The organism is uncultured Gilvimarinus sp. (assembly GCF_963975215.1).
GTDB lineage: Bacteria > Pseudomonadota > Gammaproteobacteria > Pseudomonadales > Cellvibrionaceae > Gilvimarinus.
In genome coordinates, this window is sequence record NZ_CAXBFW010000001.1 from 230,032 (window position 1) to 287,702 (window position 57,671).

Consider the following 57,671-nt stretch of genomic DNA (forward strand, 5'->3'; position numbering starts at 1 on the left):
TGTTACGCTGACCAAGGTTTTGCTCACCCACGGGCATTTAGATCATGTCGGGGCCGCCGAAGTGTTCGCCGAGGAGTATCAAATACCGATTATTGGGCCTCATATCGACGATACCTTTTGGCTTGAGCAGCTCGATATGCAGGCGCAAATGATGGGGTTTTCGCTGTTGACGCCGCAGGTGCGGCCCTCCCGCTTTGTGGCCGATAACGAGGTTATTAGCGTCGGCAAGTGCTCGCTTGATGTCCTGCACTGCCCGGGACACACACCGGGGCATGTGGTGTTAGTCGATCAGCAGTCCCGGTTAGCGTTTGTCGGTGATGTTTTGTTTCACGGCTCTATTGGGCGCACGGATTTTCCGCGCGGGGATCACAGGGTTCTGTTGCAATCGATCACGACAAAGCTATGGCCGCTGGGAGACGATATTCGCTTTGTGCCCGGCCACGGGCCTATGTCGACTTTTGCCCATGAGCGAGCCCACAACCCCTTTGTGGCTGACAAGAATTTTGGTTGAGTTACCGTCGTTACCCTGGCCGGTAACCTTTCAGTTTAGTGCCCGGCGGCGCACGGTGAGTATCGAGGTGCGTGAGGGGCAAGTGCGCGTGCTGGCGCCCAAAGGAATCGCCAAACGCGATTTACAGGCCTTGCTACAGGCCCGGCACCAGTGGGTGAGCGCAAAACTGTCGCAGCAGCAACAGCGGATTGCGTCGCGCCCGCGCTATCGCTATCAGGCGGGCGAGCGTTTGCCCTATCTCGGAGGGCAGCTCACCCTGGCCATCGCTAACGGTACCCGTGCAGCCTGTGTGCGAGACGCCGACCTACTGCGTGTCTGGCTGTCATCGCGCAGCCGCAAAAGCGTAACAGAGCAAGTCTATCAAAGCGTAGCCCAGTGGTATCGCCACGATGCTTTGCGCTTGCTTGAGGCCAAAACACAGCAGTTGTGCCGCGCTACCGGGCTTCAGTGTCAGGGCGTTAATATTCGCGCGACACGCTCTAAGTGGGGCCACTGTACCTCTGACGGTTACATTCAATACAACTGGCAAATAGTGCTGGCTCCGATGGCCGTGGTGGATTATCTTGTAGCCCACGAAGTCAGCCACCTGCGTCATCACAACCACAGTCGTGCATTCTGGCAGCAGGTACATGCCATTTGTCCGGATTATCAGCGCCAGCGCATCTGGCTGCGCGAGCAGGGACACCGCTTGATCTTACCGCCCTATGAGAGGTAAACCATGGAACCTTTATCAGACGATTTTGAAGAAAATATCGATCGCTTTATTGTCGAGGGGATCAATACCGGCTGTGTGTGGGGGCTCGAAGGCCCGGACGGTTGGGCGCTATGCGACTCGGAGAAACGCGACGATACCGATGTGATGCCGCTGTGGTCTTCGCGCGAGCTGGCCGCCGTGCACTGCGTTGAGGAGTGGCACGATTACCAGCCGCTGCCCATCGCACTGGCCGAGTTACTGGAGGATTGGCTGCCCGGGATGCATGAGGATGTCATTCTGGTGGGGATCAACTGGAATCAGGATATGGAAGGCGAAGAGTGGGAGCCGCTGGATCTGCTATCAGAGTTCGAGCAGGAGCTAAGTTGAGGCCGGCCTTTAATTAACCGGCTTCGCTCGCCTCTGCCAGCTCCTCGACGCCAAACAGGTAATCGTGCAAAATATCCACCTGATTATCGGCGACATAACGCTCGAGTTGGTTTAAATCGGCAAAAGCCGGGGTAATGGCGCTGTTAGGGTCACCGCTGTAGTCAGCCCGTGTCATCACCACCACCTTAATCGGGGCGGCGTCCGAGTCGGGGGGGCTAAAAAGTAGCTGTAATACTTTAAATTTAAAGTCGAGACAAAAGCGCATTAGGTTGGGGTAACTGGATTCTTGCCGGTTGTGAAAGCGCAGTTCTCGGCTACCTAGTAGCGTATTATTGGCGGTGCTGGGTTGCTGCATAATGTGTCTCGGTGCGGCGGTAAAACCCGCTCGTGAATGAGGGGCTCGGTAAAATGTCGATTACAGCACACTCGGGCGTGTGCGCAGTGTGATTTGTGTCACAAAAATGTCTGGGTGGCGTTGAACGTGCTGACTCTGAGTGCCCGCACAGCCGCTTGATTCCCGTGCCGATTGAATCATAATGCCCCTTGGCTGACGGGACTGTCGAGCCGTATTAAGGAGTGCTGGTATGTCTGTAAATTGTCGTTTGCTCGGTTCTGGTCGCGTTTGGGCCGCTGTAACAATTTTAGTCTTACTGGCCGGTTGTGCGAGTTTACGGCCGGGCTTTACCGAGCCTACGGTCAATGTCACCGGGCTCCACCTGTTGCCTGCCGAGGCGGGTGAACTGGCTCCGAGAATTGGTCTGCGCCTAAGGATTACCAACCCCAACCCCGACGATCTGGTGATCAGCGGCATGTCGTATAGTATGGCGCTGCAGGGCTACGACTTATTAAATGGCGTGAGCGCCAAAGTGCCAGTGCTTAAAGCCTACAGTGAGACACCGATGGAGCTAGAGCTGACCACCAATATTCTGGAGCTGGTGCGCCTGGCTCGCTCACTGAGTCGCAGTAACGCCAACCAGCCCATCGATTATGAGTTTGCCGCTAAGCTCGACACCGGCCGTTACACGCCGTCGATTCGGATCAAAGAGTCCGGCGAAGTTAACTTTGAATCGCTGTCTGGGCAGCCTTAAACTGATCTTTTAAGACGCGAACAATCAGGATAACCAATGTCTGAACACACGCAATTTTCTGAGGCAGAAGAGTTTATCTCCCTCAAAGAGTACGCCGAGAAAGCTTATCTCGACTACTCCATGTACGTTATTCTCGACCGGGCTTTGCCCCATGTGGGCGACGGCCTAAAACCCGTTCAGCGGCGTATCATTTACGCCATGAGCGAGCTGGGCTTAAAATCCACCGCTAAGTACAAAAAGTCGGCCCGTACTGTGGGCGACGTGATTGGTAAGTTTCACCCACACGGTGACTCGGCCGCCTACGAGGCGATGGTGATTATGGCGCAGCCGTTCTCCTATCGTTACCCGCTCGTGGATGGCCAGGGCAACTGGGGGGCGCCGGACGACCCTAAATCGTTTGCGGCGATGCGTTATACCGAATCTAAGCTGGCGCGTTACGCCGATGTTCTGCTCGAAGAGCTGGGGCAGGGCACCGTTGACTGGCAACCTAACTTTGACGGCACCATCGACGAGCCCGAAGTGTTTCCGGCACGGGTGCCCAACGTGTTGCTCAATGGCACCACCGGTATTGCCGTGGGCATGGCAACCGATATCCCGCCGCATAATTTACGCGAAGTCGTTAGTGCCGCCATCCACTTGCTGGACAATCCTAAGGCCGATGTCACTGAGTTGTGCGAGTTTGTGCAGGGCCCCGACATGCCCACCGAGGCAGAAATTATTACCTCGCGGGACGATATCAAAACGATTTATCACACCGGCCGTGGCAGCTTGCGCATGCGCGCGATCTACACGCGAGAAAAAGACACCGGCGATGTGATCGTCACCGCGTTGCCGCACCAGGTTAGCGGTGCCAAAGTGCTCGAGCAAATAGCCGCGCAAATGCAGGCTAAAAAACTGCCGATGGTGGCCGATTTGCGCGATGAGTCGGATCACGAAAACCCCACTCGCCTAGTGGTGACACCGCGCTCGAACCGGGTCGATTGCGAGCAGTTAATGCAGCATCTGTTTGCGACCACTGACCTTGAAAAAACCTACCGTATCAATATGAACATGATCGGTATCGACGGGCGGCCGCAGGTTAAAAACTTACAAAAAATACTGTCTGAGTGGCTAAGCTTCCGGACTGTGACGGTGCGCCGGCGTCTGCAATATCGTCTGCAAAAAGTCGAAGAGCGTTTACTGCGCTTAGCCGCCTTGATGATTGTTTACCTCAATGTTGATGAGGTGATTCGCATCATTCGCGAAGAAGATCATCCCAAACCAGTATTGATCGAGCGCTTTAATCTGGTCGAGATGCAGGCCGAGTATATTCTGGAAACCAAGTTGCGCCAGCTGGCACGACTGGAAGAAATGAAAATACTCGAAGAGCAAGAGAAGCTTGAAAAAGAGCGCACCGAGCTCGAGAAGATTTTAGGCTCAGCCACACGCTTAAAAACGCTTATCCGCAAAGAGTTAAAACAAGTCGCTGAAGATTTTGGCGATGACCGCCGCTCACCCATCGTGGCGCGCCAAGAGGCGCAGGCCTTTAGCGAGTCGGAGCTGGTGGGCGCCGACCCGGTGACGGTGGTGGTATCCGATAAAGGTTGGATTCGCGCCGCCAAAGGTCACGATATTGACCCCGAAGCGCTAAACTACAAAGCCGGTGATCATTTTAAGTTAGTCGCGTTAGGCAAATCGAACCAGCAAGCGATATTGCTCGACTCCACTGGTCGCAGCTATGCGATTGCTGCGCACACCTTGCCGTCTGCAAGGGGGCAGGGCGAACCTCTCAGTGGCCGTTTAAACCCTCCTAATGGTGCCACCTTCGAGGGTCTGTTGATGGGCGCTGATGATCAGACAATATTGCTGGCCAGTGATGGCGGCTATGGGTTTATTGCCTCGTTAAGCGACTTGTACAGTAAAAATCGCGCGGGTAAAAATGCCTTAACCTTGTCGAAAGGAGCGCAGGTGTTGCCCCCATCGGTGGTGCTCGACCCCGAAAACGACTGGGTGGCAGCCGTAAGTAATGAGGGCCGGCTACTGTTATTTCCGGCGGTTGAGTTACCTCGCCTGGCACGTGGTAAAGGCAATAAAATTATTAACATTCCATCGGCTCGCGTGCAATCGCGCGAAGAGTTCGCCTTGGGGATTGTAACTTTATCGGCCGGGCAGTCTTTGACTGTGTACTCGGGCAAGCGCCATCTTACCTTAAAGCCGTCTGACCTGGAGCATTACCGGGGCGAGCGCGGACGTCGCGGCAATAAATTACCGCGCGGGTTTCAAAAGGTTGATCGTTTAGCGGTGAATGAAAAATAATAAATTACAGGGAGCCTTTGGTGGTGGATAAACGACAGTATTTACGTACCCCCATAGCATGCAGAATTAAAATTGTGCACGCAGAGCTGGGTGAGATGTTGGTAAAAACCCGCGACCTCTCTGATGGTGGCGTCTTTGTCTTGCTCGATCCGGAGCAGGCGCCACCGATTGGCTCGTTTGTCACCGGGCAAATACAAGGCTTGGTGGAGGACGCCCCGATCGTTGAGATGGAGGTGGTAAGAGCCGAGCCTGACGGGATTGGTCTTAGGTTTGTTACTCAGGATTAAGAGGCCCGCTATGCGCCGTGGGGCAGGTTTACTATTGGGGGTATATGCGGCTCTTGTCGCTGGCATGGTGCAAGCGCAGGTGTACAGCTGGACGGACAGTAATGGCCGCGTCCACTACTCTGATCAACCCACCGATCAAAACGCAGTATTGCAATCGTTGGACATTGGCACCATGCCGGCGCCCAAACTGGTTAAGTTAACCACCCCCCGATTGTTGCGCGGCGCGCTTTACCCACTGGTCATGTCGCCTTTTGGTTATAGTGATGCAGTTTTTTCGGCCACTAAACCTGCCGCGCGTTTTTATTTTGGCGGCGATTGTGTTTCCCCCACCTCGCTGCGTTTTAACGAGTTACGCCAAGCCCTGCCGACACTTGTGCGCACCCCGGAACAACTGCAGGTGGATGCATTTCGCGCGATACGCCGTTTGGGGCACACGCATTTATATCGCGCCGGGCACTATGGCGGCCCGGTAGTCGATAGCGAGCAAGTGCGTTATCTAAGTGGCGAGGTCATTGATCTCGATCTTGCCGGCTGTTTTAGTCAGGGCGCTTCTGCGTTTTCTGCGGCCGAGTTGCCCGAGTCGATGTTGTCGCGCTTTAAGATGGCGAACGCCTGGATCAAAGTTCGCTGGCAATTGCGCCGCTCGCCCGGTGCCACCCCCCTGTTAAGCTTTGAAACCGAAGGCTCCGCGGCGACCCAACTAACCCCTGAGGTAACTCTGTTGTCTGCCATGCGCGAGAGCTTTTCGGCGGCGGCCGCTAATGCGCTTAGTGATTCGCGTCTACGTCAGGCATTATTGGCTGACGACCCGGACAATCAAGAGCCACCGCCGCAAGCAGACGCCAATCAACAACTGATGCGCCAGGCCAACTTCGCCGCCGCTCTGTCAGAGCTAAGCGCGGTAAAGGTTATGGTTGCAGAGTACTATCAAATACGTGGGGTGATGCCTTTATCCATGACAGCGATTGGCCTGGGCGCCGAACAGCTGCAGCACAGCCGCTATATCTCGTCGTTGCGTATGCAGGCGCCTGGGGTTATTCACGCCGAGCTTAATGTGGGCGCGTTCTCAGCAGGGCACTTTGTCGAGTTAATCCCAAAAGTCAGTCAAGGTTTTACATTAATTGAATGGCGTTGTGAAACCAGCCTCGACACGCAACTGTCAGCGTGCCCTGCAATTGGCACGGCTCCTTAATGAACTTTTAATCAGGCGATTTTATGTATCGACAAGCGCTGCGGAAAATACTGCTGCTATGGTTGTTTATCAGCGCGCCGGGCTACGGCGCCGTGATTTTGCAATACCACCATGTTAGCGATAAAACTCCGGGAGCTACCTCAACCTCGCCCGAGCGTTTTAAACAGCACCTCGATTATCTCAAACAGCATCAGTTTCGGGTGATCCCTTTGCCGGAGCTGATAGAGCGTATAAAAAAGGGCGAATTGAGCGATGAAAAAATCGTGGCAATCACCTTTGACGATGGCTATCGCTCTGTGTACGAAGTGGCGTTTCCTTTGCTGCAGAAATACCAATTCGCTTTTACCGTGTTTGTAAATAGCACCCCAATTGATCGGGGTGCGGGTGAGTTTGTTACCTGGGCAGAGCTTAACGAGATGGCAAAAGCCGGCGGCACGATTGCCAATCACACCGCATCTCATCCACACATGGTGCGCTTGCTGGAAAACGAAACCACACCCCAGTGGCGCAAGCGCATGAGTCGGGAAGTTACCGCGGCGGAAGAGGCAATTAAAAAACAAGTGGGCCAGTCAGTGAAATTTCTGGCGTACCCCTACGGCGAGTTTGATGCAAAAGTCACCGCCTTGATGGAAGAGCTTGGGTTTGTTGGGTTTGGTCAGCACTCGGGAGCGGTGGGTGTTGATGCCGATGTTTTGCGCCTGCCGCGGTTTCCGATGGGCGCAAATTTCGGCAAGCTTGAAACTTTTAGTACCAAAGTAAATACTCTACCCCTAGCGGTTAAAGACCGGCAGTTGTTAGGTGCCAACAAACAGCCGCTATCAGAGGCAGTCGTTGCCGCGGGCTCGCGCCCGGCAGTACAGTTAACTCTGGCGCAAGCACCGCTGGCGTCGCGCTTGCATTGTTATTTACAGGGTGAGCCATTGCCGGTAGAGGTGGAGGGCGCTAAGGTGCTGGTTAAAGCGGCGCGCGGGTTAACGGCCGGCCGATCACGTTTTAACTGTACCGCCCGTGCCGATGATGGGCGTTACTATTGGTATTCTCAACCATGGCTAGTAACCGGGGAGCAAGGACAGTGGCAGCACGAGGATTAGACGCCGTTTTACCCTATTGGTTTGAGGAGCTTAGTCCCTCCGATTGGTTTCGAAAAAGTGCCCCACTGGATGCCGATATCACTCAGCGCTTTGGCGCATTGCATAAGCGTTTGTCGACTACGGAAGTAGACGTTAACGCAATGACGGCGAGTGAGGTGCTGGCGGTGGTGATAGTGTTGGATCAGTTCTCGCGAAATATTTATCGCGATGAGGCGCGGGCATTTGCAGCCGATGACAAAGCGTTAACCTTGGCGCAGCAGCTGGTGGCCCAGGGGCGAGATCAACAGCTGCCGGCCCAGCAACGTGTGTTTTTGTATATGCCCTATATGCACAGCGAAGATTTAACCGTGCACGATAAGGCGCTTGAGCTTTTTACCGATGTGGGCTTTGCCAATAACCTAAAATTTGAGCGCAAGCATCGGGATATTATCGCGCGTTTTGGTCGTTACCCGCACCGTAACAAGATTCTTGGCCGCGCCAGCACCGACGATGAGTTGGCGTTTTTGCGTCAGCCAGGTTCGTCGTTTTAACGCTCGCTCAGCAAGGTGTTGTCCTGATCGAGCAGGGCCAGTTTGTTGTAACGAATTAACTCTGCAAGCTCGTCGATGTACACTTGCCCTCGGCTCGAATATCCCCCTAAGCCCGCAATCAGCTCCTCGCCGGTAATAGCTTGGCCGGCATTGCGCAGTGCCGCTCTGCGCGAGCGTACCGCCGCGTAAGTGCGGTGGGTGTTGATGTTGTGATAATAAGCGTTGATCGCCTGCTCAAGGCTTGGAAACTTCTGCACCTCATGAGTGGCGCCCTTACTGCGTTTTTTGGGGACCAATCCGCAGCCTTTGGTGTAGCACCACTGGCCAAATAAGTTTTGCGCCTGCCGGGCAAAGCGCGATGTGCCCCAGCCAGATTCAGCCGCCGCTTGAGCCACCACCATCGAGGTAGGAATGATATCAACTCGCCTTAATAATTTTTTTATGTGTTGGGCGTGGGGCGTGGTCGACTCGTCTATTGGTTTATCAGCCGCAATCCGGTAGCGAGCTTTTAAACGCTGTAATTGCTCCCTTTGCACGTAGCTTAATGTTTTGCCTTGCGCTAAGTCGCCGAGCATGTCGGTAAGCCGTGCGCGCGCTTGCATGATCGCGTCGTTTTTGGCCGCGGCCATAGGGGCAATAAGCTGGATAAAGGTTTGCTTGCGGGTGGGGATGTCGTCAATGGCCCGCATATTGGGCAAAGTAGTGTCACCGCTAATACTTCCCAATGTTGCGGGCTGGTAATGGGTGCTGGCAAAAAATAAGGCCAGTGCCAAGGTACCCAATGCATAGAGTACGAGAATGGCAGCAATAAGCTGAAACTTGCGTTGTACGATCATTTTATGCTCGTTGTTATTCGCTATTAAATGTCTAGTGAGTCGCGCAGTGCTTGCATCCGGCGTTGATTTTCTTCGTTGCTTAAGGGCGTTTCGGTATGTTCCGGAAGCGCTGGGGTATCGGGCGATGGCAGCGTCTCGCCATTGATAACCCGCTCGCACAGGCGCTTGTAGTGTTGCTCAAACACCGGGAAGGCCGCGCGCTCGGTGCTGCTGCTTAAAAAGTACCAATCGCTGGCCCGGCCGGCGTGATAGACCGCCGGATGGCTCCAGTTAAACGCCGTTTTGGGCGAGGGCGCCTGGCAGGCTTCAACGTAGGCTGCGTGGGGGTCTTTTAGGCCGTGTTTGCGTGGGTCGCCCTGACAGGCCACCATCATTTTGTTTAGCGTTGGCAAGTAGTCGGAGGTTTCAATCACTTCGCGCGCGCCGCGGCGGATGGTATCCGGGTCAAACTTTTGCAGCGATTCTAGCCACAGTTTTTTAATTTGCCCCAGTACCGCCCCATCACTGTAGGCCTTGTAATACTGGTTGTGATAGTTGATGCGAAACAGCGCAAACACCTCATTTAAGGCATCAATGTGAGCGTCGCTAGGGGCGGCGGTGCGGCCCTCAGCTGGCCCAGCTGCGGTCGGTGAGGTCTTGGATGAGGCTTCGATCTCGCGTTGTGCTTGCTGCAGTAGTTTGTTGCTGTCCTGCATGGCTATGTACCTGTGTCGGCTGAGCATTCAGTGCGTGCTGGCGCGCCCAGTGGTGTTTAACATGTTGCAAAAACTTGGTGTTCCAGGAGGCGTTAAGCTGGTTGCTGTCGCGCCAAAAGAGCACAAACTCGGGCACCTGTTTGCGGGCAAAGTCTAAGTCGATATTGGCCAGTTTTAATACGTCGTACACATCCCGGCTTGGTTGCCAGTCGGCGGCAATGCGCTGTGGCGCTGTGTCGTGTTCCAAGGCGCTGGTGTAGCGTGCCCACTGGCGTTTAACATGCTGAATAAACTTGCTGTTCCAGGTGCGCCCCACGTCGCCGCGCTCGCGCCAGTAAAGCACAAATTCGGGGATGGCATCCTCGACAAAGGCCTGGCTGATGCCGGCATTGCGCACCAGTAGCTGCATGGCGTCGCCCGACGGGCGCCAGTCGGAGGGCACCGAGGTGTCCTGGTCACGTTTAAATAAGCCGGTTTCGTGTTCGCGCCACTGGCGTACCACGTGTTTTAAAAATTTAGAGCCCCAGGCGTGATGTGACTCGCCGCGCTCGCGCCAGTAAGTGACAAACTCGGGCAGCTGCTGGCGAATAAAGTAATCCGGAATATTATATTGAGCGATCTGTGCCATCAGCTCGGCATCTGGCTGCCACTGAGCACCGATGGTGTTGCTTTGGCGCGGCGCTGCCGGCCTTGCTACCGGTGCTACGGGCACCGGGGCCGACGGGCTGAGCACGCCGGCGGCAAAACGCACCCGCAGCTCGCCGCTGCTGGTAAAGGGCGCGCTTAAAATATCGATCAGGCCTTTCTCTTGCAGGTTTTTGCCGATGCGCTGCACGTCGTCAGGCCCCCAAAAGCCGAGTCGCTCGGCCGCGGCCTCGGCGTTCAGGCAGACGGCATTGGCCGCGTTGCCCGGGGCGGCCAGCTCGCTCAGGGTGCTGAGCATTATCGCCTCTTCCAGGCCGATGGTGGCGGCCAGAGAGGGCGATAATAGCAGCGGTTTTTCGGGTAGCAGCGTCGATGTCATAGGGTGCACTTTAGCATTGATCGGTAGCGCGGTTGTAGGGGCTGTAAAGTACGGGCCGCGTTAACGGTTCTCGAGCCGGTTGTAATCCAGGAGCCCGGCCGATTGGGGCTGGTGGGCGCGATACAACGCGTGTATCTGGTCGCTGATCGCCCAAAAATTTGGGTCTGAACGGCCAATACCGTAATGATCTTTTAGCTGGCGGTAGTCCGCCTCGCTGTTAAGCTTTGCAACGGCGCTGGCAAAGTCGCCCAGTTTGTCCTGCTCTACCAGCCAAAAGCTGTTGGGGTAGGCGCCCACTACGCCCGCGGTTACCGTTAAGTTATCTTCGCCGGGTAGTCGGTACTCCCCCTCGCGCAAGAGCGAGGTGAGGCTGCTGTGGGCGCTGTTGCGTAAAATTGTATACAGCTCACCCTGTGGGGTGACGATAATACTGGCCTCGGGCATGATGTTGGCCGCGCGCCCGGTGATATTTTGCAGTGTACTAAGGGCCTTGGTTTGCGCTTTGGGCCACTGCAATTGCCGGTAGGGGGCGCTGTTTTGGTATACGGGGGCGAGCTGCTGGGCAAGGCGTTCGAGCAGTTCAGTTTTAGGGTTGTTGGTGTGGTACTCAACCCCGCGTACCGGGGGTAAACGGTTGAGGTAGTGATCTAAAAAGCTGCCGATGTCATCTTCGGCGCCGCGATACCAGTAGTCAATGACATCATCCTGATACTCTTTGGGTAAAAAGGCGACGAGATTCATCTCGCCCTCAATGCGTAAAAAGTCCATGTACAAGCGGCTGAGCAGCTGGTGTGATACGTTGCCATACACATCGAAGCCCGCCACCAGCAGGTAGTGGATGCGCTCCAGCAATGAGTAGTTAATCAGCCAGGCGGTTTTAGGCTGCTGGCCCACCAGGCCTTTCACGACCGAGGCGCTGTCATTGTGCCGAAAAATCGTTAGCGCTGCGTTGTCGTTGCTGCCGTCACCACTCCAGACAGAATCCAGAGTCACCTCGTCGGTCTGTGCAATCACGGTGCTGATGTGCTCGGCGCGGCGGGCCAGATAGTCGCGCTGTAAATCGGCGTACTTAAGCCAGCGCGATAGCGGGCGAAAGGTGTTGCCTGCTTCGGCGGGCAACTGCAAAAACTGGCCGTTATTGGCCAAAAACTCGCCCTCGCGCTCGGTGCGGCTGGCCTCGGGTGAGACAAAAAACACCCAAAAGTGATCCTGAATGACATTCAGTGCTACCTGCCCACGGCACACCGGCCCTTTAATAAAGTTCATAATGGTAAATTGCGCTTCATCCAGTAAAAACTGATAGCGCGATTGCACCGGAATTTGCACAAAGGCGACAAATGGGTTGGCCGCCACTTCGGTTTCGTACCCCGGCCATTGCGTCACCTGGTAGTCGGCCTCGATAAACCACTCGCGCCAGCGCTGCATGCGAGCGTCATCCAGACGGTAGGGCAGGTAGGTTTTTGCCAGGCGGCTGGACGGGTCGAGCCATAAGCGGTAATAAACACGCTCGACGCCCGGATCGTCGAATGGCCGTCGGGTGCTGATACGTTTGATCGGTTCACCCGGCGGGGTTGCTGAGCGCACCAGGCGGAATGCATTTTGGCTGTCGTCGCCAAAGTGGACGGTGGCTATAAATAAGTGTTCATACACGTAGCGGGCAAACAGTTGTTGCTTAAGGCTGTTACCGTTTAGAAGTGCCTCCCAGCGGGCAACCTCTTTTAGCATCTCGTCCGAGGCTGTTTGGGCCGGGCCACCGTGGGCGCCGTGGGCCAGCCAGTTCATTAAGGTAGCGTGTTCATCGGCGGGCAACCCCGGCAGGCCATAGGGCATGCCCCACAGGGGAAAGTCGGCGGCAAAGCTGTCAAAGCTCTCTATTTTGGGGCATTGCTGGCTGCGCCCGGTTGAAAAATCAAAGGTGTCGGGTAGCACTTTATTGTTGGGCAAAGGGTGCGCACTTTTCAGTGTTAGCATGCGGGCCATTACCCCGGCATTTAGGTTCGCCTCGACGGTTTTACGGCGCTCATTGATTACCGGAAAGAAGTCCTTGTTGCGCCACTCGTCGGTGGTGTCGGCGTCCTCAAACAGGCGCGTTAGATTGGCGCCCAATAACCGGGTGCCGTCGTACACCTTTTCCTGATTAGCGCCGCGCAGCAGGCCCTCGTATGAGTCCAGCTTTAGTTGGCAAGGGGCATCGTAGCAGCCATGGCAAACCGTACAGCGCTTTTCCAGCAAGGGGCGAATGTTGTGATGGTATTCGTCGACGTCCCAGCCGGTGCCAAGCTCACGGGGTTCTGGCTTGCCGTAGCGTTTGTTTAGTTCTGAGGCGCCCAGAGCGGCACAGCCGACAACGAATAATGTGGCAATGAAAATGAAGCGGCGAGAGAGCATAACGGCGATCCGGGCAGCAGTACCAAAACAGAGGCGATAACCGCCATAGCATAACACAGCGACTTTGTTTTAAAGTGTCGCAATGTTCCGTAATGGCCGTGCTTAATGGCGATTAAGCACCATCCGGCCACCGCACCCAATCACAGCAATAGGTAAATCATGGCAAATTCTCCCGGCAATAAGCTCGAAGACCCCAAAGCCCACCTGACGGTGCGTAACGCCACCTTGGCGGATGTCGATTCGATCGTGGAGTTATCCGATCGGGTGTACACCCCGGTGGACATGGATGCCTACGCCCGCTCGGCAATTGTTGGGCAGATTAACAACTTCCCTCAGGGGCAGATTGTGGTCATGGTGGGCGATGTGTTGGTGGGTTATAGCGCGACGTTCCGCATCTCGGGCAAGATCGCCCTAAAGCCGCACACCTGGGTCGAGATTACCGGTAACGGTTACGCCTCGCGGCACGATATTAACGGCGATTGGCTGTACGGCATGGAAGTGTGTATCGACAACGATTACCGCGGCTACCGTATTGGCCAAAGGCTGTATAACGAGCGAAAAAAGCTGTGTCAGTCGCTGGGCCTTAAAGGTGTGGTTTTTGCGGGGCGTATGCCTAACCTTGCGCGCCGTCTTAAAAAGTTTAAAACCGTCGAAAATTACATCGATCAGGTGATACACAAAAAAGCGAAAGATCCGGTGCTGTCTTTTCAGTTACGCAACGGCTTTGAGATCATCGGCATTATTCCCAATTATCTGGATGAAGATAAACAGTCGCTCGGGTACGCCGCGCACATGAAATGGGAGAACCCCAAAGTGCCCGGCAGCGACGATATGCCCACCAAGCAGTTTGGCGTGCGCATGCCCGAGGTGGTGCGTGTAGCCACCGTGCAATATATGCAGCGCCGGGTCAGCTCGTTTAATGAGTTTATTAAGTACATCGAGTACTTCGTCGATGTGGTGGCCGATTACAAAAGTGATTTTGTCGTCTTCCCGGAGCTGGTGACCTTGCAGCTGTTGTCGATTGAAGATCAGGAGTTATCGCCCCACGAGTCGATCGAGGCGTTGACGAAATACACTCCGCGCCTGAAAGAGGCGTTTCGCGATATGGCATTGCACTATAATGTGAATATTATTGCCGGCTCTCACCCCACGCGGGTAGAAAATGGCCGCATCGAGAACATTGCCTATGTATTCTTGCGCGATGGCCGCGTGTTCGAGCAGCCTAAAATTCACCCCACCCCAAACGAGGTGTACTGGTGGGATATCGAGGGCGGCAGCACCTTGCAGGCCATTGATACCGATTGCGGCCCGATTGGGGTGCTTATTTGCTATGACTCTGAATTCCCCGAGCTGGCCCGGCACCTGGCCGATCAGGGCATTCAGTTTTTGTTTGTGCCTTTTTGTACCGACGAGCGCCAAAGCTATTTGCGGGTGCGTTACTCGTGCCAGGCGCGCGCTGTAGAAAACCAGTTTTATGTGGTAATGTCGGGCAACGTAGGCAATTTGCCCAACGTGGCGAACATGGATATTCAGTATGCCCAAAGCTGTATCTTAACGCCCTGTGATTTTGCCTTTGCCCGCGATGGTATTGCCGCCGACACAACGCCCAATGTAGAGACGGTAGCTTTTGCCGACTTGCGGCCCGAGTCACTGTTAATGGCACGCAACAGTGGCACGGTGCAAAACCTAAAAGATCGCCGCCACGATTTGTACCGTATGATCTGGAAAGGCGATCGCGTTAAGCCGATTAAAGCCGGCGAGTAACACGTAACTCCCGCAGAGGAGCTGTGCACTAAACAATAGTATCGAGCCTTGTTTAACGTCGCTGTGGTTATCCGCCGACGTTAAACCCTGATAGGTGATTCACTCTTTTTATAGGAAATCACCATGACACCAAAAATAAATTTGCAGGCCGTTGCGCTACTACTTTTGTGGCTTACTGGTGCGTCATCGGCATACGCCGCCGCCAATACCCACAGTGGCCACGAGCATCATCAGCATGCATCGCAGGCGATGGATCATTCGATGCATCACGCCTCGGGCGATGCGCACCAAGGCCCACAAAAAGTCGTTATCGGCTATGTGTTTAGCCCTGACGAGCCGCTCGACCCGGACACCATTGTGGCGGAAAAGCTCACCCATATTAATTACGCCTTTTCCAATATTGAAGATGGCAAGATTGTTAACGGTTTTGAGTTTGACGATAAAAATTATCAGGCATTGCAGTCGCTTAAAAAGCGCAACCCGAGCCTTAAAATATTATCGTCGGTTGGTGGCTGGACTTGGTCGGGCGATTTTTCTGACGCCGCGTTAACGCCGGCTTCGCGCCAGACTTTTATCGACAGTGCAGTGGCTTTTGTAAAACGTCACCAGCTGGATGGTATTGATATCGATTGGGAGTATCCGGGGCTGCCCGGAGCGGGTAATACGCACCGCCCTGAAGACGGCACTAACTTTACGTTGCTGCTAAAAGATATGCGTACTGCGTTTGATGCGCTTGAGGCCGAGCTGGATCGGCCTTTATTGCTGACTATTGCCTCGGGTGGTTTTCCCGATTATCTGGCTAAAAGCGATATTGGCCAGTGGCAAAAGTACCTCGACTACATCAACATCATGGCCTATGACTTTAATTTTCCGGCCGACGGTGGCACAACCGGTCACCACGCCGCGCTCTATTCACACCCGAATGATCAATCCGGCCAGTCGGCCGATGCCGCCGTGCGCAATCATATCGCAGCCGGCGTGCCGGCCCAAAAACTCGTGATGGGGGTGGCCTTTTACGGGCGCCACTGGACCGATGTTAACCCGGAGAAGCACGGGTTTCAGCAATCCGCAAACGCGGGAGACAACCCCTACGGTAGTTCGCGCTTTAATAATTTGGCGCCCAACTTAATCAACAAAAACGGCTTTGTCCGCTATTGGGACGATGTGGCCAAAGCCCCTTGGTTGTGGAGCGAGAGTGACCGTATCTTTATCAGCTACGACGACCCGCAGTCGCTGGCGGCAAAAACGCGTTACATACATGACAACGGCTTAGCCGGTGTTATGTTTTGGCAGTACACCTCGGATTACCAAACGCAGTTGCTGGATGCGATTAAATCGGGCTTTCACGGCTGCCATTAAGGGTTTGCCCCTATGGCGACAGCGCGGGTGACTAAACGGGTCACCCGCTTTACGAATCTTTTACCCCAGCGGCCTAGTGGCGCGCTATGCTGAGAGCCCGTTCGTTGTTTGCCGGAGCCTCTCATGTCCCTTAGTGATATTGCCTATTCTGTATTGGACTTAGCCCACGCCCGCGTTGATGCCAGTTATGGCGACGCTTATGCCGGTATGGTAAGCGCGGCAAAACATGCCGATGCACTGGGTTACCGGCGTTACTGGATGGCCGAGCACCACAGCATGGAGGGCATCGGCAGTTCGGCCACCAGTGTGTTGATTGGCCATATTGCCGGCGCCACAGAGCGTATTCGCGTGGGGGCCGGCGGCATTATGTTGCCTAATCACGCCCCCATGGTTATTGCCGAGCACTTTGGCACGTTAGAGGAGCTTTACCCAGGCCGGATTGATTTGGGGGTGGGGCGTGCGCCGGGTAGCGATGGCGCCACTATGCGTGCGCTGCGCCGGGATATCAGCAGCGGTGTGGACGACTTTCCCGAGCAGCTGGCCGAGCTGCAGTACTTTTTGGCCGATGCCCGCCGGGGGCAAAACGTGATGGCGGTGCCGGGGCAGGGCAGCCATGTGCCTATTTGGCTGTTGGGCTCGAGCTTGTACAGCGCGCAGTTGGCCGCAAAGCGCGGCTTACCCTTTGCGTTTGCCTCGCACTTTGCACCGCGCTTACTGATGGAGGCGCTGCACCTTTATCGCACAGGGTTTCAGCCCTCTGAGGTGCTCGACAAACCCTACGCGGCTATTGGTGTGCCCGTGGCCGCGGCCCCAACCGATGCAGAGGCGGCGCACTTATTTACCACGGCGCAGCAGAGTATTTTGGCGCTATTGCGCGGCGAGCATTTGCGTTTGCGCCCGCCGGTTGAATCCATGGAGGCGCTGTGGAACCCGGCCGAGGCCCAGCATATCCGCGAGTTTCACCAGCTTGCGGTGGTGGGGAGCCCCACCACGGTAAAACACAAGCTCGAACAGCTGGCCGAGCAAACCGGCACCGATGAGTTTATTTTTGCCAGTAGCTTTTACCAGCAAAGCGACCGTCTGCGCTCACTGGAAATAGTCGCCAAAGCGATGACGGGAGTTTGAGGGCTGGGGTAACGGGTAGCGGGAAATATATCGTCTGACGTCAGTCATCCGACGTCGGGCTCTCTTTCGCCCCACCCAGCTCAATATCGCTCGAGCGCAAATGCAGGTCGCGCTGTGGGAATGGAATTTCGACGCCGGCCTGGCGCAAGGCATCATCAATCGCCCACACGTAATCCGAGGTGACCTGAGTGGGCCGCTTAACGGCCACCGGGTCGACCCACACACCGAGAATAAAATTCAAACTGCTGTCGCCAAAGCCACTCATCCACACAACGGGTTTGTGTTTGTCATCGTTTAGGGTGCTAGGCAGTGCGCTGGCAGCTTTGAGTACCGAGTCGCGCACTAAGGTTTTGTCCGAGCCGTAGGCAACCCCAAAGGGAATGCGAAAACGGCGAATGTTTTCTTCCAGCGTCCAGTTGATTAAGTGCCCGCTGATAAACTCAGAGCTGGGAATTAAAATGTCCACGTTGTCGGCGGTGCGGATCAGCGTCGAGCGCAGTTTTATCTCTTGCACCTCTCCCATCAGGCCCGATTCCAACTCGATAAAGTCACCGACCTTAATAGACTTTTCCAACAGAATAATAATGCCCGAGACAAAGTTGTTAACAATCGATTGCAGCCCAAGGCCGATACCAATACCAAGTGCGCCACCAATGATGACCAGTTTGTCGAGCTGAAAACCCAGCACCGAGAGCGCACCGATAACGCCCAAAACAATTAAAAAATAATAGGCAATACGATTAACGGTATACAGCTGGTGCGCTACCGTTGGGTGGCGGTGCCGAGCTACCCGGGTAAACGCCCGACTCACCAGCGAGGCAATGACAAAAGTCGCGACTAATACCACGATGCTTGCCAGCAGTGCACCGGTAGCGAGTTTGTAATCGCCGACCTTCAGCAGCGTAATATCCAGCCAGTTAGTCAAAGGTTATGCCTCAACCGGTGTGTCAGGGTGGTTGCCCCATTCCGACCAGGAGCCGTGATAGCCTTTAATATCAAAGCCCAGCGATTTGCCCACCAAATAAGTAAAGCCCGAGCGGTGATGGCTTTGGCAGTGGGTAATAATGGTTTTGTCGCCGGTAATGCCGCGCTCGGCCAGATACTCGCGCGCGTCCGGGCGAATGCGCAAACTGTTGTGGCGATCCATCAGCTCGGTCCACTCGACATTGATTGCCCCCGGGATGTGCCCGGCCTTTTGCGCCAATACTTTTTGGCCGCTGTACTCGGCGGGGTTACGCGCATCCAACACCTGAATCGCGTCGTTCTCGAGGCCCGCCAAAATATCGGGAATCTCAATCAGCTCTTTGGGATTAATCTCAACTTCAATAGGTTTGGTGTTGGGGTCTTCCACGGCCGCGGTAACCGGCATATCGGCACTCAGCCAAGCGTGCAAACCACCGTTTAAGTAGCTGTAATGCCGATGGCCAATCATATCCAGCGTCCAGATAAAACGGCCGGCCCAGCCGCCGCCTTCATCGTCGTACACCACCACATGGGTGTCGGGTGTCAGACCCAAATACGTAAATAAGCGATTGAGCTGCTCGACCGGCGCGATGCGCCCCGGTGCCGGAGGGCGGTTGCACAACAGCATTTGCGGTGGCACATGAGCGGCGCCCGGAATGTGTCCGCGGCGGTAATTGGCCTCGCTGGATAAATCCACAATCAGTGGGGCATCTGGCCCTCCCAGCAGCGGCAATAATTCGGCGGGTTCGACGATTAACGGCAGGGTGGGCATACGATGATCCTTTCTGTTTGCAACAAGTATTTGGTCTCGGGTGCAGCGTGCCGGGCAGCTTACTGGCCGCCGCGGCCCGGATGCAAATCGGCTAATATATGGCGGTAACCGGCCAGCCGGCCGGCGCTAATCTCGCCGGCTTCCAGCGCTTTTAAGATAGCACAGCCGGGTTCGTGGGTATGTGAGCAGTCGCGGAATTTGCAGTAACCAATATAGGGCCGAAACTCTTTAAAACCGGCCAGCACGTCATCCGGTGCTATGTGCCACAGGCCAAACTCGCGGATGCCCGGCGAATCAATTAAACAGCCGCCGCTGGGTATATGAAACAACTGCGCACTGGTGGTGGTGTGGGTGCCGGTCTGGCGCTCGCTTAAACTGCCCACGCGCATATTACTGTCGGGCAGCAGGGCGTTTACCAGCGATGACTTGCCCACCCCCGACTGCCCGACAAATACGCTGGTAAAGTTGGCCAGGTATTCCCGCAGTGGCTCCAGCCCCTCATCGCGCTTGGCGGAGGCGCGCAACACCTGATACCCCAAATTGGTGTACAGGGTGGCAATGGCCTCGACTTTGACGCGCTGCTCGTCATCAATCAAATCGACTTTGTTAATCACCAGCGCCGGCTGAATACCAATGGCCTCGGCGGCCACTAGGTAGCGGTCGATCAGGTTAAAGTGCGGCTCGGGGTAGGGCGCCACCACAATGGCAATGCGATCGATGTTGGCGGCGACGGTTTTCATATCGCCGTAGGGGTCGGGCCGGCTCAGGGCCGACTCGCGCTCGCGTTTGGCCACCACCACACCGTAGGGGTTGCCGTCGCGCCAAATCACCTTATCGCCCGTTACCAGGCCGCCCAGATTGCTGCGAAAGTGGCAGCGCTTGCGCACACGCTCGGCGTCCTCAATCATCACCTGAGTGCCATAGTGGGTCACAATCAGGCCGTCTTGCTCGGGGCCCAGGTCGCTCTCGCCCAGTTTGGCGTCGGCGGTATCATCGCGGCGTGAGACGCGCTTCTCGCGCTCTTTCTGAATCTTCTCGATCCGCCACGATTGGCGTCTTGTCAGTTTGCGTTTGCTCAACGGCACGTCTCAGTCGGTAGGTGTTAACATACACGGGTTAATAATCGACATTGTAAAGGAAAACACGCTATGAGCCCTACTGCCAGCGACGACAATCTTATCTGGATCGATCTCGAAATGACCGGCCTCGACCCTGATACCGACGTTATCATCGAAATTGCCACCATTGTCACCGACGCCAACCTCAATATTCTGGCCGAAGGGCCAGTGCACGCGGTGTATCAGGCCCAGAGCTTTTTAGACGGCATGGACGAGTGGAACACCCGCCAGCACGGTAAATCCGGCCTCACCGAGCGGGTGCAAAGCTCCAAAATCAGCGCCGCCGAGGCCGAAGCCGAAACCATCGAGTTTTTGCAGCAGTGGGTGCCCGCGGGTAAATCACCCATGTGCGGCAACTCCATCTGCCAGGATCGTCGCTTTCTCGCTCGCGGTATGCCCACGCTCGAGCGCTACTTTCACTACCGCAATTTAGACGTTAGCACCCTCAAAGAACTCGCGCGCCGCTGGAAACCTGACGTACTCGCCGGCGTTAAAAAATCCGGTGCCCACTTGGCCATGGATGATATTAAGGACTCGATTGCGGAGCTGGTGCACTATCGGGAAGAGTTTATTGATTTGGGGTGATGGCTGTGTCGTTATAATTCGAAAAATAGGCATGCTCACATTGTTACTTAAGTCGAGTGGGTTCTATCGGAAATCGGTCTAACTGCTTTTACTTTAAGAGGGGGCAGAGAATCTTTTGGGCAATAAACTTTTCATGTCTCCTTGTTTCGCTTAACTCGGTTGTACCGTGAGCTGTAAATCGGTATTTAATATACTTACTTGGTAAGCTTAAGCTGAGAAGGGGAGTTTTAAGGTGGGTGATGAGGTTGATTTTTTGAATGGAGAGTTCGACCAATTTAAAAAAAGAATAGGCAATTTACACTTTCGCCAACTGCTTCTTAAACATGAGGCTCAAGAAAAACGACGTTCGACTACTTGGGTGGAGGGTAAATGGGCTCCGGTCTACAGAAACCCTTATGACGGCAAAAAAGAGAAATACAGCGCGCACGCTATCGAAGGCGAGTCAGAGTATCGAGCTATTCTTTCAGAACAGCAAAATGCAATGTACCGCTGGCTTATTGTTGACTGCTATGAGATTTTTGACAAATATTTAAAGGCTCTCCAACGGTTTATCTTAGTTGGTGACGGTAGAAGGTCGGGTGGTAGTGCTACTCGTCTATGCGAAGAGTGCGGGAGGAAACTGGGTCGGCGAAGTAGGTTTGATAAATTAGTTGCTTCCCTGAACCAAGATGCTGATTTTAAATCGCTGTTGAGAAAGTCACATATTGATATTGAGCTTGATGTGGCGGTTTTGGTGCTGTCAGAGTTTAGAAATATAATCGTACATGAAGCCGGAAGGCTGTCTAACCTTGACACGTTTGTTGATAAAGTGATGTACAAGGCAGGCTGGGAAGGGGCTGATAAAAGGGCGGATGTTTATAATTTTGCATGTGGCTTTGTAACTACAAAAAATTCTCCTTTATTGCCTGAAAGCTTGAGCTTTTTGGAGAGGTCGTTTCCGGGGTCGAGGGTGCCTGGCCACCACTTTGATCTGTACCAAGAGTTGTCCGGGTGTTTTGTAGGATACGCTGAGCTAGTGAGAGATTGCGTGCTTGGGCGATTGGGGTGCGAAGGTGGTTCTACTGTTAAGCGTGAAGGGGCTAGGCGCCATAAGTAAAAACGGGGAGCTTTAGCTCCCCGTTTTTGTGTATCGCTTTTCAGAGTCAGTCCTCAGACATCCGACCTCAGACGTCGTAAGTCGTAGACGCCGTATCCCCACCACGACCGGTCCAGTTGGTGTGGAAGAACTCACCGCGTGGCTTGTCTAAGCGCTCGTAGGTGTGGGCGCCAAAGTAGTCGCGCTGCGCTTGCAGTAAGTTGGCGGGCAGGCGCTCGGTGCGGTAGCCGTCAAAGTAGTTAAGGGCAGCCGTTAAGCAGGGCACAGGTACGCCGTTGGTGATGGCGGTGGCCGCCACGTTGCGCCAGCCTTGCTGTGATTTGACGACGACGTCTTTGAAGTAGTCGTCCAGCAGCAGGTTGTTAAGCTCTGGGTTTTTATCAAAGGCTTTTTTGATGTCGCCCAAAAAGGCCGAGCGAATAATACAGCCGCCGCGCCACATCAGGGCGATGCCGCCGTAGTTTAAGTGCCAGCCAAACTCGTTAGCGGCTTCGCGCATCAGGGTGTAGCCCTGGGCGTAAGAGACGATTTTGGCGGCCAGTACGGCTTGACGTAAGTCTTCGATAAACGCGGTTTTGTCGCCGGTGAAGTTTTTGGCGGGGCCGGTAAGTACTTTAGAGGCTTCTACGCGCTCGTCTTTAAGCGCCGAGATGCAACGGGCAAATACCGACTCGGCAATCAGGGTGAGCGGTACGCCAAAGTCCAGTGCGACAACGCCGGTCCATTTGCCGGTGCCTTTTTGGCCTGCGGTGTCGAGGATCTTTTCAACCAGTGGCTCGCCGTCTTCGTCTTTGTAAGCCATGATGTCGCGGCTGATTTCAACGAGGTAGGAGTCCAGCTCGGTGTTGTTCCAGTCGGCAAACACCTGATGAATTTCATCGGCGCTCATGCCCAGCAGTTCTTTCATGATTTGGTAGGCTTCACACAGCAGTTGCATGTCGCCGTACTCGATGCCGTTGTGCACCATTTTAACAAAGTGGCCAGCGCCGTTTTCACCAACCCAGTCGCAGCAAGGTGAGCCGTCTTCTACTTTGGCCGCAATGCCTTGGAAGATGGGCTTAACATATTCCCACGCCTCGGGTGCGCCGCCGGGCATAATAGATGGGCCGATCAGTGCGCCTTCTTCACCGCCGGATACACCGGCACCGATAAAGTGGATACCTTTCTCGCGCAGGTAATCAACGCGGCGGTTGGTGTCGGGGTAGTGGGTGTTACCGCCATCAATAATGATGTCGCCCTTGTCCAGGTGCGGAATCAGCTGCTCGATAAAGGCGTCGACCGGAGCGCCGGCTTTAACCATCAGCATAATTTTGCGGGGTTTTTCTAACGATGCCACCAGTTCTTCAATCGATTTAGCGCCGCGAATGTTCTTGCCAGCTGCGCGACCTTCAATAAAGTTGGTGACCTTCTCCACAGAGCGGTTATACGCCGTTACTGTGAAGCCTTTGCTTTCCATATTGAGGATAAGGTTCTCACCCATAACGGCGAGACCGACTAAACCGATATCAGACAGTGTTTTCATAGCGGACCGTATTTTTCAGTGGTTAGTATAAGAGAACTGTGTGGCCGATTAACGCCGTCAGGTACTGCATGGGCATTTGCGGCTGGGCCACAGAGGGCGGCAATTGTACCCGAAAATATGGGCTTTTGCTTGCCAGAGCCCATTTTTATTGACTATAGCCGCGATAGCCGGCGGTTAATTTGACCGTGGAGCGGGTCACTTAGGTGGTTATTTTGCGGGCTGTTTGATTTTGCGCCGCCGGCGCCGGCCGGGGTTGGCCTGTTGCGCCAGAGCCCAGTGGATATGATCGTCTACCATGGGGCTCACCTTGCCTAGTGCCTGCTGTAGCGCGGCAATAGTGTCGGGGTGCGACGGGGCGTTGCCAAGGCCGATGGCCAGATTGCGCTGCCAGCGTTCAAAGCCAATGCGGCGAATGGCCGAGCCCTCGGTATTTTTTAAAAAGGTGGTTTCATCCCACTTAAACAGGCTGAGCAAATCGGTGTTGTCCAGCCCGTGGCGCGGCAAAAAGTCGGGCTCTAGGGTCGGTGTGGCGTATTTGTTCCAGGGGCAAATGGCCTGGCAGTCGTCGCAGCCAAAAACCCGGTTGCCCATGGGCTCGCGAAACTCCTCGGCAATGGCGCCTTTGTGCTCGATGGTTAAGTACGATATACAGCGCCGGGCGTCCAGCGTATAGGGCTCGGGGAAGGCGTCGGTGGGGCACACTTGTAAGCAGGCGGTGCAGTCGCCGCAGCGATTGGGCTGCTCGCTTACGTCTACCGGTAGCGGCAGGTAGGCGTACAGCTCCCCTAAAAAGAACCAGCTGCCGGCTTTGTCGTTGAGTATTAGCGTGTGCTTGCCGGTCCAGCCCAGGCCGGCTTTATCGGCCAGCGGGCGCTCCATGACCGGCGCGCTGTCTACCAGCGCGCGCATTTGTTGCTCGCCCTGGGCTTTTAACTCATCGGGCAGGGCCGCTTCGATGCGCTGGCCCAGTGTCGCCAAACGTTTGCGAATGAGCTTGTGGTAATCCCGCCCCAGGGCGTAGCGCGATACATAAGCTTTGTCGGGGCTTTTTAAGATTTTGATTTGCTGTGTGTCGCCGGGCAGGTAGTCCATCCGCGCTGATATTACCCGCACAGTACCCGGTACTAACTCGGCCGGGCGCGAGCGCTTATTGCCGTGCTCGGCCAGCCACTGCATATCGCCCTGATAACCTTTGGCCAGCCACAGTTGTAGCGCCCGCTCCTGTTGCGCGAGGTCGGTATCGGTAATGCCCACTTGCTGAAAGCCCAGCTCGCGGCCCCAGCGTTTAATATCGCGGGCAAGTTGATTCCAGTCGAAGGCGGTGGTCAAAGCAACTCTCGGCTCTCTATTGGTTGGGCGGCGATGGTTGTGCGGCCGGTTAGTGGTGGCACACAGCGGGCACCACATAGTGTTGCCTGCGTGCATCCCCTATAATGGCGTTTTTTACGCGGCCGGCCGGTGATTTGTCGGCTTATTGTACTGATTTTTGCCTCAACTTTTGCGGATTTACTGACTTTATGACAGCCATTACTCGATCTACCGCGCTCTATACCGCGGCTCAGGTACGCGATTTAGACAGTGCGTTTATCGCCACCGGTGTGCCGGCGGCGGCGTTAATGAAGCGCGCCGGTCGCGCGGCGTTTGAGCTACTGTGCGAGCGCTATGGCGAGCCCGACGAAATTACCGTGTTTGCCGGTGCCGGCAATAACGCGGGCGATGGCTTTGTGGTGGCTGCGCTGGCGGCCGCTCGCCGTATGCCGGTTAACGTTGTTCTTATGGGCGAGCCGGAAAAGTTCAGCGAGGCCGCACGCGCCGCCTACGAGTACGCCCGCCAGGAGGGCGTGATTATGATGCCGCCGGGCCCCGCGCCTACCAGCGGTGTTATTGTCGACGGTTTGCTGGGCATTGGTATTAACGGCGAGGTGCGCCCCGAATATCGCAAAGTGATCGAGCAAATCAACAGCACTAACTTGCCGGTGTTGGCGCTGGATATACCTTCGGGCCTCTGCGCCGATACCGGTGCCGAGCTGGGTGTGGCGATCAAAGCGGATATAACCGTGACCTTTATCGGTAAAAAGCGCGGTTTGTTTACCGGTCGTGGCCCTGCGCTAACCGGTGAGCTGGTGTTTGACGATTTAGGCGCGCCGGACGACATTTACCAACCACTAGCCGCTGAGGTGACTCAGCAGGATTTTGCTACCTTGCGAGGCGCTTTGCCCGAGCGTGAAGCCGATGCCCACAAAGGCGATTTTGGTCACGTGATGGTGATTGGTGGCGATGTGGGCCACGGTGGGGCGGCGTTAATGGCCGCCGAGGCCGCCGCGCGCGGAGGCGCAGGCCTAGTGAGCTTGGCCACCCGCCCCGAGCATGTGGCGGCGATGCTGGCGCGCCAGCCCGAAGTCATGGCTTGCGGTGTGATCTCGGGGCAGGAGCTCGAGCCCTGGCTTGCGCGTCCCACCGTATTGGTTGTGGGCCCGGGGCTGGGGCAATCGCCCTGGTCCGAGCAAATGCTGCAGCAGGCGCTGGCCACCGATTTACCGCTGGTGCTAGACGCCGATGCCCTTAATTTAATCGCTAAAGGCCGCCTGTGGTCCGCAGGCAAAACTCGCGACAACTGGCTGCTAACACCGCACCCGGGTGAGGCTGCCCGCTTGCTTGGGTGCGAAACGTCCGCAATACAGGCCGAGCGCTTTGCCAGCGTACAAAAGCTGCAGCAGCAATACGGTGGCGTCGCGCTGTTAAAAGGCGCGGGCACCTTGGTGGCCGGCGCCGGACAGCCCATCAATATAATTAGCGGTGGCAACCCGGGTATGGCCAGTGGCGGTATGGGCGATGTGCTAAGTGGCCTGCTGGGTGCGCTATTGGCACAGGGCTTGAGCGCATACGATGCGGCCAACCTAGGGGCTAGCGTGCACGCCCACGCGGCCGACTTAGCGGCGGCCGATGGCGGCCAGGTGAGCCTGTTGGCGACTGACATTTTAGGCTACATCGGGGAGTTTTTAGGTGACTGAGTGGTCTACCTGGCTGGCCGACGAGGCCGCCACCGTAGCGTTTGGTGAGCAGCTAGGGGCGCAGCTGGCGCTTTGCCCAGGCTGCGTGAGTGTGCACCTGGCGGGCGATTTAGGCGCGGGTAAAACCACCTTAACCCGTGGTGTGCTGCGCCATTTTGGCCATTCAGGCGCGGTTAAGAGCCCCACCTATACGCTCGTTGAGAGCTACGAGCTGTCCAGCCGTACCCTGTACCATTTTGATTTGTATCGCCTGGGCGACCCTGAAGAGCTTGAATACATGGGGATACGCGATTATTTTGCCGGCAATAGCGTTTGCTTAATTGAGTGGCCGGTGCGCGGCGCGGGTATTTTGCCCGAGCCGGATTTGGCCGTCGCACTTAAGGTGCAAGCGGGTGGGCGTCTTGTTATGCTGGAGGCCTACTCGGATGCGGGGCGAGCGGTGCTGGAACGCCTGAGCGCAAACACCAGCTTAAGCTAGTGCTAAGCGGGCCTACTAAACCCGGCGAGTCTTACATTTGACGAACCTTGCATTCGACGAACCTTACATTCTAAGAATCACTTTATGCCGCTAACAGTTTTGTTATCACCAAAGCCCGCCAGTGGGCGCCGTTTAGTGCAGCTGCTAATCGCCTGTGCTTTGTGGTTGCCACTGTTGGCGCAGGCGGTGGATGTCGACAGTGTTAGGCTGTGGCGCGCGCCCGATCACACCCGTTTGGTGTTTGATTTGTCCGGGCCGGTAGAGCACACCTTATTTACTTTAGATAACCCCGATCGGGTGGTGATAGACGTATCCGACACCCGTTTTCGGGCCGATTTAACGTCGCTTAATTTAACCGAAACCCCCATTAAAGACATTCGCTACGCCCCGCGCGATGGCAACAATTTGCGGGTAGTGCTCGATTTGTCGACCTCGGTGAACCCTGACAGCTTCTTTTTACAGCGTCAGGCGGGCGCCGCCGACCGCTTAGTGGTTGATTTAAAAGACCGGGTGCCAACCGCATCAGGGCCGCCACCGCCGGTCACTGAGCCACCGGCCGAGGCCACGGGCAGTATGCGCGATATTATTATCGCCATCGATGCCGGCCACGGCGGCGAAGATCCGGGTGCCCTGGGCCCCAATCGCTTGCGCGAAAAAGACGTGGTGTTTCAAATTTCTAAAGAGCTGGCCCGCGCCATTAATGCACGCCCGGGCTATACCGCCAAGCTGGTGCGCACTGGTGATTACTATGTGGCGCTGCGCGAGCGGCGCAATATTGCCCGTAAAATGCAGGCCGATTTGTTTATCTCGATCCACGCCGACGCCTTTACCAAGCCCTCGGCCAAAGGCGCCTCGGTGTTTGCTTTGTCGCGCCGTGGCGCCACCAGTGAAATGGCGCGCTTTTTAGCCCAGCGGGAAAACGAGTCGGATTTAATCGGCGGTGTGGGCAGCGTCAGCCTCGAGGATAAAGACGAGGTTCTGGCCGGCGTACTGGTGGATTTATCCATGACGGCCACCCTGGGCGCGAGCCTGCAAGTGGGCGATTACGTTTTAAAATCCATGGGGCAAGTGGCGCACTTACACAAGCATCAGGTGGAGCAGGCGGGGTTTGCGGTGCTTAAATCGCCCGACGTGCCCTCTATTTTGGTGGAGACGGGCTTTATCTCCAACCCCACCGAGGCTAAAAACCTGGCCAGTAGTAATTACCGTAGTAAGTTAGCTAAGCAGCTGTTGAAGGGGATTGAGCAGTACTTTAATCAGTTTCCGCCCGCCGGCACTTACCTTGCCAACCAGCGGTTTGGTACTGGCGGTGGGGTAACCGAGTATATTATTGCGCGCGGCGACACCTTAAGCGAGATCGCCAAGCGCTTTAACGTGAGCGTTATCCAAATTCAGCAACTGAACAATTTAAACTCTCAAGTCATTAAGGTGGGGCAAACCCTGCGTATCCCCGCCTCTTAACCGGCAGTAACCTTTTAAATATGGCTAAAATTAAGCTATTAAGCCCCCGCCTCGCCAACCAGATTGCCGCCGGCGAGGTGGTCGAGCGGCCGTCTTCTGTGGTTAAAGAGCTCCTGGAGAACAGCCTGGATGCGGGCGCCACTCGGTTGGACGTAGAGGTCGAAGACGGCGGCGTAAAGCTTATGCGGGTGCGTGATAACGGCTCGGGCATCGATAAAGAAGACCTCGCCATGGCGCTGTCGCGCCACGCTACCAGCAAAATTATGGATCTGGATGACCTTGAGGCGGTGGCGACCCTGGGTTTTCGCGGCGAAGCGCTGGCCAGTATCAGCTCGGTGGCGCGGCTCGCGCTTACCAGTGCCACCGATGAAACCGGGGCCGGCTGGCAAGTGATGGCCGAAGGCCGCGATATGGAAGCTGAGCTCTCGCCCGCGCCACATCCGCGCGGCGCCACTGTCGAGGTGCGCGATTTATTTTTTAACACCCCGGCGCGGCGCAAATTTTTGCGCACTGAAAAAACCGAGTACAACCACTTAGAAGATGTGGTTAAGCGTCTGGCACTGTCGCGCTTTGATGTGGCCTTTACCCTGCGTCACAACGGCCGGGCGATCCACAACTGGCGCCCCGGCACCGGTCAGGCCGAGCGCGAGCGCCGGGTGGCGCAGGTGTGCGGCCCGGCGTTTATGGATAACGCCGTGCATCTGGATATCGAGCGGGCCGGTTTGCGTTTGTGGGGGTGGGTGGCGCTGCCGACCTTCTCTCGCTCGCAGGCGGATTTACAACACTTTTACGTCAACGGCCGCGCGATTCGCGATAAGTTGGTGAGCCATGCGGTGCGTCAGGCGTACCAGGATGTCTTGTATCACGGCCGCCACCCGGCCTATGTGCTCTATTTAGAGGTGGACCCAGCCACAGTGGATGTCAACGTGCACCCCACCAAACACGAGGTGCGCTTTCGCGATGGTCGCACGGTGCACAATTTTATTTTTAGCTCGCTGCACCATGCGCTGGCCGAGGTGACGCCGGGCGCGATGCTCGAGCGCGAGCGGGCAGAGCAGGCTAAGGCACCCGATAACGCCGCCGGGCAAATGTCGCAGCAATCGGCAATGGCGTTGTCCGGGCGCTCGTTTGAGCAACCGCGCCCGGAGGGGGACTGGCGCGCTAACTACTTTCCCGCTGCCATGGGTGATGCCGGAGCGACGGTTGCCGAGGCGCCAGCCCAGAGTTATTCGCCCGCAGCTAATTACGCCGCGCCGGCTGCTACCCGCTTAGAGGATATCGACGATGCCGATGGCGAGGTACCGCCGCTGGGGTTTGCCATTGCTCAGCTTAAAGGGATTTATATTCTGGCCGAGAACGCTCAGGGTTTGATTATTGTGGATATGCATGCGGCCCACGAGCGCATCACCTACGAGCGTATGAAAACCTCGTTTGCCGAGGGGCGTATTCAGGCACAGCCGCTATTGGTGCCGGCCACCCTGGCGGTTAGCGAGAAAGAGGCCGCCTGCGCCGAGGATCACCCGGATACCTTTGCCGCCCTGGGTTTTGAGTTGCAGCGCGCCGGGCCCGAGTCGCTGCTGATTCGTCAGGTGCCCTCGATTTTGCACGGCGCCAAGGTCGATCAGCTGGTGCGCGACGTGCTGAGCGATTTAATCGAGCACGGCGCCAGCGAGCGGTTGGGCCAGCACGTCAATGAGATACTCTCGACCATGGCCTGTCACGGGTCGGTGCGGGCTAACCGGCGCCTAACGATTCCCGAAATGAACGCTCTGTTGCGGGATATGGAGGCCACCGAGCGCAGTGGTCAGTGCAACCACGGCCGCCCCACCTGGACGCTGCAGTCGCTCGATGAGCTGGACAAGCTGTTTATGCGCGGGCAATAAAAGTGAGCGATTACAAACCCCCGGTGATTTTTCTGATGGGCCCCACCGCCTCCGGCAAGACGGATTTGGCGATTGGCTTGCGCGAGCATTTGCCAGTCGAGCTGGTGAGTGTCGACTCGACCCTGGTGTATCGCGGTATGGACATAGGCACTGCCAAGCCCAGTGCCGCGGAGCAGGCTGCGGCGCCGCATCGCTTAATTGATATTCGCGACCCGGCCGAGCCTTACTCGGCCGCCGATTTTGTCACCGACGCCGAGCGTGAGATTGCCGAGATTCACGCCGCCGGCCGTATCCCGCTTTTGGTGGGCGGCACCATGCTTTACTTTAAAGCGCTGCTGGACGGCCTGGCGCCCATGCCGGCGGCGGATGCCGCGGTGCGCGAGCGCATCGAGCAAGACGCCCGCGAGCACGGCTGGGAGTATATCCACCGTCAGCTGACCGAGGTGGACCCGGTGATGGCCGCCGAGATTCACCCCAATCACTCGCAGCGGTTATCGCGGGCATTAGAGGTGTACCTAAGCTCGGGGCAAACCATGACTGAGCTGCGCGAGCAACAGGCGCGCGAGCGCGGCCCGGCTTTTGCCGATAAATTTAACCTGACGCAACTGGTGATCGCCCCGCGCGATCGCAGCGTATTACACCGGCGTATCGAGCAGCGCTTTAACGCCATGATTGGCGCCGGCTTGCTGGCCGAAGTAGAGGCTTTATACAACCGTGGCGACTTGCACAGCGAGCTGCCGGCGATTCGGGCGGTGGGGTATCGGCAGGTGTGGGACTATTTAGAGGGGCGGCTCGATTACGATGAAATGATCGAGCGCGGCGTCATCGCCACCCGGCAATTAGCCAAGCGTCAATTCACCTGGTTGCGGGGTTGGGAGGGGGCAAATTGGCTATTTAGTCAAAATATCGATGGAAAAGCCTATTCCCGTGAAGAAATTGTACGATTTAGCTTGAATTTCATGCCGCCGGGGGCCATATAATATAACTGTGAAAATCCTAGTCAGTTTTTCATGCTTATCATCGCCCCCTCTCAGAATAAATCTGAAAGACTTAGGCGTATATTTATTATCAAAAGGAGAAAAAAGATGTCAAAAGGGCACAGCTTACAAGACCCTTACTTGAACGTGCTGCGTAAGGAGCGGGTTCCAGTATCCATTTATCTAGTTAACGGTATTAAATTGCAGGGCCAGGTCGAGTCATTTGACCAGTTTGTGGTGCTGTTGAAAAATACGGTCAGCCAAATGGTGTATAAGCACGCCATTTCTACGGTTGTTCCGTCGCGCGCTGTTCGTGTGCCACTGCTCAACCCAGCCGAAGGCGAGGGTGAGGGTGACGAAGGACAGGGCGAATAACCAACCTTTGAGGTAAGTCATTGTTTTTTGATCGTCCCGATTCAGGTGAGCTGGCGGTGCTGGTTCATCTGGATATCTCTAGCGGCCAAGAGCCCGAAGATCCCCGCGAATTTGAAGAATTAGTCCTGTCAGCCGGTGGTGACCCTGTCACTATGGTGTTTGGCGCGCGCGCGCGTCCTCACGCCAAGTACTTTGTCGGCACGGGTAAGTTGCAGGAGCTGCAAGAGCTGGTGATCGAGCACGAAGCGCAACTGGTTATTTTTAACCATACCCTAAGCCCGTCTCAGGAGCGCAACCTGGAGCAGGCCTTAGAGTGCCGTGTGCTGGACCGAACCGGTCTTATTTTGGATATTTTTGCCCAGCGCGCCCGTACTTTTGAGGGTAAGTTGCAGGTTGAGCTTGCTCAGTTGCGGCATATGTCTACCCGCTTAGTGCGCGGCTGGACTCACCTGGAGCGGCAAAAAGGCGGTATTGGCCTGCGCGGCCCGGGTGAAACCCAGTTGGAGACGGACCGCCGACTACTGCGCGGGCGGATCACCACCATTGAAAAGCGCCTGTCCAAAGTACGCACCCAGCGTGAGCAGGGCCGCCGCTCGCGGCAGCGCGCCGCAATACCTACCGTTTCGTTGGTGGGTTACACCAACGCCGGTAAGTCGACCTTGTTTAATCGGGTAACCGGCTCGGATGTGTACGCCGAAGATCAGCTGTTTGCCACGCTCGACCCGACCATGCGCCGGGTCGAGCTGGACGATATCGGTGCGATGATTTTGGCCGATACTGTGGGCTTTATCAGTCATTTGCCGCATAAGCTGGTGGAGGCCTTCCGGGCAACCCTGGAAGAGGCGGCCAGCTCTAATTTATTGCTGCACGTGATTGATTCGGCCGCCGATGAGCGGATGCACTACATTGAGCAGGTCGACGAGGTGCTGGAGGAGATCGGCGCCTCTGAGCTGCCGCAAATTCGCGTCTACAACAAAATTGATTTGTTGGGCATGGAGCCCAGAATTGACCGGGACGACAGCGGCAGCCCCATCGCCGTTTGGCTGTCGGCGCAAACCGGCGATGGCTGCGAGTTACTGCATCAGGCTATCTCAGAATTGTTGGGTGAAGAGGTCATCCAGGGCGAGTTGATTTTGTCGCCCGCCGATGGTCGCCTGCGGGCGCGCTTATTTGAGCAAAATGCCGTTGGCGGCGAACACTACCGGGAAGACGGCACCAGTGTGTTAGAGGTGCGTATTCCCGCCAGCGACTTACTGCGTATTTTAAGTGCGGTAGAGGTATCCTTTGAGCAACTGCGCTGGATCGGTGACGTTGAGCCGCCGCAGCAGCTGGCGGGTAACTTCTAAAACGGCGCAGGGCTTGTTTTGCGTGTAAATTCACCCGTGGCGTGCAGTATTTGCTAGAATCCACTGGCAAATTACGAGACAGAATTTCTAGGTGAGCACATTGGGCGTTTTAGCCTATTGGGCCCACCTTTTATTTTAATAACTGGAGTAAACCTATGGCCTGGAATGAACCGGGAGGCGGTGACAAAGACCCTTGGGGCAACCGCAATGGTAATAAAGGCGATGGCCCGCCGGATCTTGATGAAGCGTTAAAAAAACTGCAGGAAAAGCTCGGCGGCTTGTTTGGCGGCTCGGGCAAAAATAACGGCACCGGCAATGGCGGCGGTAGCGGTAGCTTTGGCACCCTGATGATCGCTGTTTTGGTGATTGGCGCTCTGCTGTACGGTTTTGCCGGTATTTATCAGGTCGACGAGAAAGAGCGGGCCGTGGTGTTGCGTTTTGGTGCCTTTGCTGACATCAAGCAGCCGGGTTTAAGCTGGAGCGCGCCACTGGTGACCGAGGTGTTTATCGTCAACGTCACCGAAGAGCGGCAGTACCCCAGCCGTGGCTTAATGCTTACCGAAGATGAGAGCATCGTTGAGCTGCCGATTACCGTGCAGTACAACGTCAACGATGTTAAAGCCTATGTGCTGAACGTCCGTGATCCCGAGATCAGCCTGCGTCACGCCGCCGACTCGGCGCTGCGTCACGTGGTAGGCTCCACCGAGCTTGAGCAAGTGCTGTCTGAAGGCCGTGGCAAAATAGCCGACGAGGTAGAAGAGCGTTTGCAGCAGTACCTCGACAGCTACGGCACCGGTATTTTGGTGCGCGATGTAAACATTCAGGAGGGGCGCCCGCCGGAAGAAGTGCGCGCGGCCTTTGATGATGTGATTAAAGCCAAAGAGGACGAAGAGCGCCTGAAGAACGAAGCGCAGGCTTACGCCAACGGCGTTGTGCCGGCCGCTCGTGGTCGTGCGCAGCGTATGCTGGAAGAAGCCGAGGCCTATCGCGCCGAGGTAACCAGCCGCGCCGAAGGTGAGTCCGAGCGTTTTACCGACTTGTTGGCCGAGTATCAAAAAGCGCCTGAAGTGACCCGCGAGCGCTTGTATATCGAGGCGATCGAACAGGTGATGGGCAACGCCTCTAAAGTATTGGTCGACGTAGAAGGTGGCAACAATATGATGTACCTGCCGCTGGATAAACTGATGCAAGAAGGTGTTGGTGGCAGCGCAGGCAGTAGTACGCGTGCGACGATCACCCAGGATCAGTTGCGCCAAATCAGTGACTATGTGTCGCGCCAGCTTGGCCGTGACAACAACACGCGGGGGGCGCGCTAATGTCTAATCGTTCATTTTTAGGCTTGATCGCCGTTATTTTGGTGCTTTTTGTGGGTGCCAATAGTGTTTATATCGTCTCGGAGTACGAGCGGGCGGTGGTGTTACGTTTTGGGCGGTTGATTAACCCCGACGTCGCGCCCGGCTTGCACGTTAAAATTCCGTTTGCCGATAAGCTGCGCAAGTTTGATGGCCGGATCCTGACCACCGATGCTCGCCCTGAAAGTTTTTACACCATTGAGAATAAGCGTCTGATTGTCGACTCTTATGCGAAATGGCGTATTCGCGACGTGCAGAAGTACTACAAAAGCACCGGCGGCGATGAGGCCGTAGGCGCCAGTCGTTTGGCCAGCCGTGTTGCCGATGTATTGCGTAACCAGATTGGTGGTCGCACCTTGCACGAGGTGGTTTCGGGTAAGCGCGATGAGTTAATGCATGAGCTGACCGTTGAGCTTAACAATACCGCCGACGAGCTGTTGGGTATCGAGGTGCTGGATATTCGCGTTAAGCGCATCGACCTGCCCGAGGATGTGAGTCAGTCGGTGTTTGACCGGATGTCGGCGGACCGGGAAAAAGAAGCTCGCGAGTATCGCTCTAAGGGTGCCGAGCAGGCCGAAGTGATCCGCGCCGATGCCGATCGTCAGGTGGCCGTACTCGAAGCCAACGCCTATCGCGATGCCGAAAAGATTCGCGGTGAGGGCGATGCTACTGCCGCGGCGACCTTTGCCGAGGCCTATCAGCAAGACGCTGACTTCTACGCCTTTGTGCGCTCTTTAACGGCTTACAAAAACTCGTTTGCCAACAAAAGCGACTTGATGGTGGTCGACCCCGAGAGCGAATTCTTCCGTTACCTGAAGAATCCGCAGGGCAAAAAATAGGCGATTTATCGCTCAACATTTGCCACAGAAAGATGGTAAAATCCCCCAGCCGGGCCGTTAGGCCCGGTTTTTTTGTGTCAGGCCGGTGGTTTTACCTCCACCCTGACGAGCGCGGCGTTGGCTTGCTTTAAACCGATTGCCGCTGCCTCTATCTGCAAAACCTTTTTTGCCAACCCCGCCCCGCGTTGTTGGCTGAACGTAAAACGAACCGACAGAGTCTGTTATGACTTACGCCGATCGCTGGCTGCTGCCTGACGGAGTGGAGGAAATCCTCCCTGCCGAGGCCCGGCCCATTGAACTATTGCGCCGCAGGTTGCTGGAGCTTTACCGCACCTGGGGCTATGACATGGTGATTCCACCGCTGCTGGAATACACCGACTCACTGCTTATTGGCCTTGGCCGCGATGTGGATTTGCTGACCTTTAAAGTCACCGACCAGCTAAGCGGCCGCACCCTGGGTATTCGCGCCGATATCACCCCGCAAATTGCCCGTATGGACGCCCACAGCTACAAGCGCAAAGGCGCTAACCGCCTGTGCTACGCCGGCCACGTGGTGCATACCAAGCCGAAAAACCCACTCGCCACGCGCACTCCCATTCAAGCGGGTGTAGAGTTTTACGGCGAGCCGGGTCTGCCGGCCGATGCCGAGGTGGTCTCCCTGCTGGCTGAGTCATTGCGCACGGCGGGCCTACCCCGTTTACACGTCGACATGGGCCACGTGGGTATTTACCGCGCATTAATGGCTAAAGTCGATGTCGAGTCCGCGCAAAAAGACGCTTTTTTTGACATGCTGCAGCGCAAAGCTGTGGCCGAGATCGAGCAGTGGGTCGCCGATAACATCAGCACCCCAGCCATCGCTAAAGTACTGCTGGCGCTACCGGGTTTGGCCGGTGGCCGTGAGATCTTAGCTGAGGCCCGCGCGCTATTTGCCGCCGTCGCCAGCGACGCGGTAACCGCCGTGGATCAGCTGGCCAGCATTGCCGACGTTATTGAGCAGCGCTACCCCGAAATAGAGTTGTACTTTGACTTGGGTGAGTTGCGCGGCTACCACTATTTAACCGGTTTGGTATTTGCCGCTTTTGCGCCAGGCTATGGCAACCCCATTGCCAGCGGCGGCCGCTACGATCACATCGGCGAAGTGTTTGGTCGCCGTCGCCCGGCAACCGGCTTTGCGGTGGATATTACCGCACTGTCTAAATTGGGCTTGTTAAGCGCCGAGAAAGGCACTTTGATCGGTGTGGTTAACGATGGTAGCAGCGAACAGTGGGCTGCCATTGGCGCACTGCGAGATCAGGGTGAGCGAGTGGTGAGCGCTGAGTCGAGGGCTGAATTGGCCGGGCTTGGTTGCGATCGCGAGCTGGTAAAAAAAGACGCACAGTATCAAGTGGTAGCGCTGTAAGCTATTGCTGATATTTCATTGAATTTACGTTTAGTTTAAGAGAGTAAGGCCAAAACATGGGCAAGAATGTCGTGGTATTAGGCACCCAGTGGGGTGACGAAGGTAAAGGTAAAATCGTCGACCTGCTGACCGATCAAGTGTCGCTGGTTTCCCGTTTTCAGGGCGGCCACAATGCCGGCCACACGCTGGTGATTGACGGTAAAAAAACCGTTTTGCACCTTATTCCCTCTGGCGTGTTGCGCGACGGCGTTACCTGCCTAATCGGCAACGGTGTGGTGCTCTCGCCCGAGGCATTGTTTAAAGAGTTGGCCGAACTGGAAGACAGTGGCGTACCGGTGCGCGAGCGCCTGCGTTTATCACCTGCGTGTCCGTTAATTTTGCCCTACCACATTGCATTGGATCAGGCCCGTGAGCTAAAGCGCGGCAAAGATAAAATTGGCACCACCGGGCGCGGCATTGGCCCGGCGTATGAGGACAAAGTAGCCCGCCGCGGTTTGCGCCTGGGTGACTTGCTGGATATGGAAACCTTTGCCGTTAAGCTGCGCGACGTGATGGAGTTTCATAACTTCTCACTGACCGAGTATTACAAAGTCGATGCGGTCGATTACGACGCAACTCTGGCGCAAGTAACCGCCTGGGCGGAAGAGCTTAAGCCGATGATCGCCGACGTGACGGATATTTTGCACACCGCCCGCGAGCAAGGCCGTAGCATTCTGTTTGAAGGCGCTCAGGGTTCGCTGCTGGACATCGACCACGGCACCTACCCGTTTGTTACCAGCTCTAACACCACTGCCGGCGGCACCGCCACCGGCTCTGGCTTTGGCCCGCTGTATCTCGATTACGTACTGGGTATCACCAAGGCTTACACCACGCGTGTTGGCTCGGGCCCATTCCCCACCGAGCTCGATTGCGAAGTAGGTCGGCACTTGGGTGAAAAAGGCCACGAGTTTGGCGCCACCACTGGCCGCCAGCGCCGCTGTGGCTGGTTTGATGCGGTAGCCGTGCGTCACGCAAACCGTATCAATAGCGTCACGGGAATGTGCTTGACCAAGCTCGACGTGCTGGATGGCCTTGAGACCGTCAAAATCTGTATCGGTTATCAGGACTTAGATGGCAACCCAATGCCGATTCCGTTTGATGCCGACGGCTGGGATCGCGTACAGCCCATCTACGAAGAAGTACCCGGCTGGAGTGAGTCGACCTTTGGCGTGCACGCGCTAGAAGAGCTGCCCGAAAACGCCCGCAACTATATCAAACGTTTGGAAGAGCTGCTGGATACCCCGGTTGATATTATCTCCACCGGCCCGGATCGAGTAGAGACGATCGTGTTGCGCCATCCGTTTGCGGAGTAAGGCAGCGCAACCTTTGCGTTGCGTTTTTTAACAAATAGCCGCTGTTCAAACGCATTCAGGCCGGATACTTTGTATTGCTCAAGGTATCCGGCTTTTTATTGGTTGCGATATTAGTGGGGCGTTTGCATTTGACTCAGGTTGCCGGTATTTGCGAATGACCCCGCCGTTCTTATGATTTATAGCGTAGGCCGGCTACTGCATTTTTAAAATTAAGGCGAGTTGATGAGCCGGTGGTTAACAAGGAGGTGTTTATGAAAGTGATTAACCTAACAGTTTGGGTGCTGGCCACGGTGTTACTGAGTGCGTGCAGCGGCGATGAGGGGGAAGCATCGCCACCAATTGTGGACGAAGAAGAGCTTCCTCCAATAACAGAAGAGCCGTCTCCAGAGACGCCTGAAGATAACAAACCTAATATCATCGTTTTTTTTACTGACGACCAAGGTTATGCGGATCTGGGTGTGCAAGGTATACGCAACGATATTGTGACCCCTAATATCGACCAGCTGGCGAGCGCTGGCGTTCGGATGACCCACGGTTATGTGACCTCGCCTCAGTGCACGCCATCGCGAGCAGCGCTGGTAACCGGGCAATACCCACAAGTTCATGGGGTTGATGACAACCGTTACAATCCACTGCCTCTCGGTGTGGAGACGGTTGCAGAAAAATTCTCTGCTGCAGGATATAGAACCGCCGCCGTAGGTAAGTGGAACTTAGATATTGATGAGAATAGCCATGAATGGTTTGCGCTTAATTACCCAGGGCTCGCTCAGGGGAGCAATAAAGTCGGTGCTGTGCCTGAGTCCGTCAAAGAGCAATATTATCCCACCAGCCGTGGCTTTGATGAAAGTTTTTCGGGCTATGGCAATAAATATTGGGCAACTTTTGATTTGTCAGGTGCGACCTTTTCTCCTAAATGGATCACAGTGTCTGATCATCGTATAGATGCCGTTAGTAAAGCCGCCGTAAACTTTGTCGAGCGCAACTATGAAGAGCCTTTTTTTATGCAGGTTACTCACTACGCACCCCATATTCCTCTCTCGGCCCCTGACCGGTCTTTAGAGCAGTTCTCGCACGTGGACAACTTGCGGCGGCGTTATGCTCTGGCGATGATGGCTGCGGTTGATGACGGGGTCGGCAGCGTGGTTGAAGCGCTCAAGCACAAAGGCATTTATGAGAATACGCTGATTTTCTTTATCAGTGATAACGGCGCCCCTACCGGGATGGTACAAAAAGACGCGCCAGTGAATGATCTCAGTGAGCCCTGGAATGGTTCGCTAAATACGCCCCTGCTTGGTGAGAAAGGGATGCTAACGGAGGGAGGTGTTCGAGTGCCATTTATTGCCCATTGGCCGGCGAAAATCCCAACACCTAAAGTGCTTGAAAAGCCGGTTAGTGTGTTAGATGCGGTTTACACTGGTTTGGTTCACGCAGGTTCTGCGCAGAGCGATTTGAATAGTCTTGATGGAGTCGATCTGCTGCCGGCGATGACCGGAGACGACGCTTATTTAGATGACCGTCCTTTATTTTTTAGATTCTGGCAGCAGTCGGCAGTTCGTTTGGGTAAATGGAAATTTCTAAAGGTTGGTGATAGAGAGTATTTGTTTAATCTCGACACTGATGCGCCGGAACAGAGCAGCGTCTTGACCGAGCAAAAAGAGTTGGCGGGTGTACTCAAAGAGCAGCTCTTGCACTGGAGCTCTACCCTAAAACGGCCCGTAAATCAGCAAGGGCTGAATCCTCAGGAGATTAAATGGTATGACTATTACTTGCCTGACGCTCATTAATTATTACCGTAACGCTGTGACCACAAGAACATCTTCTATGATACCTGCGCGGCTGCATTGGCGCGTAACTACTCTAAGACTGGAGTTTGGCCCTATCGGCTGAAAGTTGCTTTAATATCTGCTATCGTCTGCTGGCTTTGATTATTTGTTGTTCGAATAGTCAGCTGGCTCGGAGGCGGGCTGCACACCTGACAGGGTTTTGCTCGCCGCTGCAATATGTATAAAAATAACAACGAGATTGCTTTTTATGGATGAAAGTACTCAGGCGAGCCTGTCAGCCTCTGGCTCTTCACAAAACATTATTCCTCTACCCCAAAGATATGGCCTGTTTGCTGTGCTGGCTCTTGTGCAAGCGTTGCTTGTAATGCGCGTTGCATTACAAGAACAGTGGTCGTGGTTGCAGTCTTTTTATACGGCAGCGGTTTCGGTGTTCTCGGTGGTGGTGTTTTTTCTGCTCTGGTATTCGGCGCTGTCGCACTTGCGCTCCCGCTGGACGGGTACCGTGACCAAAGCGGTGATTGCGCTATACGCACTAATGGTGATTTACCACTGGTTGCGGCTAGAGCCCCTGTCGTTTTTAATTATTTATAAAAATGGGGCGGATATCTTTAGTTGGCAGGCTGTGGGGTATCTGCTGAGTAACGCCTCCTGGGTGGGTTGGGCCGTGTTGCTGGCTGTGGTGCTTGCGCTCGTGTGGTTGTGCCGGCGCTATGAAATGGTTAACACGCCGTTAAAGCACCCGGCAAAGGCGCCGGTTGTAGCCGCATTGTTGCTGCTAAACATTGTGTCGGTTGCCGCATTTTCGTCGTCGCGCAATGAGCTGGTGGAGTTTAGCGCGTCTGTTTATCACTATTTTTCTCAAGATGCTTTGCAGTGGGACTCTGATAACCCATACCCCTATGTGAAAAAATCCGATGGAGCCAATGACCAATTTGAGCTTGCCAAGGCGCCCAATGTTTTTGTGGTTATGCTGGAGTCTTTTAGCGCCGAGTATATTGATAAAATAGAGAATGGTCGGCCGGTAACGCCTTTTTTTAATGCGTTAAAAAACGAAGGGCTTTACCTTAATAATTTTTTTAGTGGCTCGGTAGAAACCAGCAAAGGACAGTTTGCTACCTTGTGCTCGGTTTATCCCAGCTATCGCTCTAACGTTTTTACCAGCTACCCGGACAATAATTTTCGCTGCCTGTCGCACATGCTGCAAGAGCGCGGTTATCGAACGGTGTTTATGAAGGCCTTTCACAGCTTAGGCTTTGAGAATACCGGTAATTTTGTTCGGGCTAATGGGTTTGAATACGCTCATGGCATGGATAAAAATTTTGTCACAAAGGCTGAGCGCGATGAGTATGTGATTGGTTGGGGGATAAGAGACGATATCTTTTACCAAAAGACGTTTGGCTATCTCGATAATTTGCAAGAGTCGGGCAGCAGCAACGCGCCGTTTTTTGTCAGTACCATGAGTGTGACCAATCACATGATGTTTGACGATATTCCACCTGAGCATCGTTATATCCACACCGATCCGAAATCGCATCAGGATAATTACGCCAACTCCATGTACTTGACTGATCAGTACCTAAAAGTTTTTTTTGCCGAGCTAAAAAAGCGAGATTATCTAGAAAATAGCGTAGTTGTGGTGTTGGGCGATAATGGTTTTCCCATGGGGCAGCATAACAACTATCACAACACCAAAACGGCTTACAATGAGTTGTTTAAAACGCCTTTGATGATCTGGTGGCCAGGCCAGGTTATGCCAGAGGTGATGGCTGGCACCGCCAGATCGCAGCTGGATGTAGCCCCGACAATTACCGATTTACTTAATATCGACAGCACGCACCACTTTGTTGGTCAGAGTCTATTTAAGGCGACAGATGAAAACTATTTTGTGCCTTTGATTCAACCCTTTGATGGCACCTACCTCGCCTCTATTCGCTACCCTTATAAGTACGTAAAGCACGTCAAAACCGGAGTTGAATCGGGGTTTGATCTGAGTGTGGATTCGGCGGAGCAGAATAACCTGTTGGCCGCAGATGATGCCCCTGGGGCAGGTTTCCCACTGTCTGAATTTCGGCGCGATATTCAAACCCTTAAACGCAATGAGGCACTGCTGCAGGAGAATAGGATTTATCCGGCCGGCGAGGGGGATGATGTGCGGGTGATTCTTGCGAGTAATCGTTTGGGCGAGGGGCAGCCGCTGCTGTATAGGGTGTTGGGGGATGCGGATAATATCGCAGTCGTCGTAACGGTTAGCGCTTATATACCTAAAAAAACACGGAGAATGTTAACGAGTGAGCAGCCGCTGGCGGACGATGTATCGCAGCTTGCTGCACATTATCTGCAGCCAGGTGTTAACCGGGTGACATTTGAGGTGTTTGTCGATGGGGAGTATCGCAGCACAACCTCGGAAGATGTGTTGGTCAGCACCCAAGAGGCAACCCTATTGGCCGATTTAGGTATGAAGGGCAAGCAGGGCTGGGGAAAGCTGCACATTAATCGCAATGTGCGTGGCGGCCCGTTAAGAGTAGGGGGCACTACTTACGGTTTTGGGATGGGGACGCATGCGGCGAGTGAGTATACGATTGCCTTAGATCGTGATTACGCGGCCCTGTTTTTTGCGGTGGGGTTGGACGATGGCGGTGGCTGTGGCAACGGCGCGACTTTTAGTGTTGAGGCCGATGGGCGGGTTGTTTATAACAGCAAAAGGGTAAAAGCCGGTGAGCTTGTGTCGGCATTGGTTAATATCTCGGGCGCGCGCCAGTTGCGTTTACGTACACACGATCGTGGCAACAGCGCCTGTGATCACACAAACTGGATAAATCCGGTGCTGTATCTACGTCCGCCTGTGGGCGGTTAGCGCTGCAGCTCGGTGGTTCGCAGGTGGCGCGTTATTTCATCGCGCAGGGGCGCAAAGACACCAACTTTGTCGGCTATCTCTGGCCAGCACTTAACGTGTTCAATGGTGTCGTCAATAATGGCGTTGGCCTGCTGTTGGCTAAAGCGGGTAATCAGCGTCGCGACTTGCAGTAAGTCGTCGCGGGTAAAGTGGTCGCGCTTGCCGTTAATGCTCATTTGATGGCTGTTAACCCAGGGCGAACCGGGTTTATAGCTGTAGGCAATGTCGTAACCAGGTGCCAGGCGCCAATTAAAGTCGTCATCGACAAAAAATGCGGTGTTTTTAGTGTGATCATCGTGATTGCGGGCGACAACGTTAAACACCATGCGGCGGTAGATTTGCTTTTGCTCGAGCAGTGTTAGGTTTAGCTGACGCGCGACGGTGAGTAGCTCTTCGTAACTAAAATAGCCCGGTTGTTGGTAGTCGGCATGGGCCATCGCACACAGCGTTAATACGTGGTACTTCTGATTGTTTTCCCGGTCGAAGCGCTTAGTCATAAAGTGGCTGCGGCCATTTTCGTGTAGTAGCTCGCTGTGCGACATATCGATACCGCAGTTGACGGCCATTTGATAATAGGCGTACTCCATTAAACAGTAACCTCTGGGGTCGCCAAAGGTTTCCCGTTCGTGGTGGTGCTCCACCACACCATCAAATTTTAATAAATAGTGCTCAAAGCCCTCGGGTGCCGCAACCTGGCCGGATACAATTTGGCTGCGTGCTTTATTAATGGCGATAACGGCCTTAGGCCTGGCCCCGCCGGCGGAGGTGCCCACTTGCAATAGGTGCATCATGGCATCGCTATTGTCCGGGGTAACGCCTATCTCGTTGCGTGCACTGAGTACCTGTTGCGCCAGATCGACCAGCTCGGCAAGCTGCAGATTATTGGCCCGGTTGTCAAAAGGGTTAATGGCGGTTTGGTACTCCAGTGCTCCCATGCCGCGGGTACCGGTATACAGCAAGCGGTCGATGGCGCCGAACTGAGATTTGTCCAGCCCCTGGCGAGCCAGCCAGCTATTGATTAGTGCGTTGCCAAAATCGTCGGGCAGAGAATCGGCAAAAGCCGCTGGCAGCCCCCTAAACGTATCCGGCGCCAGCGATGGAAACTGATACACCGCGTTAGTGAGTGGCATATGCAGCGGGGCAATGGCAAACCCCTCGGCAAGCCAGGCGCGATCATACTCAAAAATGGCGTACGGGGAGTCGTCGGTGCGCGCCAGGGTGCCGACGTCGACCCCCATAAATTGTACTTTGCAGGCATTGGCAACCATAGTGGGCCTCTCTACTCGCGAGTTTTAAGGCGTTGGCGAGCCGCCAGCCGCTCGCTGATACGGCCCGATGGCTCTTGAACCGCTCCCGCCCTGGGCTGCGTTTGGCGCCATACATCGGTTGGCCGAATCGCCGGCTGTGGCACAAGCTCATTGAGGTTCTCAAGCAGGTTAAGTTGGCGCAGCAGGCTTAATAACACCATAAGGCTGCAGCTACCGCTTTTGAGGTTGCGATAGGTTTTAGGGGTGATATCGATACGCGTGGCCATGTCGGCTTGAGTAATTCCCAGAGCCTTGCGTCGCGCTTCGATACGGGCAAATAGCTGTTCGGCAATGACTTTGTCTGTCATGCTGGCGCTGATGGTTTTCATGGGTAGATAAGTACCTATAAAGGCCTCTTTAGTCTAATTTTAGGTAAAAACATACCTTTTTAGATTTTCTTGTGTGGGTATTTTTATACTCTTTTTTGTCTTTTAAATCAATTATAGATAAAAAACTACCCATCTGTGTGTTGATTGCACGGTTAGTGCTGGCGGAGCCATCCCTGTGGTTCATTGCATTATGCGCTCTACCGGCGGTGGCGCACGCGACTAAGCTGAAGCCGATAAATATCGGGGGCTTGACCCTAGCCGGGCGCTTGCCGGGTATTACCGTGACATCTATGATGAATAAACACACGCTCGGTCAATGAATGATAAGGATTGCCTGAATGACGACCCAATGCCGGTGCGACAACGCATTAACGGGGGGGCTTATTGTGCTGCTGATGATAGCCCTTGGTGTATTGACGGGTTGTACATCGGCACCTGATCGAGCTGGCGTTAATGATGAGTTTACTGTAGCACCGCCGCCCGATACTAACCTGGCCCGGTGGATTGCGCAGGTGCGCAGCAGCGGCGATGCCAGTGAGGGGGACTCTGGCGTACATTTGTTGGGAGCCGGTACCGAGGCCTATGCGGCGCGTCTGGCGCTGATCGAGGCGGCCACCCAGAGTATCGATGTGCAGTACTACCTGTTTCATCACGATGCTACCGGCACAATTTTAACCTGGTCCCTTTGGCAGGCGGCGGAGCGCGGTGTACGCGTGCGCCTACTGTTAGATGATTTGGAAAAGCGCCCGGACGACTTCCCGGTTAATTTGCTAAACGCTCACCCGAACATCGAGGTGAGGCTGTACAACCCATTTTATCGCCGCAGTGCCCGCGCGTTACAAATGCTGGGTGAATTTGGCCGGCTTAATCACCGTATGCACAATAAGTCGTTAACCGCCGATAACCTCGCCACAGTGGTTGGCGGGCGCAATGTGGGGGACGAATATTTTGATGCTAATAAGCGGGTCAATTTTGGCGACCTGGATGTGCTCGCCGTCGGCCCCGTGGTGAATGAAGTTTCTGCAGCGTTTGATGCTTACTGGAACAGCGATTTGGTGTTTCCCTACGAGCTGCTCAACAGCGACAACCCTGTCGCGCAACAAGACAAAGCGCGCGCGGCTGCGCTGGTGGATAAAAGTATTGCCGCTTTGGAGGGCAGCCCTTACTCGACGGCGCTGGTTCAGTCCGATATCGCCCAACACTTAAAAGATGCCGACCTGGCTATGACCTGGGCGCCCATGACAGTGTGGGTTGATAAGCCCGACCTGGCCGCCATGCAAGCGCGTGAAGGCGGCGGTAGCTTTGTGATTGACCGCTTGCTAACGCTGTTTGGCGACGCCGAAAAAGAGTTGTTTTTGGTGTCGCCGTATTTTGTACCGCGCAAAACAGGCACCCGGTTATTAACCGATAAGGCGGCTGCCGGGGTAGAGGTTACTGTCGTCACCAACGCACTGGCGGCTACCGATGTAGTGGCGGTGCATAGCGGCTATGCAAAGCGGCGTAAAGATTTACTGGAGGCCGGAGTAACGGCGTATGAGGTAAAGGCATCGCCCGATGTAGACCCTAAAGCCTGGAGTATTTCGTCCAACTCTAGCCTGCACGCAAAAACCTTTATCATTGATCGGCGCTGGGTGTTTGTCGGCTCGTTTAACCTCGACCCGCGCTCGGCCTGGCTTAATACCGAGATGGGGATACTTATCGATTCCGCGGCGCTGGCTGAGAACATGTTAGGCAAAATGCAGGGCATGATCGATAAGGTGGCTTACCGGGTAGAGCTGGACGACGGTGAGTTGGTTTGGGTGGATACCTTTAACCAACAGCGCTTTGCCGCCGAGCCGGATGCCAGCTGGTGGCGCCGTTTTAGTGCGGGTTTTATGAGCTTTATGCCGGTAGAGTCCCAGCTGTAAAAACCGCACGCCAGCGTAGGGTCAGGGGCCGGTGAAAGTGCCCGAAAGCGTTATTGCAGCTTCTCGGCGCGGTGCCATTCGCCATCTTGTTTGCAAAACGAAAAATCCCCCCGCGAGTGCGCGCCGTTTTTGTCGGTTAGCTCAACGCTGGTTAAGCGGCACTGGTTGCCCTTGTCGTTTGTATGCGTATTAACGGGCGTAAGGGTGGCGCTATGGCCATTGTATTGCCAGCTTTTGGCTTCGCGATCTTGGTTATTGTTTAGTGTCTCATTGAGGGCGTTGTTCAGGCTGTCCCAATCGCTGCGACTAAACTCGCTGGCGGCCGTTTGGCTAATGACCCACTTGTCGCCTTGCTTACACACATCCGCATGATAAAAATCGCGGCGGTCTTCGTCGTTGCGCAGGTCGACAATGGCGTTGCGACACTCTGCCCCGTCGTTTAAGTAGCTGTATTTTATTTTAACGCGGCCGCGTAAGCCGGAGCTGTCCGATTGCCAATTTATGGTGCGTAAATCGGGCGCCTCATTGAGCGCCCCGGCAATGCGCTGCTTAAACGATGCGACTTCTGCGCGGCTTAACTCGCTGGTAACGCTGTGATTTAGAAACTGGATGTTGCCAGCATAGGCCGTTTGGCTGGCCAGCAGCAGCGCAAACCCGGTGATAAAAAGGCGATGGTTCATACTCACTCCGAAGCTAATCCCTGTGAAAGACGGCGCAGGTGGCGTCGCTTTTAAGCGTGCTACACTGGCGCTGCCGGATATGGCCTTATGATAACGTGAACCTTCAGTGAGCGCAGTAACGCGCCCAAAATAAATCGGGGCGTTTCGGGGGCAGGCGAGTGAGCGGCAATCGTCCGGTGGCTTTTAAGGTAAACAAACAGAGCAAGCCCTTAAACCACTGAGGGGCACGGCTATTGGCTAGGTTGCGTACCGGCCGGAGTTGAACTTTGGGCCCGCAGCGACGGTTCTGAACTATGTGAGGTGCCCTCAATGGGGTCGACAGTTTCATTTGTGTGGGAGCTGCTGCAGCAGCTGCTGATTTGGGGATACCTGTTTCTGGTGGTCGCCTTCTCCGTTAGGGTGATTATGCTGCGCTTGCCGGTGGGGGTATCGCTAGCATGGTTATTGGTGTTGTTGCTGCTGCCTTACGTTGGTGTGGGGCTTTATCTTTTGTTTGGCGAGCGTTTTTTGGGGGTTAAGCGCTCGGCGCGTACCGCCAGATTAAAACGTGCCTATCTGCACGCGCGTCGCAATGGCCCACACAACCACCCCGAGAGCTGGGCCGATAGTCACCCGGCCAGCCAGGCACTGGCGCAGCTCGAGTACCATACCTCTGGCATCCCGCCGCTGGGGGGTAACCGGGTGGGCTTTTTGCAGGGGGCGCAAGATATTATCGACGCCATTGTCGCCGACATCGACCGCGCCGAATACTTTTGTCACCTTGAGTTTTATATCTGGCAGTCGGGCGGCTTAATCGACCGGGTGGTCGAGGCGTTATTGGCGGCCGCCGCCCGAGGCGTACAGTGCCGTATTATGTTGGATGCGGTAGGCAGCTCGGTGTTTTTTTCATCCAGCGCGTTGCAGCAGCTGCAGGTGCCCAATATCACTGTTGTTAAGGCGTGCCCGATTCGGTTTATGCCCTGGCAGCTGGCGCGTTACGATTTGCGCAATCACCGCAAAACCGTTGTCGTCGACAACCGCGTTGCCTATATGGGCAGTTTTAATTTAGTCGATCCGGCCCACTTCAAAGTGGATGCCGGCGTGGGGCAGTGGATCGATATGATGGCGCGTATCGAGGGGCCCACGGTGCCTATTTTTGATGGTGTGTTTCGCTGGTACTGGAATGTCGAGACCAATCAGCAGTTGCCGCTACTCGATCGCGAGATCGTCTCGCTCGATGAGCCTGCTTTGCTGCAGGCTGCACCCTCCGGCCCAGATGTGGCACAAGAGAGTATTTTAAGTGCGCTGTTGCAGGCGATTTACGCCGCGGGCGAGTCGATCGATATTGTCACGCCCTATTTTGTGCCGGGTGAGGCATTAGAGCAGGCGTTAAAAATTGCCGCCCGGCGCGGCGTGCGAGTGCGCTTAACGGTACCTGAAAAGGTCGATTCATTTTTGGTGCGTCACGCCAGCCACTCGTACTTTTCGGGCATGTTGGCCTCTGGTGTCGAGATCTACAGCTACCGCGCCGGCTTGCTGCACACCAAAGCTGTGGTGATTGATTCGCAGCTGGCTTTTTTTGGCACTGTGAACCTCGACTTGCGCTCGCTCTGGCTAAACTTTGAGATGACTATGATTATCTACGATCGGCCCACGGCGGCCGAGTTGGGCCGTTTATTAGAAGAGTACCGCGCCGAGGCCGAGCCGTTAAGCTTACAGGTATGGCGCCAGCGCAGCGGCGTGTCGCGGTTCTTTGAGAATATTACCCACCTGTTTAGCCCGCTGATTTAGCGGGCTAATACTCAGTTCTTTTTAACAAACTCGGTCAAAATCACAATGCGGGTGCCGTTAACCCGGCCCTCGATGTGGGCGGGGTTGTCGGTGAGTGATATCCCCCGTACTGCGGTGCCGCGCTTGGCGACAAAGCTGGTGCCTTTTACGTTTAAGTCTTTAATGATGGTTACGGTATCGCCGGCGGCGAGGGTCACGCCGTTGCTGTCTTTGTGAACGATGGCGTGCTCATCGGCCTGGCTAATGCCGGCCTCTGCCCACTGGCGAATATCATCTTCCAAATAAGCCATATCGAGCTGCTCTTGCGCCCAGCTCTCGCTGCGTAGCTCATGCAACAACCGGTACGACAATACCTGGGCCGCGGCGGTGGTGCTCCAAATGCTGGTGGTTAAGCAGCGCAGGTGGTTTAAGTCGGTCGGTGCGTCGGCCTGTTGTGTGCACATTGCGCACAGGGCTAAGCGCTCGTCTTGCCCGTCACTATGGGGTAAAGCGTAGCTGCTTAGCTCGGCGTCGGCGCCGCACAATTCGCAGTGCCCATCACTGCGTTGTTGCACATCGTTATCCAGTGGCATAGTCATAACCTTGGTCGGTAAAGCCGCGCATTATGCCCCAGCGGGCGGTATTTGTCTGTGCCGGTTAATGCCCGAGCGCGGTGTCCAAAGGGTTGCTGCCATTTACCAGCGGGTAGATGTTGCCGATGGTGGCGGGTTTTGTAAGGCAGTAGGCGGCAGCGCTGGCAACGTCCTCGCGGGTAATGACTTGCGCGTCTTTGTCGCTTGGCATGGTCGTGCTAAACAAGCCGGTGGCGGGCTCGTTGGTAAGCCTGCCGGGGCGTAAAATAGTGTAGGGCAGGCCGCTATGGCGCAGGTGATCGTCCGCCAGCTTTTTACATACCGAGTAGTGCTTGATGGCGGCGGGCCCATTGTCCGGGTCCTCGGCGCCGCGCGAGCTGATCATCACAAACTGTGTAACCCGGTGCCGCTGAGCGTAATCCACTGCGCGCATCGCGCCCCACATGTCCACTAAAATCGTTTTGTCGGCACCGGTGCTGGCGCCAGAGCCGGCGCTAAACACGACTTTATCGCAACCGTTTAGGGCCTCGCCAAAGTCTTGTTCTAAATCGGCGATTACCACCTCGGCGCCAAGCTCGGCAAGGTGCGGCGCCGGCGCCCTAACCATGGCGCGCGGTCGCTCGCCGCGTTCGCACAGCTGCTTGATGAGTATTTGGCCGATCTGGCCATTTGCACCAATAATCAGAGTTGTCATGGGGCCTCCCTGGTGGGTGATAACATCATTTGCTGGTATGGTAACGCGCTGTGCCGGCGGGTGCGAGTTGCACAAACCGCCGTTATTTATCACGAACACGACAGAGGTGATGTATGGCTAATACAGTAGTAATTACCGGCGCGAATCGCGGTATTGGTTTGTCGTTTACGCAGCAGTATTTAGCGCGCGGTTATACCGTGTATGCGGCGTGCCGCAACGCTTCGGACGAGCTTAAAGCCTCTGGCGCCAAGCTGGTTGAGGGCGTGGATGTGGGCAGTGATGCCGGCATCAAAAAGCTGGACGAGGCGCTGCAAGGGGTGGCGATTGATTTATTGATCAACAACGCCGGCATTTTGCGTGATGAGAGTTTGGGGCGGTTAAACCTCGATACCATTCGCGCTCAGTTTGAAATCAATGCCTTGGCGCCACTGCGTGTGACTGAGTTGCTGGCCGAGCGCTTAACGGCTAATGCTAAAGTTGCCTTAATCACCAGTCGCATGGGGTCGATTGCCGACAACAACAGCGGTGGTCGCTACGGTTACCGTATGTCTAAAGCCGCCTTAAATGCCGCGGGTATGTCGCTCGCTTGCGATCTAAAACCGCGCGGCATTGCAGTGGCGATATTGCATCCGGGGCTGGTGGGCACCGATATGATTGGCGGCTATGGCGATATCACACCCGATGAGGCGGCCGAGCGCCTAATGGCTCGTATCGATGAGTTAAACCTGAGCAGCAGCGGTACCTTTTGGCACTCCAGCGGGCAGCAGCTGCCTTGGTAAAGGGCAGGGCAGCTCACGCTGTAGGGCTGGGCGATGCAAACTACCGCCTGGCCTTTTGCGTAGCCAATCGTCCGGCGCTGAATCATTACCCAACGCTGGACTGTATGATGCCGCTGGCGCCCGGTGAGCTGACACATATTGTGGCTAACTCCAGTAACCACTGGCGCAAGCTGTTTAGTGTGTACGCCAAGTTTTTGTATCAGCTGGATGCCCAACCTGGCTGGCCCACGCGCTGGCAGGATTACCGCGACCAATATTTGTTACAGGCGGGTAGCGGGGTGGCGCTGTTGTTTAGCGAGCCGGATACTAACCACAAGGCAGTACACATTATTGCGGGCAAAACCTACGCCGCCGAGCTGGGCCTTAAGGGGTTAACCTGGCTCGATAGCCACTTTGCTATTAGCCCGGAGCGCCGTCTATTGGTATCGCCCTATCTGGACTACCGTCAGTTATCCAACGAGAAAATTGCAATGTTGACGGCGCTTATTCATCGGTATCAGCTGCTAGGTAACGGCGACTAACCAGCGGTGTCTTCGTTTATTGCTCTCTTGGCAGCTGGTGCTACTACTAGGTGTTTTAGGGCGTGCTTAAGAGTGACGCTATTCTTATGTCTTTGGCCTCTTGAGCGTAGATGGATTCCACAGTTTTGCGTGCAGCTTTGCCTATCGCGCTGCGCAGTGCCGGATCCTCAGATAGTTGTTTAAGTATGGCAAGCGCTTGCTCAGTGGTGTCGAACAAAAAGCCGTTCTCGCCGGACTGGATCCACTCGGCGTAGCCTCCATGACGGTGGCATACGACCGGCAAGCCACAGGCCATGGCCTCAAAGATAACCCGGCCGAAGGTTTCAATGTGCTCCCCGCTTCGGTAATAAAAAATATCGAGCTCTTGCAGAAAGCTTAGCGCGTCCAGTTCTCCTTCTTGGTATAGCGTGGCACCGGTTCCTGCGAGCGCCTGTTCAAGGCATGAGGCTCCTTGAAGCTTTACGTGGTGTCCGGCTTGTAGCAGTGATTTGTAGACTTCTATATCCGCCAGGTTATGCTTTTGGTCTATGTCGCGACTCAGCCGGCCAATAGTGACAGGGCCGCTGTCTGGCTTTTTGGTTCCCGGGGTGAATTTTTCTATATCTATGGGCGAGGGGTGAATTTCTCCGCAAAGGTTCAAAGCATCGCGCTGAAAGCGGGAGATAAAAATAAACTCTGGTGCGGGCCAGCTAAGCAACGGGCGTCGCTTTTGAATGATCTGGGAGTGCTTTGGATGAAAGGTGTTATAAAAATAAATCAGTCGTTGTGGTTTGGGCAACAAATAGGCCCACCACTTTCCACACCAGTGAGCACCAACGAAGATGTAGATCCCTCCTTTGGGGGCCTTTGCGCGAATAGGGTTGATGAGAGTAATGCCGTGCTGATGCTGTAATGCGGCGTCTATGCGCGATGAGGTGCCCCACAATGTTACATCGTAGGCTTTACTTAAATCACGATACAGCTCTAACGCTTCATTTTCGCTTCCGCCAAACCGATTTTTAAAATTATTAAATATGTGAATAGCTGGTTGCTCAGTTGTCACCAGATAAAGTCTCCGGGTATAGGTTGTGCCGCATAGTGACGGGGTTAGCCATTGGGGCTCTTTTTCATGGCCTCGGTCGCGGTTAAATCGCGCACCAGTGCGCGCAAAGTGGTCGAGTGAAACTCCCGCCGATACAGCACGCCCACCACAACACCTACCGCTACAATAAAAAACCAAGTGTTAAAAAACCACGGCAAAATGGCCAGTGAAAAGTAATAGGCGCGCAGCCCGTAGTTGTAGCTGTGGCCGGCTTGGTCGATGATTTTGGCGGTGCTGATGGCGTAGCGCCGGCGCTCGGCCTCGCCAATGTCGGCATCGTGGGCCGGCGCGGCGCCCAGTAAAATCGAGCAAAAGCCATACTGGCGCATGGCCCAGGTGAGGGTAAAAAAGGCATACACGTAAATCATCAACAGCAGCACAATTTTAAGTTGCAGCTGCCGTGGCGACATCGACTCGTTGGCAAAGGGCAGCGCCGTAATGGTGATATAGACTTTGTCGATAGAGGCCATAATGGTCACAAAACCGGCGATAATCAGAATCGAGGTGGACGCCAAAAACGATACATTGCGCTCCAGGCTTGCGATCAAGGCGGTATCGGCAATGCGATTTTGCCGGCTGAGCATTTCGATCATCCAGGTTTTGCGGTAAACGTGCAGCACCGAGGCAAGGCAGTGGTCAGTGCGGGCGCGTTTACGGGCAAACCGGGCATAGCCCACCCAACAGACAAACAGCCAAACCGCGGCGCCAATGTTTAAATAATCGTGAGGGGTCAATGAACGCTCCTTAAGCGGCTGTGTCAGAACCTGTTAACCTTATCTTACTACAAGCCCGTGGGAATTTTTGCTGTGTATTAAAATTTGCCGCCACAATCGGGAGTGCATACTTATAGGCCGCTCGGTACTATGCGTAAAACTCACACAGGTAAGGTTGGCAATGACTGGCACCACTCCCATTATTGACTCCGCGAGCGATGCCGAGCGTTGGCGTTTAGTGCTGGCGCGTGATGCCCGGGCCGATGGGCAGTTTGTGTATGCTGTGCAGACCACCGGGGTGTATTGCCGGCCCAGCTGCCCGGCGCGACGCCCCAAACGTGCCAATGTGAATTTTTACACCAACGCGTACAGTGCCGAGCTGGCCGGTTACCGGCCCTGCAAACGCTGTTGCCCGGCGGCGGCCATAACCCGCGACGATCAAACCGTGATTGCGGTATGCCAGACGCTGCAGGGTGCACTTGAGCGTTTGCAGCGACTGCCGAGCGCCGCGCAGCTGGCGGCGGAGGCGGGCTTAAGTGTCTCGCAGTTACAGCGTTTATTTACCGCGGCGCTGGGCATAACCATCAACCAATACGCCCAAGCACTGCGCAGCCAGCAGGTGCAGCAGGCGCTGGCGGCCGGTAGCGCCATAACGGATGCCATAGCGGCCGCCGGCTATAGCTCGACCGGCCACTTTTACCAAAAAGCCACCAGCGAGCTGGGAATGCCGGCTCGTCGCTACCAGCGGCAGGGGCAAGCTATGACGATTGAATTCGCCATCACCGACACTACTCTGGGGGCGTTATTGGTAGCCCGTAGTGACGTGGGGATCTGCGCTATCGCCCTGGGTGATAATCCGCAAGTTTTGGCGACAGAGCTGCGCCAGCGATTTGCCGGCGCGCGCCGTGTGACGCCATCGGAGGAGTTTAACCGGCAGCTGCAGCAGGTGGTGGCGCTGGTTGAGCAGCCGGGCGCTCGCTCGATAACGCTGCCACTGGATATACGCGGCACCGCGTTTCAGCGCCGGGTGTGGCAGGCGTTGCAAAGCATTAAGCCCGGGCAAACGGTTCACTACAGCGAGCTGGCCCAGCGTATTGGCGCCCCTACCGCTGCTCGCGCCGTGGCCAACGCCTGCGGCGCCAATACCTTGGCCATCGCGATACCCTGTCATCGGGTAGTGCGTCAGGACGGCAGCTTATCTGGCTATCGCTGGGGGGTAGAGCGCAAGCGCGAGCTGCTTAAGCGTGAGGCAGACACAGACTGAGCTCAACGTTAGTTGCACGGCTCGACATCGTGTCTTTGCGTGCACATTTCATATCTTTACCCCGGCTATTTCTTTACCTACTACCTGATAATAAGTATCATTTAGCGGGTCAAGTCTTAATAATGGAAATTTTTATGAAAGTTTTATTGCAAAACTGTCACAAAGCGCTGCTGGCGGCCTCGTTAATACTGGCGGCGGTACAGGCGTCGGCCAATGGTGCCATTGGCGAGCATGTGAACCACCTGCAAGACAATCTGGGTGAGTACACCGAAGAAGTTAACTGGGTGATCGGTAAAATCGATACCATGGTTGATACCTATGAGGATAAAGGCGCTAAGGCCGCCGAGTCGGCTCAGGTGATCGAAATTTGGGAGGCGGTAGACTTTCACGCCGCCATCGAGACTAACTACGTGCCTGTGTATGCCAGTATTTGGCAGGGGTTGTACGGCGTAAAAGAAGCCATTGATGCCGAAAAACCGGTGGAGGACGTGTGGGCTGAGCAGGAGAAGCTGGAGCAATCGTTGTGGCAGGCGCTGGGTGCGGTTAAACTGGCGGCCCAATATCAGCAGCGCGGCCTGTTGGACAAGGTGAAAACCACCGCCAAAGAGCCCACAACACCCGCGGAAACTCTGGACGAAGTAAAACACCGCTTAGACCGGGTAGTGGCAAAGTACGCCGAGCAGTTGCCTGAAGAGGCCACCAACATTGTGCACGACACTTACCTCAACCTGTTTGAAGGGGTAGAGGGGGCGTTGATCGAGCAGGACGCCAAGTTGGTGGAAGATCTGGAGAAAGACTTTAACGTCACTCTGCCCAAAGCCATTTCCGGCAAAGGCAGTGTCGACGATGTACGCGGTGTGGTGAGCGATATGCAAGCCAAGCTTGATCGCGCCAAAGACCTGCTGAACGAAGCCGAATCCGAGCGTAAGGACGTTTTTTAAGTGCAACGCAGAACTTTTATACAGGCCCTGGCGGGCGCCGGTTTGCTCGGCAGCCTGCCGCTGGCAGCTACCCGTGCACTGGCGGCAACCGCCGGCGCTTTGTCCGTTGATGATTTGCCTGCCCTAAAAGGGGAGCTAACCCTGTACCTTGGGCGCGGCGAAGGCGGCCTGTATGAAAATGTGCTGCAGGCGATCCAAAAGCGCAACCCTGACTTTACCCTGAATATTCGCCGCGGCGTTACGGCGGCTCTGGCCAACACCATTGTGGCCGAGGCCAAGGCCGGCGTGCGCCGCGCTGATATTTTCTGGGCGGTGGATTCCGGTGCGATTGGCCTGGTGAATGATGCCGGCCTCGCCCGTCCGCTGCCGGCCGACTTAACCGGCCAGTTAAAAGAGGGCTTTCGCTACGATAACTGGTCGCCGGTGACCGGCCGTATTCGCACGCTGCCGTACAACACCGATAAGCTCACCGCCGATAAAATCCCCGACAGTGTGATGGCGCTGCCCGATAGCGGCTTGTCCATTGGCTGGGCGCCGGCCTATGCCTCTTTCCAGTCGTTTGTCACGGCCATGCGTTTACTGGAGGGCGAAAAAGCCACCGGTGAATGGCTTAAGGCCATGAACAAACGCGGCAAAAACTACGCCGGCGAGTTGGGTGTGGTGATGGCCGTTGAGCGCGGTGAAGTTGATGTCGGTTTTGCCAATCACTACTACACCTTACGCTTAAAAGCCGGTAAGCCGGATGCGAAAGTAGCCCTGGCATTTACCAATAACGATGCCGGTTGTCTGGTCAACGCCTCGGGTATCCTGGCGTTAAGCGAGGGTGATTTACCGGTTAACTTTATTCGCTATTTGCTCACTCGTGAGGTGCAATCGTACTTAGCCACAGAGGCCTACGAAATCCCGTTGGTAGAAGGCGTGGCAACCCCCGAAGGCTTGCCCGCGCTGGGCACTATCTCCCCCCCTAAAATGGACTTGACCCGCCTGGCCGATTTGCGCCCTACGCTCGATTTAATGCGCAGCGTCGGGGTGCTATGACCCGACTGCCCGGCTCATACCCACTGGCGCTGTTAATTGCGCTGTTTGCGCTGGTGCCGGTGGGGGTGCTGGTGTCGCTAGCAAGCGACACGGCTCAGCTGTTTGATACCCACAACGTAAAAGTACTGGGCAACACGCTGGCGTTAATGGGGCTGACGGTACTGGGCTCGGTACTGATTGGCGTGCCGCTGGCACTGCTTACCGCCTATGTTTATTTGCCCTGGCGCCGTCTCTGGCTCATTTTGTTTGCCGCCCCGTTGGCCATGCCTAGCTACATCGGCGCCTTTACCTTGTACGCGGCGTTTGGCCCCGGTGGCGAAATTAATACCCTAACCGGTATTCCTACACCGGCGTTTTACGGCTTGCCCGGCGCGGCGCTGGTGATGACGCTATACACCTACCCCTTTGTGCTGCTCACCACGCGCGCCTCGTTACTGAGCCTGGATGCCAGCCTCGTAAACGCCGCCCGCACCCTGGGTATGTCGCTGGGGATGAGCCTGTGGAAGGTGGTGTTGCCGCGGGTGTTTAACGGCATTGCGGCGGGTGCCTTGTTGGCCGCGCTTTATACGCTATCAGATTTTGGTACGCCGGCCATTATGCGCCTGGATACTTTTACCCGGGTAATCTACGTCGAGTACAACGCCTTTGGCCTGAGCCAGGCGGCAATGCTGTCGCTGCAGCTGTTGGTAATTGTCGGGCTGGTGCTGTTTTTGGAGTCGCGGGTTAAGGCAACTCGCGAGCGCCCCGGGCGCCGTTTAACGCTTTGGCCTTTGCGCTGGCAAGTTAATGCGCTGTTGGCGGCCGCGTTGCCCGTGCCTTTATTATCGATTGTTTTGCCCTTGGGTATTTTTGGCCTCTGGCTAGTGCGCGAAGGGGCCGGTGGCTTTGAGCTTAGCTATGCCTGGAACTCCACCTACGCCTCGCTCTTGGCCGCCTTAGTGGCTGTGGTGTTGGCGGTGCCGGTGGCGCACGCCGCCGTTAGTGGTAGGGCAGGCCGTTTGATGGAGCGTGTTACCTACTTTGGTTTTGGCGTGCCCGGTATTGTGATGGGTACTGCGCTGGTTTATGTGGGGCTGAAACTGCCATTTTTGTATCAAACCCTGGGCCTGTTGGTGCTCGCCTACGTATTGCGCTTTTTGCCCTTGGCGGTTGGGTCGGTGCGCTCGTCGGCCGAGAGCCTGGACCCAAGCCTGGTAAAAGCCGCGCGCTTATTGGGCGCCAGCCCCAAAGAGGCCTTTACCCGTATTACCTTGCCGCTTACCCTGCGCGGTATGATCGCCGGCGCAGCGCTGGTATTTTTAGAGGCCATGCGCGAGCTGCCCGCCACCTTACTGTTGGGCCCCACGGGCTTTGAAACCCTCGCCACTTACTTGTGGCGGGTGTACGAGGCGGGTTACTTTGGCCGTGCCGCGGTGCCCGGCTTATTATTGGTGTTGATGTCGGGGCTGGGGCTTGCCTTGATGCTCACGGGCGAGCGCCGCGGCGAATTTGATGTAACAGAGGATTCCAACCGCTAATGCTGAGCGTGAATAATTTATCGGTCGATTACGGCTCTACCCGCGTGGTGGATAAGCTCAACCTGGCGTTAGCCGATTCCGAAATC

The 57,671-nt window shown here is 55.4% G+C and carries 53 protein-coding genes (2 of these 53 only partly in view); 36 read left to right on the forward strand and 17 right to left on the reverse strand.

Translation table 11 applies throughout. The features are described 5' to 3' along the window. The 3 genes in view from AAC019_RS00890 to AAC019_RS00900 are tightly spaced (at most 3 nt apart) and all read left to right on the forward strand, a layout consistent with a single transcriptional unit that may run on beyond the window. Window positions 1–511, forward strand: the 3' portion of a protein-coding gene (locus AAC019_RS00890) for an MBL fold metallo-hydrolase (protein WP_339896655.1). The gene continues 140 nt to the left of window position 1, outside the view; 511 of the gene's 651 nt are visible here — the last part of the coding sequence; the start codon falls outside the window, past its left edge; its stop codon occupies window positions 509–511. Continuing rightward, a complete protein-coding gene (locus AAC019_RS00895) occupies window positions 465–1,226 on the forward strand; it encodes a SprT family zinc-dependent metalloprotease (RefSeq protein WP_339896657.1) in 762 nt (253 codons plus the stop codon). The genes AAC019_RS00890 and AAC019_RS00895 overlap by 47 nt, the downstream gene beginning before the upstream one ends. A gap of 3 nt (window positions 1,227–1,229) precedes the next feature. Next, window positions 1,230–1,592 (forward strand): DUF2750 domain-containing protein, encoded by a 363-nt coding sequence (locus AAC019_RS00900; protein WP_339896658.1) that lies wholly within the window; start codon window positions 1,230–1,232, stop codon window positions 1,590–1,592. A 13-nt stretch (window positions 1,593–1,605) separates the two neighbouring features. Here the strand turns inward: AAC019_RS00900 and AAC019_RS00905 are convergent, their stop codons facing one another. Beyond that, entirely contained in the window at window positions 1,606–1,947 is a 342-nt protein-coding gene (locus tag AAC019_RS00905; RefSeq protein ID WP_339896660.1) for a hypothetical protein, read from the reverse strand. 229 nt (window positions 1,948–2,176) lie between these two features. Between AAC019_RS00905 and AAC019_RS00910 the strand changes: the two genes are divergently transcribed. Genes AAC019_RS00910 through AAC019_RS00935 form a run of 6 tightly spaced genes read left to right on the forward strand, consistent with a single transcriptional unit; the run spans window position 2,177 to window position 8,075 of the window. After that, a complete protein-coding gene (locus tag AAC019_RS00910; protein WP_339896661.1) occupies window positions 2,177–2,680 on the forward strand; it encodes an LEA type 2 family protein in 504 nt (167 codons plus the stop codon). A gap of 36 nt (window positions 2,681–2,716) precedes the next feature. Then, window positions 2,717–4,975 carry a DNA topoisomerase IV subunit A gene (gene parC, locus AAC019_RS00915; RefSeq protein ID WP_339896662.1) on the forward strand — a complete coding sequence of 753 codons (2,259 nt, stop codon included), beginning with the start codon at window positions 2,717–2,719 and terminating at the stop codon, window positions 4,973–4,975. 20 nt (window positions 4,976–4,995) lie between these two features. Then, on the forward strand, window positions 4,996–5,262 hold the full coding sequence (locus tag AAC019_RS00920; protein ID WP_339896663.1) for a PilZ domain-containing protein: 267 nt from the start codon (window positions 4,996–4,998) through the stop codon (window positions 5,260–5,262). Between the two features lie 10 nt (window positions 5,263–5,272). Beyond that, the gene (locus AAC019_RS00925; RefSeq protein WP_339896664.1) at window positions 5,273–6,454 is read left to right on the forward strand and encodes a DUF4124 domain-containing protein; all 1,182 of its coding nucleotides are present in this window, start codon (window positions 5,273–5,275) and stop codon (window positions 6,452–6,454) included. Window positions 6,455–6,477: 23 nt separating this feature from the next. Then, window positions 6,478–7,545: a polysaccharide deacetylase family protein gene (locus AAC019_RS00930; RefSeq protein WP_339896666.1), complete on the forward strand. Its 1,068-nt coding sequence runs from the start codon at window positions 6,478–6,480 to the stop codon at window positions 7,543–7,545. Beyond that, a complete protein-coding gene (locus AAC019_RS00935; protein WP_339896667.1) occupies window positions 7,527–8,075 on the forward strand; it encodes a DUF924 family protein in 549 nt (182 codons plus the stop codon). The genes AAC019_RS00930 and AAC019_RS00935 overlap by 19 nt, the downstream gene beginning before the upstream one ends. Here the strand turns inward: AAC019_RS00935 and AAC019_RS00940 are convergent. The 4 genes from AAC019_RS00940 to AAC019_RS00955 are packed head-to-tail and all read right to left on the reverse strand — an operon-like array spanning window position 8,072 to window position 13,018. Then, a complete protein-coding gene (locus AAC019_RS00940; protein WP_339896669.1) occupies window positions 8,072–8,911 on the reverse strand; it encodes a glucosaminidase domain-containing protein in 840 nt (279 codons plus the stop codon). The genes AAC019_RS00935 and AAC019_RS00940 overlap by 4 nt on opposite strands. A 23-nt stretch (window positions 8,912–8,934) precedes the next feature. After that, window positions 8,935–9,606 (reverse strand): replication protein P, encoded by a 672-nt coding sequence (locus tag AAC019_RS00945; protein WP_339896670.1) that lies wholly within the window; start codon window positions 9,604–9,606, stop codon window positions 8,935–8,937. Then, window positions 9,518–10,630, reverse strand: coding sequence for a DnaT-like ssDNA-binding domain-containing protein (locus tag AAC019_RS00950; RefSeq protein WP_339896671.1), 1,113 nt, complete (start codon window positions 10,628–10,630; stop codon window positions 9,518–9,520). Before AAC019_RS00950 ends, AAC019_RS00945 begins: the two co-directional genes overlap by 89 nt. Before the next feature lie 60 nt (window positions 10,631–10,690). Beyond that, entirely contained in the window at window positions 10,691–13,018 is a 2,328-nt protein-coding gene (locus tag AAC019_RS00955; protein ID WP_339896672.1) for a fatty acid cis/trans isomerase, read from the reverse strand. Between the two features lie 159 nt (window positions 13,019–13,177). Between AAC019_RS00955 and AAC019_RS00960 the strand changes: the two genes are divergently transcribed. From AAC019_RS00960 to AAC019_RS00970, 3 genes are all read left to right on the forward strand, one after another. Further along, window positions 13,178–14,782 (forward strand): nitrilase-related carbon-nitrogen hydrolase, encoded by a 1,605-nt coding sequence (locus AAC019_RS00960; RefSeq protein WP_339896673.1) that lies wholly within the window; start codon window positions 13,178–13,180, stop codon window positions 14,780–14,782. Window positions 14,783–14,905: 123 nt separating this feature from the next. Continuing rightward, window positions 14,906–16,141: a glycoside hydrolase family 18 protein gene (locus AAC019_RS00965; protein ID WP_339896674.1), complete on the forward strand. Its 1,236-nt coding sequence runs from the start codon at window positions 14,906–14,908 to the stop codon at window positions 16,139–16,141. 123 nt (window positions 16,142–16,264) lie between these two features. Continuing rightward, entirely contained in the window at window positions 16,265–17,266 is a 1,002-nt protein-coding gene (locus tag AAC019_RS00970) for an LLM class flavin-dependent oxidoreductase (protein ID WP_339896675.1), read from the forward strand. Between the two features lie 40 nt (window positions 17,267–17,306). Here the strand turns inward: AAC019_RS00970 and AAC019_RS00975 are convergent, their stop codons facing one another. Genes AAC019_RS00975 through rsgA form a run of 3 tightly spaced genes read right to left on the reverse strand, consistent with a single transcriptional unit; the run spans window position 17,307 to window position 20,080 of the window. Continuing rightward, window positions 17,307–18,191: a mechanosensitive ion channel domain-containing protein gene (locus tag AAC019_RS00975; RefSeq protein WP_339896676.1), complete on the reverse strand. Its 885-nt coding sequence runs from the start codon at window positions 18,189–18,191 to the stop codon at window positions 17,307–17,309. A gap of 3 nt (window positions 18,192–18,194) precedes the next feature. Beyond that, window positions 18,195–19,001, reverse strand: coding sequence for a rhodanese-like domain-containing protein (locus AAC019_RS00980; protein ID WP_339896677.1), 807 nt, complete (start codon window positions 18,999–19,001; stop codon window positions 18,195–18,197). Window positions 19,002–19,060: 59 nt separating this feature from the next. Then, complete coding sequence (rsgA, locus tag AAC019_RS00985) at window positions 19,061–20,080, reverse strand: small ribosomal subunit biogenesis GTPase RsgA (RefSeq protein WP_339896679.1); 1,020 nt, start codon at window positions 20,078–20,080, stop codon at window positions 19,061–19,063. 69 nt (window positions 20,081–20,149) lie between these two features. Here rsgA and orn point away from each other — a divergent pair, with 69 nt between their 5' ends. Both orn and AAC019_RS00995 read left to right on the forward strand, forming a co-directional pair. Then, entirely contained in the window at window positions 20,150–20,704 is a 555-nt protein-coding gene (gene orn / locus AAC019_RS00990; RefSeq protein WP_339896680.1) for an oligoribonuclease, read from the forward strand. Window positions 20,705–20,936: 232 nt separating this feature from the next. Next, a complete protein-coding gene (locus AAC019_RS00995; protein ID WP_339896681.1) occupies window positions 20,937–21,800 on the forward strand; it encodes a hypothetical protein in 864 nt (287 codons plus the stop codon). 67 nt (window positions 21,801–21,867) lie between these two features. Here AAC019_RS00995 and gnd read toward each other — a convergent pair whose 3' ends face one another. Next, window positions 21,868–23,322, reverse strand: coding sequence for a decarboxylating NADP(+)-dependent phosphogluconate dehydrogenase (gnd, locus tag AAC019_RS01000; protein ID WP_339896682.1), 1,455 nt, complete (start codon window positions 23,320–23,322; stop codon window positions 21,868–21,870). 207 nt (window positions 23,323–23,529) lie between these two features. Further along, on the reverse strand, window positions 23,530–24,651 hold the full coding sequence (queG, locus tag AAC019_RS01005) for a tRNA epoxyqueuosine(34) reductase QueG (protein WP_339896683.1): 1,122 nt from the start codon (window positions 24,649–24,651) through the stop codon (window positions 23,530–23,532). Between the two features lie 188 nt (window positions 24,652–24,839). Between queG and AAC019_RS01010 the strand changes: the two genes are divergently transcribed. The 13 genes from AAC019_RS01010 (at window position 24,840) to AAC019_RS01070 (ending at window position 42,433) form a co-directional block, all read left to right on the forward strand. After that, window positions 24,840–26,333: an NAD(P)H-hydrate dehydratase gene (locus AAC019_RS01010; RefSeq protein ID WP_339896684.1), complete on the forward strand. Its 1,494-nt coding sequence runs from the start codon at window positions 24,840–24,842 to the stop codon at window positions 26,331–26,333. Next, window positions 26,326–26,811 carry a tRNA (adenosine(37)-N6)-threonylcarbamoyltransferase complex ATPase subunit type 1 TsaE gene (gene tsaE, locus AAC019_RS01015; protein ID WP_339896686.1) on the forward strand — a complete coding sequence of 162 codons (486 nt, stop codon included), beginning with the start codon at window positions 26,326–26,328 and terminating at the stop codon, window positions 26,809–26,811. Before AAC019_RS01010 ends, tsaE begins: the two co-directional genes overlap by 8 nt. An 84-nt stretch (window positions 26,812–26,895) precedes the next feature. After that, on the forward strand, window positions 26,896–28,272 hold the full coding sequence (locus tag AAC019_RS01020) for an N-acetylmuramoyl-L-alanine amidase (protein ID WP_339896687.1): 1,377 nt from the start codon (window positions 26,896–26,898) through the stop codon (window positions 28,270–28,272). Window positions 28,273–28,292: 20 nt separating this feature from the next. Further along, complete coding sequence (mutL, locus tag AAC019_RS01025; RefSeq protein ID WP_339896688.1) at window positions 28,293–30,155, forward strand: DNA mismatch repair endonuclease MutL; 1,863 nt, start codon at window positions 28,293–28,295, stop codon at window positions 30,153–30,155. A 35-nt stretch (window positions 30,156–30,190) separates the two neighbouring features. Continuing rightward, window positions 30,191–31,135, forward strand: a complete 945-nt coding sequence (gene miaA, locus AAC019_RS01030; protein ID WP_339896862.1) for a tRNA (adenosine(37)-N6)-dimethylallyltransferase MiaA — start codon at window positions 30,191–30,193, stop codon at window positions 31,133–31,135. Between the two features lie 105 nt (window positions 31,136–31,240). After that, entirely contained in the window at window positions 31,241–31,507 is a 267-nt protein-coding gene (gene hfq / locus AAC019_RS01035) for an RNA chaperone Hfq (protein WP_041524170.1), read from the forward strand. A 20-nt stretch (window positions 31,508–31,527) separates the two neighbouring features. Next, entirely contained in the window at window positions 31,528–32,853 is a 1,326-nt protein-coding gene (hflX, locus tag AAC019_RS01040; protein ID WP_339896690.1) for a ribosome rescue GTPase HflX, read from the forward strand. A gap of 155 nt (window positions 32,854–33,008) precedes the next feature. Then, the gene (gene hflK, locus AAC019_RS01045) at window positions 33,009–34,169 is read left to right on the forward strand and encodes an FtsH protease activity modulator HflK (protein WP_339896692.1); all 1,161 of its coding nucleotides are present in this window, start codon (window positions 33,009–33,011) and stop codon (window positions 34,167–34,169) included. Further along, on the forward strand, window positions 34,169–35,044 hold the full coding sequence (gene hflC, locus AAC019_RS01050) for a protease modulator HflC (RefSeq protein ID WP_339896693.1): 876 nt from the start codon (window positions 34,169–34,171) through the stop codon (window positions 35,042–35,044). Before hflK ends, hflC begins: the two co-directional genes overlap by 1 nt. 223 nt (window positions 35,045–35,267) lie before the next feature. Next, complete coding sequence (locus AAC019_RS01055; protein ID WP_339896695.1) at window positions 35,268–36,443, forward strand: ATP phosphoribosyltransferase regulatory subunit; 1,176 nt, start codon at window positions 35,268–35,270, stop codon at window positions 36,441–36,443. Between the two features lie 56 nt (window positions 36,444–36,499). Next, window positions 36,500–37,795 (forward strand): adenylosuccinate synthase, encoded by a 1,296-nt coding sequence (locus AAC019_RS01060; RefSeq protein WP_339896696.1) that lies wholly within the window; start codon window positions 36,500–36,502, stop codon window positions 37,793–37,795. Between the two features lie 251 nt (window positions 37,796–38,046). Further along, complete coding sequence (locus AAC019_RS01065) at window positions 38,047–39,579, forward strand: sulfatase-like hydrolase/transferase (RefSeq protein ID WP_339896697.1); 1,533 nt, start codon at window positions 38,047–38,049, stop codon at window positions 39,577–39,579. 247 nt (window positions 39,580–39,826) lie between these two features. Further along, complete coding sequence (locus AAC019_RS01070) at window positions 39,827–42,433, forward strand: sulfatase-like hydrolase/transferase (RefSeq protein ID WP_339896698.1); 2,607 nt, start codon at window positions 39,827–39,829, stop codon at window positions 42,431–42,433. Here AAC019_RS01070 and AAC019_RS01075 read toward each other — a convergent pair. Together AAC019_RS01075 and AAC019_RS01080 are read right to left on the reverse strand one after the other, a co-directional pair. Beyond that, complete coding sequence (locus AAC019_RS01075) at window positions 42,430–43,740, reverse strand: type II toxin-antitoxin system HipA family toxin (RefSeq protein ID WP_339896700.1); 1,311 nt, start codon at window positions 43,738–43,740, stop codon at window positions 42,430–42,432. The genes AAC019_RS01070 and AAC019_RS01075 overlap by 4 nt on opposite strands. 11 nt (window positions 43,741–43,751) lie before the next feature. Continuing rightward, window positions 43,752–44,108 (reverse strand): helix-turn-helix transcriptional regulator, encoded by a 357-nt coding sequence (locus AAC019_RS01080; protein WP_339896701.1) that lies wholly within the window; start codon window positions 44,106–44,108, stop codon window positions 43,752–43,754. Window positions 44,109–44,446: 338 nt separating this feature from the next. On the opposite strand from AAC019_RS01080, the gene AAC019_RS01085 reads away from it, so the two are divergent. Next, complete coding sequence (locus AAC019_RS01085; protein ID WP_339896702.1) at window positions 44,447–46,015, forward strand: phospholipase D family protein; 1,569 nt, start codon at window positions 44,447–44,449, stop codon at window positions 46,013–46,015. Between the two features lie 50 nt (window positions 46,016–46,065). Here AAC019_RS01085 and AAC019_RS01090 read toward each other — a convergent pair whose 3' ends face one another. Continuing rightward, the gene (locus AAC019_RS01090) at window positions 46,066–46,695 is read right to left on the reverse strand and encodes a hypothetical protein (RefSeq protein ID WP_339896704.1); all 630 of its coding nucleotides are present in this window, start codon (window positions 46,693–46,695) and stop codon (window positions 46,066–46,068) included. Between the two features lie 309 nt (window positions 46,696–47,004). On the opposite strand from AAC019_RS01090, the gene cls reads away from it, so the two are divergent. Beyond that, complete coding sequence (gene cls, locus AAC019_RS01095; RefSeq protein ID WP_339896706.1) at window positions 47,005–48,465, forward strand: cardiolipin synthase; 1,461 nt, start codon at window positions 47,005–47,007, stop codon at window positions 48,463–48,465. Window positions 48,466–48,476: 11 nt separating this feature from the next. Here cls and AAC019_RS01100 read toward each other — a convergent pair whose 3' ends face one another. Together AAC019_RS01100 and AAC019_RS01105 are read right to left on the reverse strand one after the other, a co-directional pair. Then, window positions 48,477–49,037: a PhnA domain-containing protein gene (locus AAC019_RS01100; protein WP_339896708.1), complete on the reverse strand. Its 561-nt coding sequence runs from the start codon at window positions 49,035–49,037 to the stop codon at window positions 48,477–48,479. Window positions 49,038–49,101: 64 nt separating this feature from the next. After that, window positions 49,102–49,731: an SDR family oxidoreductase gene (locus AAC019_RS01105; RefSeq protein ID WP_339896709.1), complete on the reverse strand. Its 630-nt coding sequence runs from the start codon at window positions 49,729–49,731 to the stop codon at window positions 49,102–49,104. A gap of 113 nt (window positions 49,732–49,844) precedes the next feature. Here AAC019_RS01105 and AAC019_RS01110 point away from each other — a divergent pair, with 113 nt between their 5' ends. Both AAC019_RS01110 and AAC019_RS01115 read left to right on the forward strand, forming a co-directional pair. Continuing rightward, window positions 49,845–50,510, forward strand: coding sequence for an SDR family oxidoreductase (locus tag AAC019_RS01110; protein ID WP_339896711.1), 666 nt, complete (start codon window positions 49,845–49,847; stop codon window positions 50,508–50,510). Further along, window positions 50,504–51,031 (forward strand): hypothetical protein, encoded by a 528-nt coding sequence (locus tag AAC019_RS01115; protein ID WP_339896713.1) that lies wholly within the window; start codon window positions 50,504–50,506, stop codon window positions 51,029–51,031. Before AAC019_RS01110 ends, AAC019_RS01115 begins: the two co-directional genes overlap by 7 nt. 55 nt (window positions 51,032–51,086) lie before the next feature. Here the strand turns inward: AAC019_RS01115 and AAC019_RS01120 are convergent, their stop codons facing one another. Both AAC019_RS01120 and AAC019_RS01125 read right to left on the reverse strand, forming a co-directional pair. Next, window positions 51,087–52,073 carry a glycosyltransferase family 4 protein gene (locus tag AAC019_RS01120; RefSeq protein WP_339896715.1) on the reverse strand — a complete coding sequence of 329 codons (987 nt, stop codon included), beginning with the start codon at window positions 52,071–52,073 and terminating at the stop codon, window positions 51,087–51,089. A gap of 44 nt (window positions 52,074–52,117) precedes the next feature. After that, the gene (locus AAC019_RS01125) at window positions 52,118–52,846 is read right to left on the reverse strand and encodes a DUF599 family protein (RefSeq protein ID WP_339896717.1); all 729 of its coding nucleotides are present in this window, start codon (window positions 52,844–52,846) and stop codon (window positions 52,118–52,120) included. A gap of 160 nt (window positions 52,847–53,006) precedes the next feature. Here AAC019_RS01125 and ada point away from each other — a divergent pair, with 160 nt between their 5' ends. The 5 genes from ada to AAC019_RS01150 form a co-directional block, all read left to right on the forward strand. Further along, window positions 53,007–54,089 (forward strand): bifunctional DNA-binding transcriptional regulator/O6-methylguanine-DNA methyltransferase Ada, encoded by a 1,083-nt coding sequence (ada, locus tag AAC019_RS01130; RefSeq protein ID WP_339896718.1) that lies wholly within the window; start codon window positions 53,007–53,009, stop codon window positions 54,087–54,089. 134 nt (window positions 54,090–54,223) lie between these two features. Beyond that, the gene (locus AAC019_RS01135; RefSeq protein ID WP_339896719.1) at window positions 54,224–55,030 is read left to right on the forward strand and encodes a hypothetical protein; all 807 of its coding nucleotides are present in this window, start codon (window positions 54,224–54,226) and stop codon (window positions 55,028–55,030) included. Further along, complete coding sequence (locus AAC019_RS01140) at window positions 55,031–56,068, forward strand: extracellular solute-binding protein (protein WP_339896720.1); 1,038 nt, start codon at window positions 55,031–55,033, stop codon at window positions 56,066–56,068. Next, entirely contained in the window at window positions 56,065–57,585 is a 1,521-nt protein-coding gene (locus AAC019_RS01145) for an iron ABC transporter permease (RefSeq protein WP_339896721.1), read from the forward strand. The genes AAC019_RS01140 and AAC019_RS01145 overlap by 4 nt, the downstream gene beginning before the upstream one ends. Next, window positions 57,585–57,671 carry the start of an ABC transporter ATP-binding protein gene (locus AAC019_RS01150; protein WP_339896722.1) on the forward strand. 927 nt of this gene lie beyond the right edge of the window, so 87 of the gene's 1,014 nt are visible here — the first part of the coding sequence; the start codon lies at window positions 57,585–57,587; its stop codon lies off the right edge, out of view. Before AAC019_RS01145 ends, AAC019_RS01150 begins: the two co-directional genes overlap by 1 nt.

Coding starts and splice junctions, on each gene's coding strand:
- AAC019_RS00895 (WP_339896657.1), top strand. CDS start 465: ATGAGCGAGCCCACAACCCCTTTGTGGCTGACAAGAATTTTGGTTGAG.
- AAC019_RS00900 (WP_339896658.1), top strand. CDS start 1,230: ATGGAACCTTTATCAGACGATTTTGAAGAAAATATCGATCGCTTTATT.
- AAC019_RS00905 (WP_339896660.1), bottom strand. CDS start 1,947: ATGCAGCAACCCAGCACCGCCAATAATACGCTACTAGGTAGCCGAGAA.
- AAC019_RS00910 (WP_339896661.1), top strand. CDS start 2,177: ATGTCTGTAAATTGTCGTTTGCTCGGTTCTGGTCGCGTTTGGGCCGCT.
- parC (WP_339896662.1), top strand. CDS start 2,717: ATGTCTGAACACACGCAATTTTCTGAGGCAGAAGAGTTTATCTCCCTC.
- AAC019_RS00925 (WP_339896664.1), top strand. CDS start 5,273: ATGCGCCGTGGGGCAGGTTTACTATTGGGGGTATATGCGGCTCTTGTC.
- AAC019_RS00930 (WP_339896666.1), top strand. CDS start 6,478: ATGTATCGACAAGCGCTGCGGAAAATACTGCTGCTATGGTTGTTTATC.
- AAC019_RS00940 (WP_339896669.1), bottom strand. CDS start 8,911: ATGATCGTACAACGCAAGTTTCAGCTTATTGCTGCCATTCTCGTACTC.
- AAC019_RS00945 (WP_339896670.1), bottom strand. CDS start 9,606: ATGCAGGACAGCAACAAACTACTGCAGCAAGCACAACGCGAGATCGAA.
- AAC019_RS00950 (WP_339896671.1), bottom strand. CDS start 10,630: ATGACATCGACGCTGCTACCCGAAAAACCGCTGCTATTATCGCCCTCT.
- AAC019_RS00955 (WP_339896672.1), bottom strand. CDS start 13,018: ATGCTCTCTCGCCGCTTCATTTTCATTGCCACATTATTCGTTGTCGGC.
- AAC019_RS00960 (WP_339896673.1), top strand. CDS start 13,178: ATGGCAAATTCTCCCGGCAATAAGCTCGAAGACCCCAAAGCCCACCTG.
- AAC019_RS00965 (WP_339896674.1), top strand. CDS start 14,906: ATGACACCAAAAATAAATTTGCAGGCCGTTGCGCTACTACTTTTGTGG.
- AAC019_RS00970 (WP_339896675.1), top strand. CDS start 16,265: ATGTCCCTTAGTGATATTGCCTATTCTGTATTGGACTTAGCCCACGCC.
- AAC019_RS00980 (WP_339896677.1), bottom strand. CDS start 19,001: ATGCCCACCCTGCCGTTAATCGTCGAACCCGCCGAATTATTGCCGCTG.
- orn (WP_339896680.1), top strand. CDS start 20,150: ATGAGCCCTACTGCCAGCGACGACAATCTTATCTGGATCGATCTCGAA.
- gnd (WP_339896682.1), bottom strand. CDS start 23,322: ATGAAAACACTGTCTGATATCGGTTTAGTCGGTCTCGCCGTTATGGGT.
- AAC019_RS01010 (WP_339896684.1), top strand. CDS start 24,840: ATGACAGCCATTACTCGATCTACCGCGCTCTATACCGCGGCTCAGGTA.
- AAC019_RS01020 (WP_339896687.1), top strand. CDS start 26,896: ATGCCGCTAACAGTTTTGTTATCACCAAAGCCCGCCAGTGGGCGCCGT.
- mutL (WP_339896688.1), top strand. CDS start 28,293: ATGGCTAAAATTAAGCTATTAAGCCCCCGCCTCGCCAACCAGATTGCC.
- miaA (WP_339896862.1), top strand. CDS start 30,191: ATGGGCCCCACCGCCTCCGGCAAGACGGATTTGGCGATTGGCTTGCGC.
- hfq (WP_041524170.1), top strand. CDS start 31,241: ATGTCAAAAGGGCACAGCTTACAAGACCCTTACTTGAACGTGCTGCGT.
- hflK (WP_339896692.1), top strand. CDS start 33,009: ATGGCCTGGAATGAACCGGGAGGCGGTGACAAAGACCCTTGGGGCAAC.
- hflC (WP_339896693.1), top strand. CDS start 34,169: ATGTCTAATCGTTCATTTTTAGGCTTGATCGCCGTTATTTTGGTGCTT.
- AAC019_RS01055 (WP_339896695.1), top strand. CDS start 35,268: ATGACTTACGCCGATCGCTGGCTGCTGCCTGACGGAGTGGAGGAAATC.
- AAC019_RS01060 (WP_339896696.1), top strand. CDS start 36,500: ATGGGCAAGAATGTCGTGGTATTAGGCACCCAGTGGGGTGACGAAGGT.
- AAC019_RS01065 (WP_339896697.1), top strand. CDS start 38,047: ATGAAAGTGATTAACCTAACAGTTTGGGTGCTGGCCACGGTGTTACTG.
- AAC019_RS01070 (WP_339896698.1), top strand. CDS start 39,827: ATGGATGAAAGTACTCAGGCGAGCCTGTCAGCCTCTGGCTCTTCACAA.
- AAC019_RS01075 (WP_339896700.1), bottom strand. CDS start 43,740: ATGGTTGCCAATGCCTGCAAAGTACAATTTATGGGGGTCGACGTCGGC.
- AAC019_RS01080 (WP_339896701.1), bottom strand. CDS start 44,108: ATGAAAACCATCAGCGCCAGCATGACAGACAAAGTCATTGCCGAACAG.
- AAC019_RS01085 (WP_339896702.1), top strand. CDS start 44,447: ATGACGACCCAATGCCGGTGCGACAACGCATTAACGGGGGGGCTTATT.
- AAC019_RS01090 (WP_339896704.1), bottom strand. CDS start 46,695: ATGAACCATCGCCTTTTTATCACCGGGTTTGCGCTGCTGCTGGCCAGC.
- cls (WP_339896706.1), top strand. CDS start 47,005: ATGGGGTCGACAGTTTCATTTGTGTGGGAGCTGCTGCAGCAGCTGCTG.
- AAC019_RS01100 (WP_339896708.1), bottom strand. CDS start 49,037: ATGCCACTGGATAACGATGTGCAACAACGCAGTGATGGGCACTGCGAA.
- AAC019_RS01105 (WP_339896709.1), bottom strand. CDS start 49,731: ATGACAACTCTGATTATTGGTGCAAATGGCCAGATCGGCCAAATACTC.
- AAC019_RS01110 (WP_339896711.1), top strand. CDS start 49,845: ATGGCTAATACAGTAGTAATTACCGGCGCGAATCGCGGTATTGGTTTG.
- ada (WP_339896718.1), top strand. CDS start 53,007: ATGACTGGCACCACTCCCATTATTGACTCCGCGAGCGATGCCGAGCGT.
- AAC019_RS01135 (WP_339896719.1), top strand. CDS start 54,224: ATGAAAGTTTTATTGCAAAACTGTCACAAAGCGCTGCTGGCGGCCTCG.
- AAC019_RS01145 (WP_339896721.1), top strand. CDS start 56,065: ATGACCCGACTGCCCGGCTCATACCCACTGGCGCTGTTAATTGCGCTG.